Origin of the sequence: Senimuribacter intestinalis (assembly GCF_943192965.1) — a bacterium.
GTDB classification, from domain to species: domain Bacteria; phylum Bacillota; class Clostridia; order Peptostreptococcales; family Anaerovoracaceae; genus Senimuribacter; species Senimuribacter intestinalis.
Genome location: NZ_CALPCF010000001.1, coordinates 341927 through 399377, shown reverse-complemented (window position 1 = coordinate 399377; position 57451 = coordinate 341927). Strand labels below are relative to the sequence as shown.

At 45.8% G+C, this 57451-nt stretch carries 46 protein-coding genes and 1 riboswitch (1 of these 47 only partly in view); of the genes, 39 read left to right on the top strand and 7 right to left on the bottom strand.

Translation table 11 applies throughout. The annotated features are described in order from the left end of the window. Positions 1 to 230 precede the first annotated feature (230 nt). Positions 231 to 432, top strand: a riboswitch (cobalamin riboswitch). A gap of 104 nt (positions 433 to 536) precedes the next feature. Beyond that, complete coding sequence (locus NFR88_RS02055) at positions 537 to 3497, top strand: DUF4430 domain-containing protein (RefSeq protein ID WP_161908635.1); 2961 nt, start codon at positions 537 to 539, stop codon at positions 3495 to 3497. 96 nt (positions 3498 to 3593) lie between these two features. On the opposite strand, the gene NFR88_RS02050 is transcribed toward NFR88_RS02055, so the two are convergent. Then, the gene (locus NFR88_RS02050; RefSeq protein WP_251613171.1) at positions 3594 to 4757 is read right to left on the bottom strand and encodes an SAM-dependent methyltransferase; all 1164 of its coding nucleotides are present in this window, start codon (positions 4755 to 4757) and stop codon (positions 3594 to 3596) included. 732 nt (positions 4758 to 5489) lie between these two features. Beyond that, positions 5490 to 6101, bottom strand: coding sequence for a LysE/ArgO family amino acid transporter (locus tag NFR88_RS02045; RefSeq protein WP_160202924.1), 612 nt, complete (start codon positions 6099 to 6101; stop codon positions 5490 to 5492). Between the two features lie 184 nt (positions 6102 to 6285). Here NFR88_RS02045 and NFR88_RS02040 point away from each other — a divergent pair, with 184 nt between their 5' ends. The 6 genes from NFR88_RS02040 (at position 6286) to NFR88_RS02015 (ending at position 15260) form a co-directional block, all read left to right on the top strand. Next, positions 6286 to 7209 carry a DMT family transporter gene (locus NFR88_RS02040; RefSeq protein WP_160202925.1) on the top strand — a complete coding sequence of 308 codons (924 nt, stop codon included), beginning with the start codon at positions 6286 to 6288 and terminating at the stop codon, positions 7207 to 7209. A 135-nt stretch (positions 7210 to 7344) separates the two neighbouring features. Next, complete coding sequence (locus NFR88_RS02035; protein WP_307726228.1) at positions 7345 to 8175, top strand: Fic family protein; 831 nt, start codon at positions 7345 to 7347, stop codon at positions 8173 to 8175. Between the two features lie 409 nt (positions 8176 to 8584). Continuing rightward, the gene (locus tag NFR88_RS02030) at positions 8585 to 10030 is read left to right on the top strand and encodes an aminotransferase-like domain-containing protein (RefSeq protein ID WP_251613169.1); all 1446 of its coding nucleotides are present in this window, start codon (positions 8585 to 8587) and stop codon (positions 10028 to 10030) included. A gap of 5 nt (positions 10031 to 10035) precedes the next feature. Next, complete coding sequence (locus NFR88_RS02025) at positions 10036 to 13644, top strand: DNA polymerase III subunit alpha (protein WP_251613166.1); 3609 nt, start codon at positions 10036 to 10038, stop codon at positions 13642 to 13644. Continuing rightward, on the top strand, positions 13641 to 14603 hold the full coding sequence (pfkA, locus tag NFR88_RS02020; protein ID WP_160202929.1) for a 6-phosphofructokinase: 963 nt from the start codon (positions 13641 to 13643) through the stop codon (positions 14601 to 14603). The genes NFR88_RS02025 and pfkA overlap by 4 nt, the downstream gene beginning before the upstream one ends. A 51-nt stretch (positions 14604 to 14654) precedes the next feature. Next, positions 14655 to 15260 (top strand): flavodoxin domain-containing protein, encoded by a 606-nt coding sequence (locus tag NFR88_RS02015; protein WP_160202930.1) that lies wholly within the window; start codon positions 14655 to 14657, stop codon positions 15258 to 15260. 180 nt (positions 15261 to 15440) lie between these two features. Here NFR88_RS02015 and NFR88_RS02010 read toward each other — a convergent pair whose 3' ends face one another. Beyond that, the gene (locus NFR88_RS02010) at positions 15441 to 17018 is read right to left on the bottom strand and encodes a PucR family transcriptional regulator (protein WP_251613163.1); all 1578 of its coding nucleotides are present in this window, start codon (positions 17016 to 17018) and stop codon (positions 15441 to 15443) included. A 185-nt stretch (positions 17019 to 17203) separates the two neighbouring features. Here NFR88_RS02010 and NFR88_RS02005 point away from each other — a divergent pair, with 185 nt between their 5' ends. The 7 genes from NFR88_RS02005 to NFR88_RS01975 all read left to right on the top strand — a co-directional run bounded on the left by NFR88_RS02005 (position 17204) and on the right by NFR88_RS01975 (position 25895). Beyond that, positions 17204 to 18484, top strand: coding sequence for a cytosine permease (locus NFR88_RS02005; RefSeq protein ID WP_160202932.1), 1281 nt, complete (start codon positions 17204 to 17206; stop codon positions 18482 to 18484). Positions 18485 to 18506: 22 nt separating this feature from the next. Then, complete coding sequence (locus tag NFR88_RS02000) at positions 18507 to 19598, top strand: DUF917 domain-containing protein (protein ID WP_160202933.1); 1092 nt, start codon at positions 18507 to 18509, stop codon at positions 19596 to 19598. Positions 19599 to 19609: 11 nt separating this feature from the next. Beyond that, the gene (locus NFR88_RS01995; RefSeq protein WP_161908644.1) at positions 19610 to 20887 is read left to right on the top strand and encodes a Sapep family Mn(2+)-dependent dipeptidase; all 1278 of its coding nucleotides are present in this window, start codon (positions 19610 to 19612) and stop codon (positions 20885 to 20887) included. A gap of 274 nt (positions 20888 to 21161) precedes the next feature. Further along, on the top strand, positions 21162 to 22325 hold the full coding sequence (locus tag NFR88_RS01990; protein ID WP_160202935.1) for a pyridoxal phosphate-dependent aminotransferase: 1164 nt from the start codon (positions 21162 to 21164) through the stop codon (positions 22323 to 22325). Between the two features lie 113 nt (positions 22326 to 22438). Next, on the top strand, positions 22439 to 23725 hold the full coding sequence (locus tag NFR88_RS01985; RefSeq protein WP_160202936.1) for a YjiH family protein: 1287 nt from the start codon (positions 22439 to 22441) through the stop codon (positions 23723 to 23725). A 25-nt stretch (positions 23726 to 23750) separates the two neighbouring features. After that, positions 23751 to 24635, top strand: coding sequence for an acetamidase/formamidase family protein (locus NFR88_RS01980; RefSeq protein ID WP_160202937.1), 885 nt, complete (start codon positions 23751 to 23753; stop codon positions 24633 to 24635). Between the two features lie 12 nt (positions 24636 to 24647). After that, complete coding sequence (locus NFR88_RS01975; RefSeq protein ID WP_251613159.1) at positions 24648 to 25895, top strand: lactate racemase domain-containing protein; 1248 nt, start codon at positions 24648 to 24650, stop codon at positions 25893 to 25895. A 167-nt stretch (positions 25896 to 26062) separates the two neighbouring features. Here NFR88_RS01975 and NFR88_RS01970 read toward each other — a convergent pair whose 3' ends face one another. Then, a complete protein-coding gene (locus NFR88_RS01970; RefSeq protein ID WP_160202941.1) occupies positions 26063 to 26788 on the bottom strand; it encodes a FadR/GntR family transcriptional regulator in 726 nt (241 codons plus the stop codon). A 744-nt stretch (positions 26789 to 27532) separates the two neighbouring features. Between NFR88_RS01970 and NFR88_RS01965 the strand changes: the two genes are divergently transcribed. From NFR88_RS01965 to NFR88_RS01945, 5 genes are all read left to right on the top strand, one after another. Then, entirely contained in the window at positions 27533 to 28330 is a 798-nt protein-coding gene (locus tag NFR88_RS01965; protein ID WP_160202942.1) for an electron transfer flavoprotein subunit beta/FixA family protein, read from the top strand. Position 28331: 1 nt separating this feature from the next. After that, positions 28332 to 29333, top strand: a complete 1002-nt coding sequence (locus tag NFR88_RS01960) for an electron transfer flavoprotein subunit alpha/FixB family protein (RefSeq protein ID WP_160202950.1) — start codon at positions 28332 to 28334, stop codon at positions 29331 to 29333. A gap of 6 nt (positions 29334 to 29339) precedes the next feature. Beyond that, positions 29340 to 30749: an FAD-binding oxidoreductase gene (locus NFR88_RS01955; protein ID WP_160202943.1), complete on the top strand. Its 1410-nt coding sequence runs from the start codon at positions 29340 to 29342 to the stop codon at positions 30747 to 30749. A 222-nt stretch (positions 30750 to 30971) separates the two neighbouring features. Beyond that, complete coding sequence (locus NFR88_RS01950; protein WP_160202944.1) at positions 30972 to 31433, top strand: helix-turn-helix domain-containing protein; 462 nt, start codon at positions 30972 to 30974, stop codon at positions 31431 to 31433. Next, on the top strand, positions 31433 to 31780 hold the full coding sequence (locus NFR88_RS01945; protein WP_201759605.1) for a hypothetical protein: 348 nt from the start codon (positions 31433 to 31435) through the stop codon (positions 31778 to 31780). Before NFR88_RS01950 ends, NFR88_RS01945 begins: the two co-directional genes overlap by 1 nt. Here the strand turns inward: NFR88_RS01945 and dinB are convergent. Beyond that, a complete protein-coding gene (gene dinB, locus NFR88_RS01940) occupies positions 31775 to 32977 on the bottom strand; it encodes a DNA polymerase IV (RefSeq protein ID WP_161908672.1) in 1203 nt (400 codons plus the stop codon). The genes NFR88_RS01945 and dinB overlap by 6 nt on opposite strands. Before the next feature lie 93 nt (positions 32978 to 33070). Between dinB and NFR88_RS01935 the strand changes: the two genes are divergently transcribed. The 7 genes from NFR88_RS01935 (at position 33071) to NFR88_RS01910 (ending at position 38858) form a co-directional block, all read left to right on the top strand. Then, the gene (locus NFR88_RS01935) at positions 33071 to 33457 is read left to right on the top strand and encodes an adenine nucleotide alpha hydrolase family protein (RefSeq protein WP_251613154.1); all 387 of its coding nucleotides are present in this window, start codon (positions 33071 to 33073) and stop codon (positions 33455 to 33457) included. Positions 33458 to 34049: 592 nt separating this feature from the next. Beyond that, positions 34050 to 34772, top strand: a complete 723-nt coding sequence (locus NFR88_RS01930) for an HdeD family acid-resistance protein (RefSeq protein WP_161908674.1) — start codon at positions 34050 to 34052, stop codon at positions 34770 to 34772. Between the two features lie 318 nt (positions 34773 to 35090). Then, positions 35091 to 36221 (top strand): aminoacetone oxidase family FAD-binding enzyme, encoded by a 1131-nt coding sequence (locus NFR88_RS01925; protein ID WP_161908675.1) that lies wholly within the window; start codon positions 35091 to 35093, stop codon positions 36219 to 36221. Further along, positions 36218 to 37789: an NAD(P)/FAD-dependent oxidoreductase gene (locus NFR88_RS01920; RefSeq protein ID WP_251613151.1), complete on the top strand. Its 1572-nt coding sequence runs from the start codon at positions 36218 to 36220 to the stop codon at positions 37787 to 37789. Before NFR88_RS01925 ends, NFR88_RS01920 begins: the two co-directional genes overlap by 4 nt. Positions 37790 to 37889: 100 nt before the next feature. Then, positions 37890 to 38018: a hypothetical protein gene (locus NFR88_RS15020; RefSeq protein ID WP_285813807.1), complete on the top strand. Its 129-nt coding sequence runs from the start codon at positions 37890 to 37892 to the stop codon at positions 38016 to 38018. A gap of 6 nt (positions 38019 to 38024) precedes the next feature. Then, positions 38025 to 38189, top strand: a complete 165-nt coding sequence (locus NFR88_RS01915) for a hypothetical protein (protein ID WP_251613149.1) — start codon at positions 38025 to 38027, stop codon at positions 38187 to 38189. 174 nt (positions 38190 to 38363) lie between these two features. Then, the gene (locus NFR88_RS01910) at positions 38364 to 38858 is read left to right on the top strand and encodes a pyridoxamine 5'-phosphate oxidase family protein (RefSeq protein WP_161908678.1); all 495 of its coding nucleotides are present in this window, start codon (positions 38364 to 38366) and stop codon (positions 38856 to 38858) included. A gap of 51 nt (positions 38859 to 38909) precedes the next feature. Here the strand turns inward: NFR88_RS01910 and gpmI are convergent, their stop codons facing one another. Further along, positions 38910 to 40433 (bottom strand): 2,3-bisphosphoglycerate-independent phosphoglycerate mutase, encoded by a 1524-nt coding sequence (gene gpmI / locus NFR88_RS01905; RefSeq protein ID WP_202620409.1) that lies wholly within the window; start codon positions 40431 to 40433, stop codon positions 38910 to 38912. Positions 40434 to 40522: 89 nt separating this feature from the next. Here gpmI and addA point away from each other — a divergent pair, with 89 nt between their 5' ends. The 3 genes from addA (at position 40523) to NFR88_RS01890 (ending at position 46302) form a co-directional block, all read left to right on the top strand. Beyond that, the gene (gene addA, locus NFR88_RS01900) at positions 40523 to 43990 is read left to right on the top strand and encodes a helicase-exonuclease AddAB subunit AddA (RefSeq protein ID WP_251613145.1); all 3468 of its coding nucleotides are present in this window, start codon (positions 40523 to 40525) and stop codon (positions 43988 to 43990) included. Then, on the top strand, positions 43983 to 44840 hold the full coding sequence (locus NFR88_RS01895; RefSeq protein WP_251613143.1) for a patatin-like phospholipase family protein: 858 nt from the start codon (positions 43983 to 43985) through the stop codon (positions 44838 to 44840). The genes addA and NFR88_RS01895 overlap by 8 nt, the downstream gene beginning before the upstream one ends. 124 nt (positions 44841 to 44964) lie before the next feature. Continuing rightward, entirely contained in the window at positions 44965 to 46302 is a 1338-nt protein-coding gene (locus tag NFR88_RS01890) for an MATE family efflux transporter (RefSeq protein ID WP_251613141.1), read from the top strand. A gap of 594 nt (positions 46303 to 46896) precedes the next feature. Here NFR88_RS01890 and gdhA read toward each other — a convergent pair. Next, positions 46897 to 48243 carry an NADP-specific glutamate dehydrogenase gene (gene gdhA / locus NFR88_RS01885; protein WP_160200719.1) on the bottom strand — a complete coding sequence of 449 codons (1347 nt, stop codon included), beginning with the start codon at positions 48241 to 48243 and terminating at the stop codon, positions 46897 to 46899. Between the two features lie 528 nt (positions 48244 to 48771). Between gdhA and mgtE the strand changes: the two genes are divergently transcribed. From mgtE to NFR88_RS01835, 10 genes are all read left to right on the top strand, one after another. After that, positions 48772 to 50172 carry a magnesium transporter gene (gene mgtE, locus NFR88_RS01880; protein ID WP_251613139.1) on the top strand — a complete coding sequence of 467 codons (1401 nt, stop codon included), beginning with the start codon at positions 48772 to 48774 and terminating at the stop codon, positions 50170 to 50172. A 19-nt stretch (positions 50173 to 50191) separates the two neighbouring features. Continuing rightward, on the top strand, positions 50192 to 51037 hold the full coding sequence (locus tag NFR88_RS01875; RefSeq protein ID WP_251613137.1) for an NAD(P)H-hydrate dehydratase: 846 nt from the start codon (positions 50192 to 50194) through the stop codon (positions 51035 to 51037). 18 nt (positions 51038 to 51055) lie between these two features. Beyond that, complete coding sequence (locus tag NFR88_RS01870) at positions 51056 to 51412, top strand: type II toxin-antitoxin system PemK/MazF family toxin (protein WP_160200716.1); 357 nt, start codon at positions 51056 to 51058, stop codon at positions 51410 to 51412. 72 nt (positions 51413 to 51484) lie between these two features. After that, a complete protein-coding gene (locus NFR88_RS01865) occupies positions 51485 to 52303 on the top strand; it encodes a transketolase (RefSeq protein ID WP_251613134.1) in 819 nt (272 codons plus the stop codon). Next, positions 52303 to 53232, top strand: a complete 930-nt coding sequence (locus NFR88_RS01860) for a transketolase family protein (protein WP_160200714.1) — start codon at positions 52303 to 52305, stop codon at positions 53230 to 53232. The genes NFR88_RS01865 and NFR88_RS01860 overlap by 1 nt, the downstream gene beginning before the upstream one ends. Positions 53233 to 53444: 212 nt before the next feature. After that, positions 53445 to 53882, top strand: a complete 438-nt coding sequence (locus NFR88_RS01855; RefSeq protein ID WP_251613129.1) for a protease complex subunit PrcB family protein — start codon at positions 53445 to 53447, stop codon at positions 53880 to 53882. 113 nt (positions 53883 to 53995) lie between these two features. Then, a complete protein-coding gene (locus tag NFR88_RS01850; RefSeq protein WP_160200712.1) occupies positions 53996 to 54769 on the top strand; it encodes a hypothetical protein in 774 nt (257 codons plus the stop codon). A gap of 107 nt (positions 54770 to 54876) precedes the next feature. Next, the gene (ftsE, locus tag NFR88_RS15195) at positions 54877 to 55983 is read left to right on the top strand and encodes a cell division ATP-binding protein FtsE (protein WP_330588320.1); all 1107 of its coding nucleotides are present in this window, start codon (positions 54877 to 54879) and stop codon (positions 55981 to 55983) included. Continuing rightward, positions 55964 to 56854 (top strand): permease-like cell division protein FtsX, encoded by an 891-nt coding sequence (gene ftsX / locus NFR88_RS01840; RefSeq protein WP_160200711.1) that lies wholly within the window; start codon positions 55964 to 55966, stop codon positions 56852 to 56854. Before ftsE ends, ftsX begins: the two co-directional genes overlap by 20 nt. Positions 56855 to 56898: 44 nt before the next feature. After that, on the top strand, positions 56899 to 57451 hold the 5' portion of the coding sequence (locus NFR88_RS01835) for a murein hydrolase activator EnvC family protein (RefSeq protein ID WP_160200710.1). Its footprint extends 494 nt past the window's final position; only the first 553 of its 1047 coding nucleotides appear in the window; it begins with the start codon at positions 56899 to 56901; the stop codon falls past the right edge of the window.

The following is a 57451-nucleotide window of genomic DNA, read 5'->3' as shown; positions in this document are numbered from 1 at the left end:
CATAGCTTTTTACATCCTCCACTCTTGCGTACCTGACATTTACTTAGGCAAACTGGAATTCACCTTGGCAATTGACCAAATTGTCTCGTTTTGACCTATTGCCATTTATGTATAGTATATATTTGAAAATATTGTATTGCAAAAAAATAATCACAAGGATATAATGAAATAGGAGTTAGCTTTGCGAAAAGGAAATCCAAAGTCTCTCCAGATTATAATTAAAAACAAAATATAAAGAAACCATTTTGTGTTCTTCCTTGTGCGTACCACAGGGGAGCTAAGAGGGAAGCAAGTGAGAGCCTTGCGCGGACCCGCCACTGTAATTGGATTGTTTTTACCACTGGTGAAGAGCCACCCACTGGGGAGACCTGGGAAGGGAAAGAAAAACGATAATCCATGAGCCAGGAGACCTGCATGAGATGAGGATCCCGCGGCGAGGTAACCGTAAGAATCCAGAGTTTAGATACAGTAAATGCGGACTGTAGGCAAAGAGCCTGCAGTTTTTTTGTGGGCAGAAATGTAGAAAGGAAGAACACATGAAGAAAAACGAAACAGTAAAGAAATTTTCTGCCATTCTTCTAAGTATCGTCATGGTACTTTGCATGATGCCGTCTATGGCATTTGCTGCGGAAGCAGATGTGCAGACAGGAAATGTACAGATTACTGTGCCGGCGGATGCAAAAGTATTTGTCGGCACGAAGGAAAAACACTTCAAGCCGTTTATAGAGCAGGAGACTATTGGTGAAGTGCCGGCTGCGGAAGGGCTGAAGACGGTATCCTATAATCTGCCGGCAAACAAGGATTACAATTTCAGAATCAGTGGGAAAGGCTATGTGACTTATACCGGAAAATTCAAGTCACCGGCAGCGTCCAAAGATCCGTATATCTTAAATGTTTCTGAAAGCGATTTGAAGCCGGAAGGAAAAAACGCTAAAACCGTCGATAAAGCTTCAACTTCAAATAAGAATTACAACATGGCAGACATTTATCTGAACATCAATCCCGCAGGCTATCTGAAGTTGAAGAAAAACGATGAATACCAGATTGTATCTCTGAGAAACTGGGAGGCAGTAGACACCCTTACAAATAATTACTTTATTGAGCCGGACTATCACTATGAGGCTGTCAACTTTGACGGAACACCAAGTGATGTGGTATCCGTATCAGAAAGTGGAAAAGTGACTGCGCAGAAGGAAGGTACTGCAGTGGTACTTGTAACCTATGACGCTTTTAATAATATTTCTGCGGTTGGCGGTCCGTTCTTTGGTGCAATCTGGCCGGAAAATACAGGTGTGTTTGTAGTATCTGTAGGATCATCTGATAGTACGGTCAGTGTCAACGCTAAGGTAAATACCGAGACGAACGCAACCGTCAGCAATGGAAAACTCGCAGGGGATGACTTGGATGCGGAGCTGGATATCATTTACTATCTGACAGAGATGACTGATGCTGCCGGGGAAAAAACAGTTTATGATGATGCCCATGGAAGCTATACATTTACACCGACAGGTGAAGTTGCTTCTGTAGAGGTGGCAAATCCTAATTATGCTGGCGGAAAGCTGAACTATGGTGGGTTTGTGCCAGCTGAAAGAAATGCAGACGGCAGTTATACTGTAAAGTTGGTCGAAGGCAGAAATATTGTGAAGGTCAGCGACGGAACTGCCTGTGATTATCAGGTGGTTTCTGCGAAAGGTGTCAAAGCAGCGGTTACCAACAAGACTACGCCGGGCAAGGCGTTAGTGGCAGGCGACCAGTTTGCAATCAGTTTCGATACATTGTATCATCCTGTCAATAAGCTAGCGGGAATTTATAATATGTCAGCAGCGGTAATCTATCAGACGGTAGAAGGAATGGAAGGTAAAACCGTTGGAGGAACCGCAGCACAGTACAATTTTGCAGCTAATGCCAAAGCGCAGACTATGGAAAATCAGGTTAGCATTACAAAGACTATGTTCTTTGGCAGCACTAACTATAGCCTGAAAAAGGGTGATGCAGCAGCTATTCCGGCGGATTATACAAAAGACACACTGACTGTATCCCAAGGGGGTCTTTTCACTTTTGGATTTGGAAGCAGTTACGGCGCACACAGAGAAATTACCTATGAAGTAGGCGCTTCTCCAAACTTTACCGCAGTCAGTCAGACAGCATATTTTGGAATTTTGCCGGATATTACCTTGCAGGTCGAAAAAGCTGACGCTGCCGGCGACATCGAAATCGTTGAAGTGGTTACGCAGCCGAAAAAAACAGCATACTTTGAGGGCGAGTCCTTTGATGGGGAAGGTATGAGTCTGAAAGTCACTTATGCAGACGGCACAGAGAGAACTGTAACAGGCGGTTACAGCGTGACGCCTTCTGTTATGGAGAAGGATACACAGAAAGTAATGGTCAGCCTGGGAGGAAAAATCGCAGAAGTACCGGTAACTGTAACACCTTTGGAAGTGACAAAGATTGAAATTACAAAAGCGCCTTCAAAGACGGCGTATATCGCAGGAGAATATTTTAACCCGTCTGGTATGGTTGTAAGTGCAGTATATAACAGTGGAAAGAAAGAAGAAATTACAGACTATACTTATGAAGCTGCACCTCTTACAAAAGATGTAACCGGTGTGACAATTTCTTATCAGGAAAAGACTGTGGAACAGCAGATTACTGTAGCTGAACAGCAAATTTCTGCGCCTGAGGATAACAAGATAAAAGTCACCTTTACTCTGCTCGGTGATGAGAAGCACGGCGAGGACGGCGTTTCACATACTTATAAAAAGGGTACAATCGACCGGGAATGGATTTCTGCTCTGGAAGTGACTGTGGATAAGGACGCAACGGTTCTGGATGTGATTGAAAAAGCCTTGAGTATCAAGGGAATGGGATTTTCCAACAGCACAGGCAACTACATCAGTGCCATCAACGGTCTTGCCGAGTTTGACAACGGACCGAACTCTGGCTGGATGTATACGGTTAATGGTGTATATGTAAAAAACGGTGTTGCAGAGCAGGTCATCAAAGACGGCGATGTAATCCTATTCCATTATACAGATGACTATACAAAGGAAAGGGCTTCCGCAGGATGGATTGAGCCGCCTGCAGATGATGAGCCGGGAACGGATATTGACGATCCGAACACGCCGCTTTCTCCAGGCCCTGAAGCAGTAAAGGGAAAGGTTGGTGCGATGAAACTAACCGCTCGCTCAGAAAGAACCAGCAAGAAGAATGTGAAAGTCACTGTAAAAGCAGATAAGGCTACGGAGACAGCTGTTAAAGAACTGGAAGAGATGGGCTATACTGTAAAATACAGATATTACCGTTCTACAAAGAAAGCGTCCGGCTATAAGGCAGCGTTAACAAAGAAAGCAAAAACTTATACCAATACTACCGGAAAGAAAGGGCAGATGTACTACTACAAAGTCCAGCTCAGAGTCTATGATAAAGATGGGAAGCTGGTTGCAAAGACAGCGCTGAAACAGTGCAGATACGCAAACAGACTTTGGACAAAGAAATAGCTGAGATGAAGAGGATGTCTCAAATAAAATGAGACATCCTCTTTGCGTATGCACCATTTAAGGCAAAGTTGATTTTGAGACAGACCTGGCTCTTTTCTAATACCATCTTACTATAGGCAGATCGTTGTTTACGCCTTTAGACATAAGAATTTGGTGAAGATCAGTGATTCCGTTGTGAAATGTGGCTGCACAGGAGGACAGATACATCTCCCACATGCGGACGAACCGTTCTCCGAACATCTTCTGAACTTCTTCTATATGGTCGCGAAAATTCTTTTCCCAGCATAACAGAGTGCGGTTGTAGTGATTGCGCAGATTTTCTATATCCAGTGTATGAAAATCATCTTCCGCCATACAGGTCAGCATTTCTCGGAGACTTGGCACGACACCGCCGGGAAAGATGTATTTTTTTATCCACGGATCGCCAGGAAATTCTTTCAGCGCACTGATAAAGTGAAGCAGAAATAATCCGCCTGGTTTCAGCACATGTGCGGCACAATCGATAAACTGTTGATAATTACCGCGTCCCACGTGTTCTACCATACCGACGCTGACAATGCGGTCAAACTGCAGATTGGACTTCTCAAGATCCCGATAGTCCATCAGTCTGACATCCAGCAGGTCCGAAAGTCCTTCTGCCTCAATTCGCCGCTTAAATTCGTCATACTGTTCCTGACTGAGTGTAATCCCCATGCCGCGTACACCGTATTTCTTTGCCGCCCTGATCAAAAGAAATCCCCAGCCGCAGCCGATATCCAGAAGTCGCATGCCTTCCTTCAGGCATAGTTTTTCCAGAATGTAATCGACTTTGTTGACCTGTGCCTGATAGAGACTGTCGTTAGCGCATCGAAAATAGCCGCAGGAATAACTCATCGTTTCGTCAAGCCATAATTTATAAAAATCATTGCCGATATCGTAATGACTTTTGACCTCTTTTTCCTGATTCTTTTTTGATCTGGATGGGAAGATTAGCTTTTTCAGCGCATTGTGATCGGTGGAAAACTTTCCGATTTGTCCAAGGAAAAGATCAAGCGCTTCATAAAGACTGCCCTCAACTTCCAGATTGCCGTCCATGTATGCTTCACCTAGTGCCAAAGAAGTACTGGTGGACAGATCGCCTAATGGAATCATTTTATGGAATTTAACAGCAAAGGCAGGAATCCCATCTCCAATCTGATACTCTTTTTTTCCCATTTTTATGGTGAAAGGACAAGCATCAAACTTCTTTAAAAACTGTATCATAACATTTTCTTTCAGCATTTTATACCTCCTGATGTGTTTCGCTTATAACAGTATTCCACCTGATTTTAGGGATTATAACATATTTTAGAAAATAGCAGGTGGTTTGCAGGGGGCACGGCAAGGTCGCTATCGCCGCAATGATTTAACTTAAAACAGGTGTTTTTAGAAAAAAGTGTATAAGAAGGAGGTGGGATTCTTAACCGAAAATCAAAAAATGCTAAAAAAATGTATAAACATATTTAGACGATTGAATTAGCAGTTGTTCTTGCGAGGATTTATTCTTGCTATATTACTGAAATCTTGCGTTTTTTGTAAGAATTTTATAAAACTATTCCACATCTTGCATAAATTGCAAGGCATATAAAATGGCAAGGCGAATCTTTTATACACTTTTTTAAAAAAATGGCAATTTAGGTTAAATCGCTCTTTTGCTGCGTCTGTAGGTAAGATAAAATTGAATGTTGCGTCGAAAAATGGTAAACTATGAATAAATAGTAAGATACCGAAATGAAGCACATTGGATTGGAGGAACTAAGATGGAAGTATTAGGGCTGATTGTGGATTATGTGGGTATCGTGCTGAGAATTATATGAGGAGAGAAAATATCAATTCCTCTTATAGGCGTTAGTAAAGATTTACCCAGCAGTATTACAGGAATTAACAAACATAGGCGCAATGACTAATTCTCCTAAAATGCAATAAAAAGAGCGAGTCGTCTGGTAACTAGAGGGACTCGCTCTTTTAATGTAATTACACAACCATCTGCACAAAATTGATGAATAGTTTTGCACCGTAGAATACGATGATTGCGCCGCAGATGATATTGATAATGCGAAGCACTTTGTCGTTGAATTTGGCGCTGAACAGAGCTAAGATTGTAGAGATGCCGAAAAACCACACAAAGGATGATAAATTGACACCCAGAATAAACTCCGCTACATGCTCTTTCGGCAGGGTAGTTCGAAATGCGCCGAGCAGCATGGTGCCGTCGATGATTGCCTGGGGATTGAACCAGGTAACAACGCATGCGCTGGAAATCACCTTCAAAATCGGAATATCGACTTTGGTGGAGGTATCCATACTGTCCTTTGCTCGTAGAAGACCGATTCCAATCCACATGACAATTAGACTGCCTGCGCCGAGGACAATCATCTGCAACCACTCAAAAGCTGACATAATGGCGCCGATGCCGAAAAAGCAGGCTAATGCCAGCGTAACATCAAAAAACGTGACAATTAGAGCAGTCAGATAGACACGGCTCTTTTTTTGTGTCAGTGCAGTGTTGATAACAAAGAGATTCTGTAGACCAATGGGTGCTACATAGGCAAGTCCGATGGTAAATCCTTGTAAAAAAAGTGGCATAAAAAAACTCCTTCTAAGTTAATATCAATAAAATCATACCACAGAAAACTGCCTTTGTAACCCACCAAGACGGGAAAAAAGAGACCAACCAAGTTTCTGTTTGGTTGGTCTTATTTTTCTAACATGGTTGTTTCAGAAAAAACAGGCGGTGTTATAATGATTAAAAACAGGAAAGGATGAGGACATGAAAAATAGCTTTAAAAGCAATTTAGTACTGCTTATGACAGCAGTCATTTGGGGCGGCGGACTTGTAGCACAGAAAGCGGGAGCAGTATTACAACCGTTTACATATAATGGAATTCGCATGTTTATTGGAGGTCTGGCGCTAATACCGGTAATTTATTTACTTAAGGTAGCAGGAAAAGACAAGAGTGCAGGAAGCTCCAGGGAAGTGAAGCGAGATGAGAAAGAAGATAAGAAAAACCTGCTGATTGGAGGCATATGCTGCGGATGTTTTTTATGCTTGGCAACATCACTGCAGCAGTTTGGGTTCTATTTTGAAACAAGTGCTGGGAAGACTGGTTTTATCACTTCTCTGTACATAGTAATCGTTCCGCTGCTTGGGCTTTTTCTTGGCAAGCATGTAAGAACGCTGATATGGGTCAGTATATTGTTAGGGGCATTTGGCTTTTACCTGCTTACTATGGCAGGAAAGAGAGAGGGATTTCGACTCAGTACAGGAGAACTGTATATCCTGCTATGTGTAGTTGCGTTTTCTGTTCACATTTTGGCAGTAGATTGTTTTTCGCCGAAGTGCGATGGAATCAGACTTTCATGTGTGCAGTTTCTTACAAGCGGTGTCATAGGAATCGCCTGTATGCTGATTTTTGAAACGCCGGTGCTTTCAGACATTTTGGATTGCTGGCTTCCGATCCTGTACTGCGGTGTGATTTCTACTGGTGTCGGATACACCGGACAGGTTCTGGGTCAAAAAGATACGGAGCCGGCGGTTGCATCACTGATTTTGAGTTTGGAGGCAGTATTTTCTGTAATATTTGGAGTGCTGATACTGAAAGAGCACCTTACTATCATAGAGGGGATAGGATGTGCTGTTATCTTTGCGGCAGTGGTGATTGCGCAGATTCCGTCCCAAAATAAAAGTATATAGAAAAATGTGCATAGAAGCAGTCTGAAACACAAAATCATTTCATTGATTCGGTAGATAGGTCAAGATATAATTTTTATATCTACGGGTAGTGGGAATACTATAGGAGAAATGATATGCTGGGAGGTGAAAATATTGATGGATTATTATGAACCGCCGTTCACGATGACAGAAGAAATTACCAATTTAGTGATTCAGATTGGCGACTTAGCGGGACAAATTTCCACTGCGAATGGATTATCGAGAAATCCAAAGCTTCGCAGAGAAAACCGAATTCTTTCAATCTATTCATCGCTGGCAATAGAACAGAATACACTGACGATTGAGCAAGTAAGCGATATCATTGCAGGCAAACGAGTACTGGGACCTCCGAAGGACATTCGCGAAGTAAAGAATGCATATGAGGCATACGATTTGCTGACGGAATTGAATCCGTATTCCATAGAAGATTTGCTCAAAGCACATAAAATTATGATGGCTGATTTAGTGGGGGAAGCGGGGCGCTTTCGAAGCAAAGGAGTTGGTGTGTACGCAGGCACTGCACTAATTCATGCAGGTACACCACCTCAATACGTGCCTGAATTAATTGACGAGCTATTCAGCTGGCTAAGAAATTCAGCGTTGCATCCTTTAATAAAATCGTGCATCTTCCATTATGAGTTTGAATTTATTCATCCCTTTGCTGATGGGAATGGGAGAACTGGACGCCTGTGGCATACTTTGATATTAGCAAAGTGGAAAGACTTCTTTTTGTGGTTGCCCATCGAAATGATGATACATGAAAAGCAGGAAGCTTATTATAAAGCGTTAAATGATGCAAATATCAGCGGAGAATCTACAATCTTTGTTTGCTATATGTTAGAAGTCATTCGCGATTTGTTACTGGATTTAGCAGAAGGGAAAAGATTGGTAGATGACAGAGCTACAATAGAAAGACAGATGCTTAAGCTTCTGCAACAGAGGGGATAATATTCAGCAAAAGGATTGGCTGAGCAGCTTAACATTTCTGAACGGCAAGCGCAGCGCATTTTGAAGAAGCTAAAGGATGAAGGTAGTATTACACGTAGTGGTTCCAACAAAAATGGTAGCTGGATTGTGCGCTGATGTCGTAATAAATGTCGTAATAAATATGCGGATTTTCTGCAGAGAGCCTATAAGATAGTGCATGAAATATACTAAAAAAAGAGCGAGTCTTCCGGTTGCCAGAGGGACTCGCTCTTTTTTATGCAATTACATAATCATCTGCTGTTGAATCCTCGTAAGAAAAGTGGCATAGTAATCCTCCAATATTATTTTATTTTTTGATCAGGTATGGTAAAATAATAGCATAGAGTATCATCTTTGTTGTCGACCAAAGAAAAGGAAAGAAACCAACCAAATGATTACACTGGACTGGAAACCTGACAAACAGAATAAAACGCCGATTTACAGACAAATTGTGAAATATATCAGTGATAAAATAGCTGCGGGGGACTGGGTAATCGGCAGTCGTTTGCCCAGCCAAAGAGCTATGGCAAAGGCTTTTGAAGTCAACAGAAGCACTATTGTCAGTGCTATGGAAGAACTGATTTCTTATGGCATATTAGAAAGTGATTTTGGAGGCGGCACGAGAGTTGCCAGCAACACTTGGTCTCTGCGTATGAGCCAGCCTCCGGACTGGAACAAATACATTGCAAGCGGACCTTTTGGTGCCAATCTATCTACCATTCAGACCATCAACAAGATGGAATTTGAACCAGGATATATTCGTATCGGCACAGGCGAATTATCACCAGAGCTGTATCCGGGCAAGCTGATTAGCAAGATTTTTCGCAGAATGCCGGAGCGGATTCCTAATCTGGGCTATTTAGGTACTTTAGGTCTTCCAGAGCTGGGACAGGCGCTTTCTGCATGGCTAAAAGAAAGTCAGGGAATCGATGCTAAAGCATCTAATATTATGATTGCAAGCGGCTCCCTGCAGGCTCTGCAGCTGGTTTCTGTGTGTATGCTGAAGCGGGGAAGCGACGTTTATACAGAAGCGCCGTCTTATTTGAAGTCTCTGCAGATTTTTCAGTCGGCAGGGATGAACCTTCATGGTGTACCGCTGGATGAGGAAGGACTGCAGTACTGGAATATCAAGGATGCTTCTAATGAGTCGCTCCTTTATACGATTCCTACATTCCACAATCCGACAGGCACGGTCATGAGCGAAAAGCGTCGAAAAGAGGTTATGGCATTTTGCCAGAAACAGCCTATGCCGATTTTGGAGGATGACGCATACGGTCAGCTGTGGTTGGACGAAAAGCCGCCAGCTTCTCTCAAATCCAGAGATAAAACCGGCTCTGTCATTTACATGGGAACGATTTCAAAGACCATGGCGCCAGGACTTAGAATCGGATGGGTTGTCGGACCCGAGGCGGTGGTTTATAGACTGGGGGATGTAAAGATGCAGACTGACTACGGCGCCAGCTCCGTTTCCCAGTGGATGATGACGGAACTGATTACAAGCGGCGACTACGACATCTATTTGGAAGAACTTCGAAAGGAGCTCAGAGCGCGCAGAGATAATGCGCTGGCGGCACTGGACAAACATTTCAAGGGTCTGGCAACATGGAAAAAGCCGAAAGGCGGTTTTTATATCTGGCTTCGTTTTGATAAGCGGCTGCCTATGGACAAGATTTTTAACAAGGCGCTGAAAGCCGGAATTCTGCTCAATCCGGGCAATGTATACGACTATGCGGAAAACCACGCAATCAGGCTTTCCTATGCCTATGCGGATCCGGAGGATTTGACCAAAGCGCTGGAAATACTGGCAGCGATTATTGAGAAACATCAGAAGAGGTAACACACATGGCATTTACACATTTACATGTTCATACAGAATACAGCCTGCTGGACGGTGCGGCACGCATTACCGATGTGGTGGCGCGGGCAAAGGAACTGGGCATGGATTCTCTTGCCATCACTGATCACGGCGTCATGTTCGGTGTCATAGATTTTTACAAAGAATGTAAGAAGCAGGGGATCAAACCGGTCGTCGGCTGCGAGGTTTATACGGCGGCAAGGACTATGCACGATAAAGATGCAGATAAGGATAAATATCAGGGTCATCTGGTGCTCCTTGCAAAGACCAACGATGGCTATAAGAACCTGATTAAAATTGTATCTAAAGGCTTCACAGAAGGCTATTACTATAAACCGAGAATCGATAAAGATGTGCTGCGCGCCCACAGCGGCGGCATCATCGCGCTGTCCGCCTGCCTGGCCGGTAAGGTGCAGAGCTGTCTTTTAAACCGGGACTACGAGGGCGCCAAGGCAGAGGCGCTGGCAATGGACGAGATTTTCGGCCACGGCAATTTTTATCTGGAACTGCAGGATCAGGGCCTGGATGAAGAAGCCATGATTAATCCGCAGCTTGTGAAACTATCCAGGGAACTGGATATTCCGCTGGTTGCCACCAACGACGTTCACTACGTGAAGCAGGAGGATGCCGAGGCCCACGATGTGCTCCTTGCCATTCAGACGGCCACTACCATCGACGACGAAAAGCGCATGCGCTTCCCCAATGACCAGTTTTACTTAAAGAGCGAGGATGAGATGCGGAAAATCTTCGCTTACGCCCCGGAAGCCATTGAAAATACCCATAAAATCGCCATGGAATGCGATGTGGAATTCGTCTTTGGCGACTATCATCTGCCGGAGTTTATTCCGCCTGCGGGCAAGACCAACCAGCAGTATCTGCGGGAGCTTTGTCAGAAAGGACTTGCGGAGCGTTACGATGACGTGACACCGGAGATTGCAAGCCGCCTTGATTATGAGCTTTCCGTCATTGAAAATATGGGCTATGTAGAGTACTTCCTTATCGTCTGGGATTTTATCAATTTTGCTAAGACAAACGGCATTATGGTAGGACCGGGAAGAGGTTCCGCCGCCGGAAGCCTGGTGGCATACACCCTTAGAATTACCGACCTCGACCCGATTCGTTACAGCTTGATTTTCGAGCGTTTCCTGAATCCGGAGCGTGTCAGCATGCCGGATATCGATATCGACTTCTGCATCGAACGGCGGGGCGAAGTCATAGAATATGTAAAGAGAAAATATGGGGAGGCGAATGTCTCTCAGATTATCACCTTTGGTACAATGAAAGCAAAGGCGGCGGTCAGAGATGTGGGCAGGGCGCTGAATCTCAGCTATGCCGAGGCAGACAGAATCGCGAAAGCCATTCCTTTTGACCTGAAAATGACCATCGATAAAGCCCTTGACATGAATCCGGAGCTGAAAAACATGTATGAAAGCGACGCAAGAGTTGCCAAGGTTATCGACATGTCCCGTGCCATTGAGGGCATGCCGCGCCATGCTTCAACCCATGCGGCGGGAGTGGTAATTTCAAAACTGCCTCTGGACGAATACGTGCCGCTTTACATGTCAGATAAAGGGATCGCTACCCAGTTCAATATGACGACCATTGAGGAACTGGGACTTCTCAAGATGGACTTTCTGGGACTTCGGAACCTGACGGTCATTCGCGACGCCTTAGAACTCATTGAGAAAAACTACGGCGTAACTATCGACTTTGCCAGGATGGGCTACGATGATAAAGCCGTTTACGATATGATTGCCGGCGGCAATACGCTGGGTGTTTTTCAGCTGGAAAGCGGCGGCATGACTCAGTTTATGAAAAACCTGAAACCTTCCTGCTTTGAAGATGTCGTAGCGGGAATTGCCTTGTACAGACCGGGTCCTATGGATTCCATTCCGAAATACATTGAGTATAAGAAGAATCCGGAAAAAATTAAATATGTGACGCCGGAACTGGCACCGATTCTGGACGTATCCTACGGATGTCTTGTTTATCAGGAGCAGGTTATGCAGATCGTGCGGGACCTTGCCGGTTACAGTTTTGGACGTTCTGACATCGTGCGCCGCGCTATGAGTAAAAAGAAAAAAGACGTCATGCTGCAGGAGAAGGAATATTTCATCCATGGAAAGCTGGACGAAGCAGGCAATGTGGAAATTCCGGGCTGCATCCGAAACGGAATCAGCGAAGCGGCGGCGGAGTCCATCTTTGCCGATATGGAATCCTTTGCTCAGTATGCTTTTAACAAATCTCACGCCGCTGTATATGCGGTAGTCGCCTATGAGACAGGCTATTTGAAGAAATACTATCCGGTGGAATTTATGGCGGCGCTGATGACCAGCGTCATGGGAGACGCCAAATCCATCGCAAAGTATATTCGAAACTGCAAGGAGATGGGCATCGAAGTGCTGCCGCCGTCCATTCATGACAGTCAAAAGAAGTTTTCTGTAGTGGACGGAAAAATCCGCTTCGGACTTTTGGGCGTGAAGAATGTGGGCGAAGGCGCCATTGACGCTATTATCAAAGCGAGAGAAGAAAAGGGAAAGCCGAAGGATATTTTTCAGTTTATCAATAACGTGGAAATCAGTGAAGTCAACAAGAAGGCTGTAGAAAGTCTGATTAAGGCAGGCGCTCTTGACTGTCTGGACGTAAACCGCGCGGCTCATCTTGCTGTCTATGAAGGTCTGGTGGAATCTGCCCAGAACAGTGCAAAGAAAAACATTGCCGGACAGATGTCACTGTTTCAGATCAGCAGTGAGGAGATGAACAGCGGTGATACATCGGGGACACTGCCCGATGTGAACAATTTCAGCAAAGACATTTTACTAGCTATGGAAAAGGAAATGCTGGGCGTATATATTACCGACCATCCGCTGAGCGAATATGCGGAAAAAATCGAGAAATACGCCGATGTCACCAGTGAAGATTTGGCAGCAGTTTCCGAAGAGGAACACCATGACAGCAGGATACAGGACGGCATGACTGTAACCCTTGCAGGCATGATTGCGGGAAAGAAGAATCAGATTACAAAGAACAACAAGATGATGGCTTTTGTCAATCTGGAAGACCTTTACGGGGAAGTGGAGATTGTAGTATTTCCAAACGTCTATGAACGCTGCAGTAGTGCAATTTTAGAGGACAATGTAGTTGTTGTAAAGGGAAAACTGAATTTTAAAGAAGATGAGATGCCAAAGGTACTGGCGGACTCTGTAGTAGGCATTCATGAGGTAGAACAGCATCTGCAGAATGAACAGGCGGCAGCTTCGGCGGGCCGCGGACTGTCAGGAGGCAGAATGCAGGAAGCGACACAAGGCGGCAGAGCACAGGGGCGCGCACCCGGAGGCAGCAGACAGAACGGCGCGCCAGGCGGGGAGACTGTAAAGGTGAGAATTCCGCAGGAGGCGGATGAGCAGGAAGTGCTGCAGGCGCTGCAGGAGATTTTCCGTCAGTATCCGGGAAATACACCGGTATTGATTTATCTGCAAAACGGAAAGATTGTAAAAACCGGCGAAAGGGGCGGCGTATATCCGTCCATTGCATTGTTTGATACGGTGGCCGAGATTGTCGGCAGACCGAACATAAAAGGGAGAGTGAGAGCATGAAGCGAATCGGTGTTTTAACCAGCGGCGGAGATTCTCCGGGTATGAACGCTGCTATCCGCGCAGTGGTGCGCTGTGGTATAGAGGCGGGGATGGAAGTATATGGAATAAAGCGTGGTTATGAAGGACTTTTAGATGGAGAAATATGTCAACTTGATAGAAATTCTGTAGGTGACATTCTCCACCGCGGAGGCACGATTTTAAAGACTGCCAGAAGTGAGCGATTCCGCACAGAGGAAGGACAGACCCATGGAGTAAGCGTACTGGAAACTTTTGGAATAGAAGGCCTGGTCGTCATCGGCGGCGACGGTTCGCTGCGGGGCGGCTGTGACCTCGACAGGCGTGGAATTAAGGTCATGGGACTGCCGGGCACCATCGATAACGATTTAGGCTATACAGATTTTACTATTGGTTTTGATACGGCGGTAAGCACCGTGCTGGATGCGATTTCTAAAGTGCGAGATACTTCATCGTCCCATGAGCGGACCACGGTCATCGAAGTGATGGGAAGACACTGCGGAGATATCGCCCTTTATGCAGGACTTGCCGGCGGCGCGGAGGCGGTTTTAATTCCTGAGATTGAAACCGATGTAAACGAGCTGTGCCGGAAAATTCTCATCGGGGCAAACCGCGGAAAGCAGCACAGCATCATTATTAAGGCCGAGGGCGTAGAAATTTCTACTGCGGCGCTGACAAAGACCATCGAGGAGAGAACCGGCAGAGAGACAAGGCCTGTAGTCCTTTCTTACCTGCAGCGGGGCGGCACGCCTACTTTGCGCGACCGGATGCTGGCGACTCTGACCGGCGCGAAGGCGGTGGAACTTCTGCAGGAGGATTCTGACAGCAAGGCAATCGGTACGGTAAACGGCGAAATCGTTGCTTACGATTTGCAGCAGGCGCTGGCACAGAAGCGGGAAATCGACAGAGAAATGTACGACCTGATCGGGATATTGAGCAAATAAGAGTGAAGCTAAGAACGCAAACAGAAACGCAAACAGAAACGGAGTTTTAACATGGGAAAAGTCGCAGTCGTTTATGCAGGAAAATACGGAACAACGAAGCAGTACGGGCAGTGGATCTGCGAGGAGACCGGCGGCGCGTTATTTGCCGCGGATCAATGCAGTGAGAAGCTGCTTGAAGATTATGATGTGATTGTCTTCGGCGGAGCGGTACACGCAGGACGGATTCTGGGAATGGACCGTCTGCGGAAATGGTATCCGAAACTCTGCCAAAAGAAGATTGCCGTATATGCTGTCGGACTCAATGTAGAGGACGAAAATGCCAGAGCGGAACTGCGGGAACTGAATTTCTTCAAGCAGGAATCCTCTTTTAAAATGATTTTGCGGCAGGCAGGCGCAAAGCGAAAACTATCCGATGAAGAGGAGAGCTTCAGCCAGCTGCCGTGCTTTTTCCTTAGCGGCGCTTACGACCCTGCGAAAGTCAGCGGCGGCGATAAGATGATGATGGGCATGGTGAAGAAGATGATTGGAGGAAAACCGGCTTCTCAGATTACAGAATCCGAAAGGAATCTTCTGACCGCCATGGAAGAAGGAGCGGACTATACCGACCGGGCGGCTGCAGCGCCTCTGATTCAGTGGGTGCTGGAGGCCGGAAAGTAAAACAGCGCAGTATATAACGCACTATATAACATACGATACAGAAGATTGTAAAACGAGCTGTCTCAGCCATGAGGGGCTCGTTTTACTATGTAGGAAATATCGATTTTTGATATTTCCGGAATATCAGGAAAGTCTGCATCTGAATAGAATTGGCGCAGCCGACTTTTTCCTTTGCATTTTTTACGTAGTTTCCACGTTATGATATCTCCAGATGGCCAGTGCGGTATAGAAGTCATAGGCTGCAGGCATCAGGTTAAAACTGGTGTTGGTAAGCTGCCGTGCTTTATTCAGACGGTAGGTTACAGTGTTTCTGTGAAGGTACAGCATCTGCGCAGCGGCATTCAGTTTTGAATCGCAGTCGATCATATAGATGGCCAGAGTTTTCAGAAGGTCGTCGCGATCATGACTCAGGGAATCTATGATACTGAAAAGATATTCTGTCCGTTTGTTGCTGGTTTTAGAGAGGGACATAACCTCCTGAGAAAGCATGATGTCGTGATTATCCCAGTTTCTCCGGTTCAGGAAGATTTTCTGCAGAGCCGGCTCGGTTTTCAGATAATCCCGGTAGGTTTGCTTCAGTGAAGCCATATCCTTGTTTCCCCTGTCCATAAAAAAGGTGGCTTTCTCATCATATTTTTCTACAAAACAGTGAAGGTCGTCGTATAGAGCGTAGTCCAGGCTATCGGAGAGAATGAAAGAGGACAGAATCACCAGATGATTGTCAATCTGATCTGCAAGATAGAATTTGTGATATTCTTTAAAAAGACGACAGATCTCGCCCTGCAGCGGTTCCATGGATCCATTTCCCGAGGAAATGATAATCAGATTGGAAATGCGCTCGAAGCTGATATTGGAATTCCGAAGGTATTTTTTTGCCGCAGCTTCCTCGGTTTTAAAGATTAAAGACAGCAGAGCGTGCGGCGACTGAAGGTCTATAGAATATCCCCAGACAGAGGAGAAAAAACCGGTGCAGGCGCACATATCGCTGATGATTTTTTCGTTCAGTACGGTGTTGTGGCAGGAGGCATACAGAGTCATTCTGGTATCTTTGCCATTTGAAAAGTCCATTTTGTAAATATGAAATTCTGCGCCATCCTGTTCCACATCTTTTGAAGCATATCCTGAGGATGAGTCGCGAAAGAGATTACAGAAATAATCGGGGTCGTTCAGGAGATAGGATGGACGGTAGGATGCCTGGAAGTAGACCTGAGAGCTGCTGCTGAGAAGCAGATTGCATTTATAGTGATTGGACATGATACGCAGCAGGTTTTCCATGGTTCTCAGTTCTGTAGGCATCTGGGCAAGTCTTTTTTCCGTTGAACTGATAAAATCTTTTGAGAGGACCTGATCGCGAACGATTACTCCCATAACATCGGTTATAATATCGCTGTATTTAATCCGGTAACTGTCGTTTTTCAGTACGATCAGGGGAAAGCCCTGCTCATCCGCTGTCTGGATCAGCTTTTTGTCTACATAGGGTAAGATTTTTCCGACATAGAACAGGACCAGAGCAATTGAACCGGTATTGGACAGATCATTGATAGCTTCACACTGCATTTTGACGTCGTTTTTGAAATCATAAAATGCTGACAGGACCAGTTCATTGGGAGTGAACACATCCAGATCATAACTTTCGTGTTCAAAAAATTCCAGTACAGAAACAGATGATACGATCCTGTCTAAGCCGGATGCACCGGCAATCACGGTGCCGAAACTCATGGACGGCAGAGCCAGACAGTCCTTCAGGGTAATGCTCATAACGATTCCTCCTCAATTGGCTAACATGATGATTTTTATTATAACAGAATTTTCATGGCATCACAATAAAAATGTGCAGATGCACAAATGAAATGAGAGGTGTTTCATCAACTGCCTAAAGAAAAGGGCAGAATTTTGTGATATGATGTTTAAAAATTCAGAAAGGAAGTGTAAAAGCACGAAGAATGATGAAAAAAGAACAGAAACAAGTAGAAGCCATGGCATTAAAGCCTATTGGCGAAGATGAACGAAAGGACTGGGTTTCCCTGGCGTTCGTACAGGCAGGTATCTGTGTCTGCGTACCGGCTTTCCTGCTTGGCGCTTTGCTTGCGGAAGCAATGCCTATATGGCCTGCGATTATTTCAGGATCTCTCGGGTATCTGGTCGTTGTTATCGGAATGGTAATCACCGGTATGATGGGCTGCGATTTGGGCGCGGCATCCTGCACGGCCTGCGAAGCCGGCTTCGGAAGATCCGGAGCCAGATTTATCGTCAGCACTATTTTCGCGGTGAACATGATAGGATGGTTCGGCATACAGAACGGTGTCTGCGGAGAGGCGTTCAGCAATGCCATGTATGCCATGACGGGAATCGAAATTCCTGTGATCGTATCTAATACGGTCTGGGGCATCATCATGCTGCTGACCGCTGTATTCGGTGTCAGCGCTTTGGAAAAGCTGGACAAGATATCCATTCCTCTCCTGATGATCATTATGCTCTACGGAACTTTCCTGGCTTTCAGGACCTACGGCACCGGCGGACTGCATACAGCGACTGCCCAGACCATGAGCTTCATGGGAGGCGTGGCACTGTCCTTCAACTTTACAGCAGTAGGCACAATCACTGCTGCTGATTACACCAGATTTCAGAAGAGCAGGAAGGATACTGTAAAATCTGTATTCTACGGCGTATTTCCAATGGGTGTTGTAACGCTGGTCATGGGGATTCTGCTGACCAAAATGTCCGGGGAATACGATGTCAGCATGGTGCTGATCGATGTAGGGCTTCCTCTTCTCGGCATTACGGCGCTGGTTATCTCGACGTGGACCACTAATTCCACCAATGCCTACAGCGCAGGGCTCAATATCGTTATGGCTCTGAAGCTCAATGACAACAGGAGAAGAGAGGCAACGCTGATTTCCGGTATTATCGGCATTATTCTGTGCGATCTTGGCATTCTGGGACATATCGAGGGCGTACTGAGTCTGCTGTCTTATGTAGTGTGTCCGGTCGGCGGCGTCATTATTGCCGACTACTGGATTGTAGGAAGAGGAAAGAAGGAAAACTTCCGGCCGAAAGACGGCGTTAATCTGGCAGGTGTCATCGCATGGGCGCTCAGCGCAGTTATCGCATACTTTATCGGTATTGAGTTTACCGGCATTCTGGTTGGCGCGGCTGCCTATCTGGTCTTAGAAAGACTGATCCCGTCTACTTCAAGAGATGGATCTGATCATACAGCAGTATAAAATTATAACGGAGGAAAATAAAATGAGAGAGTTAAACAAACAGGACATGATCGATGTACTATACGGGTGTGCGGTACTGGGTACCGGCGGCGGAGGACCGCTGGAAGAGGGGCTGTCCCTGATGAAAAAACACTTTGATAAAGGCGAAACTTTGAAACTGATCAAACTGGACGAACTGCCTGACGATGAATATGTTGTTACGCCGTATGGCTGCGGCGCGCCGTCTGCCGGCGGAAAAAATCCGAAATTTGCAGATCTGAGTCTTGCGGAGGAAGCGTCTTCTGTGCTGGCAGTGCAGGCTCTGGAAGGTTTTCTGGGCAAGAAAATTTATGCAGTAGGATCAACAGAATTAGGAGGCAGCAATACAGCGGAAGCTCTTCATGCAGCTCTGGAAATGGGCGTACCTCTTCTGGATGCGGACCCGGCAGGAAGATCCGTACCTGAATTGCAGCATTCTACCTATTACGTAAAAGATGTGCCAATTTATCCTATGGGTGTTGCCACCAAGTTCGGCGAGAAAATCGTGCTTCAGAATGTACAGGGTGACCTGAGAGCAGAGGATATCGTAAGAGCCATTGCTGTAGCCAGCGACAATATGGTCGGCGTTGCAGACCATGCCAATGTAGGCAGAGTCATCAAAGAAGCACTGATTCCGGATATGATTACATACGCTCAGGAAATAGGCGTTACTTTGCGGGAAGCAAAAGAAAAGGGTCTGGATGTGGCAAAAGCTATTGCCGACGCAAAAGACGGAAAACTGCTCTTCAAAGGCGTTGTAACGGAATTCCCTTGGGAGACCAGAGATGGTTTCAACTTTGGAGAAATTCATCTGAAGGGCGAAGCGGAATTTACTGGTGAGACCTATAAGATCTGGCTGAAAAACGAGAATATTATGGCATACAGAAACGGAGAAATCGATGTAATGGCTCCGGATCTGATCTGCATGATTGGAGAAAATGGCGATCCGCTGACTACGCCGAACTTTGATCTGGGTCAGAGAATGACTGTCATTGCGCTGCCGTCACCGGAAATCTGGACGACACCGGAAGGACTTGCCTGCTTTGGACCTAAGCACTTTGGCTTTGATGTAGAGTATAAGCCGTTTGAAAGATAAAGGAACATGGAATGGACAGAATAATAGCTGATTTGCGAAAACTGGTAGAGATAAACAGTGTTTCAGCAAGGACAGAGCAAAAAGAGTGCCCTTTCGGCGAAGGGGTACGGAAAGTTCTGGATACCGCTCTGGACATCTGCGGTTCTTATGGATTCAGGACAAAAAACTGTGACAATATGATAGGATATGCTGAGACCGGTCAGGGCGAGGAACTGATGGGAATCCTGGTTCATCTGGACGTGGTTCCCGCAGGCGACGGCTGGAACTATGAACCCTTTGCGCTGACTGTTGAAGACGGAAAACTCATAGGCCGCGGCGTTACGGATGACAAAGGACCGGCTGCAGCGGTGATTCATGCGATCAGGGAACTGCTTGAAGAAGGATGCGTGTTTAATAAGCGGATTCGTATTATATTCGGTATGACTGAGGAAGCAGGCGACTGGATCGATATGGAATACTATAAACAGACAGAGGAAAAGATTGATTTCGGCTTTACGCCTGATGCGGATTTTCCGGCGATTTATGCTGAGATGGGTATTGCGAATGTTCGATTCACCTTTGATCGTACACGAACCTGCTTTGAGGATATCGAAGGAGGTAACGCGGTAAACATGGTCCCGGATATCTGCAGAGCCAGATTCCGCAGCGAGAGCGGGGAAATTCTTTCCATGACGGAGACAGGAAAGTCAGCTCACGGCAGTACGCCGCAGGACGGGGAAAATGCTATTTCCAAGCTGATGACCTGTTTTCAGACACGGGAGGACTGTCAGCTGAGCAGCTTTTTCCGGGACTGCATCAAAATGGAATACCATGGAGAAAGCTTGAACGGTTATGCCGCAGACAAAGAAAGCGGCGAGATTACATATAACTTCGGCATGATCCGTACAGACGGAGACACTATCAGCCTTACGGCGGATATCAGGTATCCGGTGACCTTCCGCATCGAGGATATTCTGGAACAGATCAGGAAGCATATGACAAGCAGCGGCTATGGGGACGTAAAGATGGAACTCCTCTATAATGAGCCATATGTTTTTCTCGAAGAAGACGGACCGGTGATAACCAAACTGCTGGAAGCCTATCGAGAGCATACCGGAGATATGGGACGCGCCACAGTAATCGGCGGCGGCACTTATGCCCGTGCTATGGAAAATATCGTTGCCTTTGGACCTATGCTTCCCGGCAGGGAGCTGACGGAACATCAGGCCAACGAGTATATGTTCATCGAGGATCTGAGACTGGCCAAAGACATCTACAAAAGCGCCATCAGAAAACTGGCAGCAGAATAAATAACAGTAATAAAAAGAGGCCCAATATAAAATGTTGGGTTGAAGTAAATAACTGGGTAAAAACATTGAGCTTCGGCTCAATGTTTTACTTTGCACGGATTTTGCGATAGGCGTGGCGCAGTGCGTGTGTGTGATTGCACGCTGGCAGCAGGAAATGTTTTCAGAAATTTGTAAATAGGGTGATTTTCTTGTTGCATTTTTTGTCGACCTGTGCTTTAATATATGCAAGAGGTCTTACCACATAAACTGAAGTATCAGGAGGTAGCATAGCAATATGAAGCACAGATTTGTTGCAAAAAGATACTGGAAGGATCAGAGCACGGCCATGGGAAAATCCGATGAAATGGCTAAATCTTTCGATGACTGTATTAACCTCAGTCTGGGAGATCCGGATCTGATTACGGACAGATTGATTATTGACAAATCCTATGAAGATGCCAGGATTGGTCATACCAAATATACGGATTTCAGAGGTGACCCGGAGCTTCGGGAGGAAATCTGCAAATACTATAAAGAAGAGTACGATATGAATGTTGCAGATGAAGAAGTCTTTGTAACAGCCTCCGCATGCCTGGGCATGTATCTGGCACTGGAAGCTATCGTAGACGATGGCGATGAAGTAATCCTGCAGGCCCCATTCTTTACGCCGTATCCGCAGCAGGTGGAACTGGCAAGAGGCATTCCTGTGGAACTTCCCACCTACGAAGAAGAGGATTTTCAGATTAACATAGAGCGTCTGGAATCCCTGATTACAGAGCGGACGAAAGCGCTGGTCATCAACTCGCCGAGCAACCCGACGGGAAACTGCCTGACTGTGGAAACCATGGAGAAGATCGCTGAAATTGCCGTAAAATACGATTTAGTCGTTATCTCAGACGACATCTATACCGCCTTCAGCTATCAGAATCCGTTTGTGCCATTTGCGACAATGCCGGGCATGAGAGAAAGAACCATCATTCTCAATTCTTTCTCCAAGAATTTCACCATGACCGGCTGGAGAGTGGGCAACATCATCGCGCCGGATTACATCATCAAAGTGATTCAGCAGATTAACGAAAACGTGGTATTTACAGCGCCGTCAGTATCACAGAGGGCTGCGCTCCACGCCCTGCGTCACGGAGCAGAAATCCAGCCGCCGATGATAGAGGAATACAGAAAGAGAATGTTTTATGCGGCGGAGAGAATCAACCAGATTCCAAAGCTTTCTGTGATTTACCCACCAAAGGGCAGCTTCTACTTGTTTATGAATATCAAGGAAACAGGATTAAACAGCGATCAGGCGGCGGAACTGATTTTGAGGGAGGCCCACGTGCTGATGCTGCCGGGAAACGCCTTTGGAGCCTGCGGAGAAGGCTACGTGCGTATCGCCTGCACCGTAAACGTGGATACCCTGAAAGAAGCCTTTGACCGTATTGAAAAGATTGCGTTGTTCCAGTAGGCGGGAAAAGCACCGTGAACACATGGATGGAACAACAGGGAGGAAAGAAACATGAATAATATGGATTTAACCGTTGATAAAAAAGCTATCAAAAATTTGTTATATTTTCATTATTGGGCGTTTTACTATTTTTAACGCCAATTCCAAACAATGGATCCTTTACCGTATTGACAGCGATGCTTTCTGATTTTATCATAGCATCAACGGGAAATTTAATTGTATGGTTTACCATGGCGTTACTGGTCGTATGTGCGATTTTACAGCCTGTTGCAAGTATCGCAAAACCTAAATGTATCGTAGAAAACAGGGTACTGAGCAGTCTGTTTGTGACTACGCCGCTGTACTATATCAGCAGCATTGTGGCTGCAGTGTTTATCGTGATGTGCTATTTTCATGTAGGACCGGAAGCCGTTATTTCCGATGCCACCGGTCAGACGATTCTGGGAATCGCAAATCCACTGGTAGGCATTATTCTCGCCATCACGTATTTTATGCCGTTTCTGACGGAGTTCGGACTCATGGAATATGTAGGCGTATTTCTGCGGAAAGTAACGAGGCCGCTGTTTAAACTGCCGGGAAAATCTGCCATCAATATCGTGACTTCCTGGCTTGGCGCGGCTAACATGGCAGTGGTTCTGACCAGAAGCCTTTACAATAAGGGACAGTACACGAAGAGAGAATCGGCAGTCATCATTACGGCTTTTTCCGCAGTAAATGTGCCGTTTTGTCTGGTTGTCGCGGAAACCTTAGATATTACACAGTACTTCCTGCAGTGCTATTTAGTGGTTTGCTTAGTAGGTGTTGTGCTGGCGATTATTACGCCGAGAATTCCGCCCCTTACCAGAATTCCTAATGAATACGCGTCGGGCGTCACGCCGCAGTCCATGGAACTGGTACCGGAGGGTGTAAAGTCCCGCCTTTGGGCAAGAAAGATTGCTTCACAGCAAGCGGAGCGTTTTGAAATTCGCACGATTTTTAAATCCGGCACGGAAATGCTCTTTGGTGTTCTGATTGGTACTTTGCCTGTTATCTTTGCATGGGGTACGCTTACCTTGATTTTGGTAGAGTACACGCCGATTTTAGGCTGGATTTCTTATCCGTTTGGACTGTTATTTGACGTACTGGGTGTAGAAGAAGCCTTTGCGGCAGCGCCGGCAGCGCTGGCCGGTTTTGCGGATATGTTTATTCCGGCAGTTTTAGGCATCAACATTCAGTCGATTGCAACCAGATGGATTATCGGAACCCTTTCTCTGGTACAGATTATATTTATGACTGAAGTTGGAATTCTGGCAATTCAGTCCAAGGTTGGACTCAATGTCGGTAATCTGTTCATTATTTTCCTGGAGAGAACCGTTATCGCAATTCCGCTGATTGTACTGGCGGCAAATATTGTATTTTAGCAGCATGATAGAAGGAGACGGATATATGAAATTGATAGAACAGTCGACACTGACTTTTTCACCGGACCATAAACCGGCGGGCACATGTAAGCCGGGTGAAATCGTAGCATTTCACTCTATGGACGCTTTCAGCAATGTCCTTGTCAGCGAGAAGCAGATGGGTTCAGAAATTCCCCTGGAAGAGTCAAACCCTACGGCGGGACCGCTGTATGTAGAGGGCGCAATGCCGGGAGATGTTCTTGCCGTAAAAATTCTGGATATCGCCTTGGAGCCTCAGGGCGTCATCGTCACCTGTCCGGATTTTGGACCCCTTTGCGATGAGATAGAGGAACGGACAGCCTTCGTGAAGGCAGACCGCGGCAACGCCTATTTTAAAGGCGTGTCTTTTCCATTAAATCCTATGGTCGGCACCATCGGGACAACCCCTGCGGATGGAGAAATTCCATGCTTTTGTACGGGAAAACATGGCGGCAACATGGACTGCAAGCAGGTAAAACCGGGCAGTACCATCTATCTGCCGGTCTTTACGGAAGGCGCGCTTCTGCAGATTGGAGATCTTCACGCAGCCATGGGAGACGGAGAAATTTGCGGAGCAGCCGTTGAATCGGCAGGCACGACAACGGTAAAAGTAGATGTCATTAAAAATACCCACTTAGAGTGGCCGCTTCTTGAAACCGACGAAAAATGGTATGTCAATGCCTGCGGCAATAACTATTATGAGGCGCTGACAGAGGCATGCAGGGAAATGCGCAGGCACCTGCAGAGAGTGACAGACTGGGATAAAACGGACATTTTTATGTATCTTTCCATGCAGGGAGATGCGGAAATCAATGCGTCCTACTGCAGCTCATCGGATATTCCTACAGCTGTCAGAGTCGGTATTCCAAAGGCGATGAATATCAGATTATAGGGGGAAAGGATTATGCAGTATCATTTACCTGCCAATAACATGTATGGCGATAAGCCCATTTCCATTGACTTTCCAGAAAACTGGGAAGTGCATATTTCGGAATTTGCAGGGTATCGGACGCCAAAACTTTCGGAGGAGGAAATTGCGGATAAAATTCATGCCTCCATCGGGACGGTGCCGATTTGCGAAGGTGCAAAAGGAAAGAAAAGCGCGGTGATTATCATAGATGATATTACAAGACCCACGCCCTGTGAAGCGCCTGCAAAGGCGGTCATCAGGGAATTGCTGCAGGCAGGCGTGCCCAAAGAAAACATATGGTTTGTAGCGGCACTGGGCACTCACGGCGTCATGTACCGAGAACATTTTGTAAAGAAACTGGGTGAGGAACTGGTCAGCGATTTTGAAATTTACAATCACAATGTGTTTTTCAATCATATCTTTATCGGCAATACAAGCAACAACGTACCGGTAGAAATCAATGCAGATGTGATGGCCGCGGAATATAAAGTCGCCATTGGAACGACCATGGCGCACAGCTTTTTTGGATTCAGCGGAGGCGCAAAGTGTATTTTGCCGGGAGTCGCATCCATGCGCACCATTACGGCGAACCACAGTTTTACTACGCTGAATGAGTTTAACATGGGAAATCCAAAGACAAAAATGCGTTCGGACGCCGAAGAGGCGGCAAGAATGATGGGCCTGGATTTTAAAATCGACGTGGTACTCAATGGAAAGGCGGAGATCTGCGAGCTTTTTGCAGGGGATTTTGAAGAGGAATTCAAGGAAGCCAATGTCTATGCGGCAAAGCACTATCGGGCTGCCTTTGTCCCGGACTGCGATGTGGTGATTGCCAACAATCATTTTAAACCTGCCGAAGCAAATTGTGCCTATACCCCGGAAACCAAAGCATCCTTAAAGGATGGGGGCACCTATATTCTGGCTGCAAATACGCCTTTCGGCCAGTGTGTGCACTTTCTTTACGACAGCTGGGGACACTCTGAGCCGGGCGGGATGATGTGGTCCGGATGTTACCCAAAGGAGAAGAATATGGAGCAGGCTATCGTGTTTGCAAGCCATACCATAAAGGGCGCAAGAGACGCGTGGTACATCGATGAACGCTCAGGGGCAGTATATGTAAAAACCTGGGACGAGATTCTTTCTCGTATCGACGATGGAGCGCCGAAAAAGGTGGTTGTTTATCCTAACGCGGAAGCGCATATATTGGACAATTCGAAGGATTTCTATAAAAAAATGGATTGAATTTGACAGATGAAAGGCTGATGCAGATGCTTTTGCATCACTTTATGTAATGCAGGAATATCATAAAAAACTGTCATAAAAAACCATTCGTATCTTTCAAAAGAAAGCTGCGGATGGTTTTTGTTTGTCGATATACTGATATGTTCTGCAGGAAGTGTCTTCTAAGCCTATTTTGCGCTGATTGCATCGTTAATCATAGGTACGTTGATCTTGCCCAAATGCTTCTTCATGGCATCCTCGGCAGTCTGAGCGCTGCGATGCTCGATAGCGCTGATAATAGCCTCGTGCTCTTTGTAGATGTTCTCGATGGAGTCTCCTTCAAAGTAAGAAAGACGGACGCTGCGCTCGATGAAACGATCCATGAGATAGGACAGGTTTTCCATAGTATTGTAGAGCAGGGTATTGCCTGCGATACGCACGATTTCCAGATGAAAGCCACGGTCAAAGACTGCCTTTGATGAAGCGTCTTCTGCTGCCATCATCTGTTTCAGATTGCTGCGAAGTGCAAGGATGTCCGTAGGAGAAGCAGTATCAGCTGCTTTGCGGACGGCAAAAAGTTCCAGGCAGCTGCGCATCTCGTAAAGCTCCTGCTGGGTGCCGTGGCTTAGTATGAAGGAAAGAGACAGAGGCTCAAAATAGCTGGACTGGATATTGTTGACGATGAAGTTGCCTCTTCCGTGCTGTCGTTCCACCAGACCAAGCATTTCCAGGGACTTCAGCGCCTCCCGAAGGGCAGGGCGTCCAATGCTGAACCGTTCTGTCATTTCCCGTTCCGGCGGAAGTTTGTCGCCTTCGGAAAGCTCCCCGTCCAAAATCATCTGCTGAATGTGGCGGATGACCTGATCTGAAAGCTTTTTGTTTTCGCTTGTTTTTTCATTTATGTATTCTGCCATGGAAGTTTCCTCCTTATGAAGCTGCGGGAGCGAGGCTCACAACTGTAATGCTCATTTCTTCTATTGTAGCGGAAACAGCAGGAAAAAGCAATGAAAGAAAAGTACATAAATACGGCAAATGCAAGAAGATGCAAAACGCGAAACGAAGCCCATGAAGGTTGGAGATGCACCATTTTGAGAAAAAAATGATGTTATGGTGCGCTTTACTCTGATGCAAATCTGAATTCTGCACCAAATGCCCTGAAAATAAGGGGAATGGTGCGCGTAAGCGCTGAAAATACAGAAGAATTATCGTAAGTCCCTATGATTATGGAAAATTCTTACATAAACTGGAAGCAGAGTCTGCCAGGATTATCTAGTTTATTCCAATAAAGCCATTTATTTTAAACCTTGTACAATAGAATCTGCACCATGACACCTTATTTTAACGTATATGGTGCAGATATTGCTTATAACCTTTAAAAAAGTGCACCATTTAGTCCATTTTTGAAGAAAATGGTGCAGCAAGAAGATTGGGGGCTTATCTCACTTTTTCGCTGGCAAAGGTGTCCGCATATTTCGTTGTTTTACTGTGAAAAAAGTATTGCAAAGAACACAGAATTATTGTACAATACAAGTGGTAAGACCACTTTGAAAAATATGAAAATAAATCTATGAAAAGCAGCGCTGACCGTGAGGCGTGCAGAAGAAAAGCGAAAAGGCCCGGTCGGCTGCTGTGAAAAGACCAAATGAGGAGAGAGATACATGAATATTCTCGTTTTGATAAAGGAAGTACCTGACATGGAGAAGGTCAGGTTTGACAGCGAGCGAGGCGTAGTGGATAGATCCTCTGCGCCGGCGGAAATCAATCCCTTTGATGAGAGCGCTCTGCAGGCGGCTCTGGAGCTGAAAAGAAAGTACGGCGCTCATGTGACAGCCATGACGATGGGGCCGCTGCGTGCAGAAAAGACACTGCAGGATGCTTATGCAAGAGGCGCCGATGAGGGCATTCTTCTTACTGACAGAGCTTTTGGCGGTTCAGATACCATTGCCACTTCCAAGGCCCTGTCTGCAGCTGTCGCTGCAGGAGATTATGATCTCATTTTGTGCGGTGAAAAATCAGTAGATGGCGATACAGCCCAGGTAGGCGCTGAGACTGCGGAACTTCTCGGTATTCCCCATGCCTATTATGTGGATTCTATTGAACTGACTGATGAAAAGACTGTGCGAGTGTCCATAGAAAATCTGTGCGGCAGTCGTCAGATTCGTACCATGTACCTGCCGGCTTTAATCGGTGTGACGAAAAACATCGGAAAGCTCCAGCTGCCGACGGTGGACAGGAAGCTGGAATCCCTCACCGCAGATATACGTAAAATCGGTCTTTCTGATCTTCCGTCTCTGTCGAAAGAGGACACAGGATTTGCGGGTTCCCCAACTAAGGTTGCCTGCATTGAAGTGCCGAAGACCGAGGAGAGAGAAAGCCGGGTATTCAGAGAAAAGCTTCCGGATTTCATCGATTTGCTGAAGAAGGAACTGACGGAAGGGGGTGTCAGAGTTGGATAAGATGATATGTGAAAACGAATACAAGGGCATACTGATTATCGCAGAAATGGAAGGCGACCATATTCACAGAGTTGCCTTTGAACTGTTATACAAAGGACGCCAGCTGGCAGAGGCTGCAGGGGAAAGTCTTTCCTGCCTGCTGCTGACAGGCTGCGAAACCGATGCCTCCGAGCTATGTCTCAAAGGGGCAGAGCAGGTCTACGTGATGGAAGATGCGTGCTTCGCACAGCCGGAGGAAAGACTCTTTGCGGAGAACATCGTCAGCTTTATCAGGGAGCGCCGACCGGCCACGATTTTGATCGGAGCGACCCATCTGGGAAGATCTCTGGCGCCGAGAATGGCAGCGGCTTTGGAAACTGGTCTTACCGCAGACTGTACAGAACTGAAAATCGCTGATGACGGAGCGCTGGAACAGATTAGACCGGCATTCAGCGACAACATTCTGGCTCACATCAAGACGATGAACAGGCCGCAGATGGCTACGGTCAGATATAAGGAGTTTCAGGAGGCGACGCTTTGCGGAGGAGCAGAGATCCGCATCGAAAAGATACAGCCATATGTGAAAGAGCATAAAGGAGTGAAAATCGAAGAGATTATTTCTACCTGCGATGTGGATATCACTGACGCAGAGGTGGTCGTGGCAGGCGGCCGCGGCATCCGAAAGGAAGAGGATTTGCAGCTGCTGCAGGAACTGGCAGATGTGCTGGGCGGCAAGCTTGGCGTATCCCGGGCGCTGGTAGATGCAGGCATGGCGGCCAGCAGCATTCAGGTTGGCTACAGCGGAAACAGAGTAAAACCAAAGGTGTACATCGCCTGCGGTATTTCCGGTGCGCCTCAGCATATTGCCGGCATGAAGGACGCGGATCTGATTATCGCAGTCAATAATGACCCGTCCGCACCGATTTTCAATATTTCCGATTACGGTTTTGTGGGGGATCTCTATGAAATCGTGCCGAAGCTGACGGAGGCATTTGCAGCCAAAGCTGACAGAAAGGACAGGTGATGCAGTATGAAATATAATCCAATCACAAAAGAAGTGACAGAATGTCTGGTTCAGGCAGTAGGTGAGGATTTTGTCATTACCGGAAGGGAGCGGACGAAGGCTTTCCTGTACGACGAAGTGGAGATTACTTATCGGCCGGCTGCAGCGGCAGACTCGGTGGTGGTCAAACCGGCAAATACAGAAGAGGTTGCGGCTGTGGTGAAGATTGCAGATGCTATGACCGTGCCTGTGGTAGTGCGGGGCGGCGCTACAGGCCTTGCCGGAGGGTGCACGCCGGTAGTCGGCAGCATCATCATCTCTACAGAGAGGATGAACCATATTTTGGAAATCGACGAGGAAAATATGGTTGCCGTGCTGGAAGCCGGCGTTACCTTGATGGATCTGCTGGAAGAGCTGGAACATCATGATGGTCTCAGTTTTCCGGTCCATCCGGGAGACGAGGGAGCCCAGATGGGCGGCATGGCTGTGACCAACGCCGGCGGAGCCAGAGCTGTGCGTCACGGCGTTATGCGCAAACACATTCTGGGTGTTACCGCGGTGCTTCCAAATGGAGAGATCCTGGAGCTGGGCGGCAAACTGATTAAAAACAATGCCGGCTATAACCTGACCCAGCTGCTTTTGGGAAGCGAAGGCACTCTGGCTATTGTAACGAAGGTGATTTTGAAGATTTTTCCAAAGGATAAGGCGACTGCTACCATCGTAGCGCCTTTTGAGAAAATTCAGGATGCCTGCCATGCGGTAACGGACATTTTAAAGAGCGGCTACACGCCTCTGGCCGTAGAATATATGGATAAGCGTCTCTTTGTGGACACAGCAAAGATGCTGGGTCTTACGTGGCAGGCAAAGGACGGCAGCGCTGACCTTCTGATTATCCTGTCGGAGCGGACGGAACAGCAGCTGTACGATGCTGTAAAGGCAATTAATGAGATTTGTAAGGCGAACAAAGCGCTCCCGTGTCTCTTTGCGGGCAAGGACAAGGAGCAGGAGGAACTGCTGCTTGTTAGAAGCCAGCACTATGAGCTGATCAAGGATGAAATCTGCGATTCTTTCGACATGGCGGTGCCTGTATCTCACGTATCCGATTTCATTCTGCGGCTGAAAGAACTGGTGGCTGAATACCATACAGGAACTAATGTTATCGCCCACATTGCCGATGGCAACGTGCATAACGACATTCTGTATCTGCCGGACGGATCTATTCCAGACTATGCGGAGGAGTTGAAACACAAGATGTATGACATCTGCTACAGCTATGGCGGCACGGTGACCGGCGAGCACGGCATCGGAAAAATCCGTGTGGAAGAGTTGAAAGCGCAGAAGCCGGCAGCGGAACTGGCACTGATGAAAGGCATCAAAGATGTCTTCGATCCGAAGGGAATCATGAACCCGGGGGCGCTGTTTGCTGCGGAAGCATAAGGGCATAAACGACAGAAATACACAAATGCGGGGAAAGGACCGGAACACTGTAAAGCAGGTGATTCCGGTTCTGTTTATGTGCGCCGGATAATAGGTGTAGTGCTTCTATTCCAAAGCAATTCAGCAAACGCAACCCAAATGTTACATTTTGAAACCGGTACGCCACTTGCGCAGCTTCCGGATTTGCGGTAAGATAAATCCATAAAAACAAGGAGGCGTGCGATGGAAATTGGAAGTAAGATTGCGCAGGCGCGAAAAGAAAAGAATTTGACCCAGGAGCAGCTGGCGGAACTGATGAATGTGACGAGACAGACGGTATCCAGATGGGAGCTGCAGACGGCCTATCCTGAAATGGAAAAAATTGTGATGCTTTCTGACATTCTGGGTGTAAGCTGCGACTACCTTTTACATGATCATATGGAGGCAGATGCCGGGCATGACAGCAGAAAAACTGCGAGGAAACCTGTGGTGACCAGACTTCTTCGGGAAGCGGCAGGGAAACCTGTAAAAATCACGTTTACAGACGAAGACATAGATTTTGATATCAATAATAAGACGTGCAGGATTTTAGACTTTGACGGAAGCTGGGCATATATTGAATATCAGAATGGAAAGAAAACAGAGACGAAGCTGATTCAGATTGCTTCCATCTCTTCGATTAAATTTGAAAGGGAGGACAAGTGATGGAATATTTTGGTGTTTTAGGCTTTATCTTTGGGCTCCTTGCCTGGTTTAATGTTTCCGCCCTTTCAAAGCGGGTCAGAAAACTGGAAGGAATTTTGAAAGAGGAAGGTTATGTCGATTCGGAAAAAGAATCCCTGCGGGAGATTCTTGCAAAGAATATCGGAAAGCATATCAAGCTGGAGCTTTCTGATGAGGCGGCGGACTATGGGTATGCGGTGGAGAAAAAGGACTGCGTCCTTTTAGACGCCGATGAGGATTGGGTTAAAATTAGGCTGAACAATAAAAAGCAGGAGGAGTACCTCCTGCGTATTGATGCCATTGAAAGCGTACAGTTTATAGAATCATAAGTCGATGCCGATGTCGTTGTCAAGAATTTGACCGAAGGTGATGGAACTGTTTCCGAATTTTTTTCGGATATCGTCCATAGTCCGCTCGATGGATTCACCTTTTTCGCGGGATTCTGCAGGCGCATCAAAGAGAGAAAGCTGCTCTTCGCAGGTTTCATCGGTCAGATTGATTGCTGTCAGAGTCAGAAGTCTGATAGGGTCTGTTAGCCGCCAGGAGGATTTGATAATCTCCAGAGCGGCTTTTTTTAAATCTGCGGCAAGGTTAGTGGAGACCGGAAGCTGCTTCTGTCGGGAAATCGTTTTGAAGTTAGGATCTTTGATATCCACTTTGACGCCAAAGCATTTCATCTGGTACTTGCGAAGACGGCTGGCAACGGTATCGGAAAGGCTGGTCAGGGCAGTGGTGATATCTTCTAGTCCTGTTAGATTTCTGCGAAAGGTAATGCCGTTTCCCACAGACTTGATTTTCTCTCGCTGGTTAAACAGGCAGACTGGGCTGTCATCCTTGCCGCATGCATAGCTGTGAAGAAGCGGGCCCTGTTTTCCTAGCAGCGCTTCCAGCGCCTTTGGATTTGCGCAGGCAAGATCTCCGATGGTGTGAATGTTGAGGTTCTTTAATTTTTCTGCGGTGGCAAACCCGACAAAAAACAGTTCGCCTACTGGCTTATTCCAGAGCAGTTCTTTGAAATTTTCTTGTGTAATCTCTGTGGTAGCATCGGGCTTTCTATATTCACTGCCCATCTTGGCGAAGATTTTGTTGTAAGAAACGCCTACTGACAAGGTTAATCCGAGTTCTGACTTGATCCGCCGGCGAATGGCGTCGCCAATCTGCTTACCACTGCCAAAGAGTTTCTGGCTGGCTGTGACATCAAGCCAGGATTCATCAATGCTGAAAGGCTCTACCATATCGGTGTATTCCAGATAAATTTTATTGATGCGATCGCTGTATTCCTTGTATCTATCGTGGTGAGGTCGCACAAATTGAAGACCCGGGCATTTTTTCTTTGCCTGCCAGACGGTTTCTGCTGTAATAACGCCGGCATCTTTAGCTAATTGATTTTTGGCGAGGACAATACCGTGTCTGCCTTCAGGGTCGCCGCAGACAGCAACGGGCATGCCTTTTAGGTCGGGTCTTGACAGAAGCTCTACTGAAGCATAAAAATTATTCATATCACAATGTAAAATAACTCTTTCCATATTTTTATTTTATCATACTTCTTTCAAATAACAATCACAATTGTGGGGGAAAATATGCTATACTAAAATCAATAGATTTTATTGGAGGACTTTATGGGAAATATTATGGTTTGTGTAACCAAACAGAAAACCTGCCAGCGGCTCATCGATTATGGAAAGGCATTGCAGCATGCAGGGGAGGAACAGATTTTTGTAATACATATTGCGCCAGAAAACGAGAACTTTCTGAACAACAGCGAGGAAGGCGAGGCTCTGGAATTTCTCTATGAAAAAGCGAAGGAAGCAGGCGCACAGCTAACCGTGGAGCGATCGCAGGATACTATCGGCACTTTAGCAAAACTTGCGGAAAAGAATTACGCTGACCGAGTGATTGTAGGGGAGGCACCGGAGGGACAGTGCGCCGGAGGTTTTCTTGAAAAGCTTGCAGCACGCCTTGGAAAAGGTGTTTCTTTGGAAGTGGTGCCAGCAGCGAAAGTGTGAATGGCTTCTTTGGCGTAGTAGAAAACAACTGGAGTCGGAATCGCAGTGTGACAAAATTGACTTTTTTAGAAATTCATCTAATTTGTCAATGTCTGTGCTATGATCTGCAGTTTCGATATATAGCTTGCGGTCTGTTGGGTTTTGCGCACCTATAATGCCCACGGCAAACGCACGAAAACGTTCTATACCAGCTAACATTGACAAATTTCTTCCATCCCGCGTATTTTTGTCAATAAACCACCAGTGCAGCAGGTGAAAAGCGCTCTTAAATCCCCTCAATCTTGCTAAAATGGACAAAAATCAGGAAATCTGTCAATTTTTGCAAGGGTTTAGGGCAAAAACATTGACCAAATTGACAAAAAATCGAGAGTTTGTCAATATTGTCAATATTAGAACGTAAAATATGAAAAAATCGGTATTTTAACGCGCATTTATTGACAAAAATACAAAATATCCAGGAATTTGTCAATGTTCAATTTCTGAAAGTTTTTTCATGCGTTTGCCGCACTATAATATCGGCTGTTTCTTGACTTTATTTCCGGCAGCCAGTATAATGTTACAGAACAAAAGCTGGACAAGGAGGTCTTCTTAATTGAGAATTATTACTGTGATTGCGGGCATTCTGCTTACTTTCTTAGGGGTATTTTCCATTGCAAATGCCGGGTTATCATTTCTATCACTGGCATTTCCGATTGGAAGCATTCTAATGTTTGTTGGACTTGTAGAATGTTTTGTATATAAGAGAATTAGAAACGATGTAGATGCGGGCCACTGGGTGCTTATCGATGGACTTACCACATTTATTTTAGGTATCGTAGTTTTAACCGGACGGCTGGCAGCAGATATTGCAGTTCCTGTCGTATTTGGTATGTGGAGCATGATTTCGGGAATCAGAGGATTTTCCGTGCTTGCCTTTGAGACAGATACTAAGGAGAAGAATATCGATTTTTATTGGGCATTTAGTGTGAGCCTTTTAAATTTGGCGATTGGTATCTACGCATTCTTCAATTCGTCTATGTTGCATTTATCCGTACTGATGATTTTGGGTATCTGCTTTGTTGTGCAGGGCGCTAATGTGATTAAAATTGGCTTTGATATCGTATACAACAAGCCGGATTTGATCAAGACTAAGGATGAGAAGATCGCAGAGGCGGAAGAGGCAGCCAAGGAAGCCAAGAGAGAAATGAAAAAGGCGATTAAAAAAGCTAGAAAAGCGCGTAACGCTGTGAAAGAAGCAGAAGAAGCGAAAGAATTTCATGAGATAATTAGTGAACCGATTGGGGAGACTAATACACCAGAGGATAAAACACTGTAGTATGCGGACGGGGTTTCTCAAAAGATGAGAAATCCTGTTGTTTTTTATGACCTAACCCGCAGAAAATGAGTGCAACGAAGATTTCTGCGTAGGTAGGTCAACTGAAGAATTGCAGACCAGCTTGCGCTGGGCAATTCCTGTATAGCACCTTCCAGCAATTCTTAGACGAATTGGGATAGGTGCGTAAACGCGAGGCTTTCCCAAGAGAACGAACTGAAGGTGAAGTTCGATTGGAAGAAAGCTACGGCGAGCCTAACCCGCAGAAAACGAGTGCAACGAAGATTTTCCAAAAGGATAAATGAAAGGAAGCAGCTAAAAATGTTAGATATATGTATAATTGGCGGCGGCGCTGCAGGAATGACCGCGGCGATTTGTGCAAAGGAGGAGAACCCCGCTCGCAGGATTCTGATTTTAGAGAAAAAGAATCAGCTTGGGAGAAAGATTTCTGCGACTGGAAATGGAAAATGCAATCTTTCCAATGTAGCCTGCCCCAATGTGGATCAGACCTTGGCTTTTTTTGAAGGATTGGGAATTTTAACGAGAACCGATTCTGCAGGAAGAGTTTACCCATATATAGAAGACGCAGCGGCGGTGCGAGAGGCGCTGGAGCAAAAAATACGGGAGCTTGGCATTGAAGTTATGACATCTTCAGAGGTCCAGTCCATCGAAAAACAGGATTGTTTTGTTGTTGAACTGAAGAACAAAACAATCCAATCGCAGAAGCTTCTCATCTCTTGCGGCGGTAAGGCAGGTGCGGCTTTTGGCAGCACGGGAGACGGATTTCGGTTTGCAAAGAGTCTGGGGCATCAGATTCGAAAACCGGTTCCAGTTCTTACGGCAGTTGAAGTGAAGGAGAATCTGGAAAAACTTGCCGGGATTCGCGCAAAGGCACAGGTGAAGCTTCTTTATCAGAATGAGCTTATTTTTTCTGAAAATGGTGAGGTTCAGTTTACTAAGACAGGCGTTTCTGGAATCTGTGTTTTCAATCTGTCTAGGTTTCTGTTGATTCCTCCGGGGGCTTCTTTTGCAGATGGCTTTGATGACTATAAAATTGAAATTGATTTCTTTCCGGACAGGGAGGATATGGTCAGTGTTTTGGAATTACGCAAGGCGCAAGGCATTGCAGCATCGAGATTGCTGCAGTTTCTCGTAAAAAGGCCTGTTGCAGAGATGATTGAACGTCTTGCCAAGGGGGATACAGCGGAGAGCGGACGGCTCTTAAAGGCGTTTCCTCTTTCGCCGAAAGGTGTGAAGGGATGGGATTTTGCGCAGGTGACAAAAGGCGGCGTAGAACTTAGCGAAGTGTTGGCGCAGACGATGGAGTCACGCCTTGTAAAAAACTTGCATTTTGCTGGCGAGGTACTGGATTATGATGGTCCATGCGGCGGATTTAATCTCCAGTACGCATGGGAGACAGGCATGCTGGCTGGAAAGGGGATGGCAAAATGACGCCCAGATATAGAATTCATCAGGTGAAACTTAGCCTGCAGGAATCTACAGCGGATTTACCGAAAAAAATATTAAAGAAACTGGGAAATAGAGACTATATTCTGACAGATGTAGAAATTGTTAAAGAGTCCATTGATGCCAGAGACAAAAAAGATATAAAGAAAGTCTACTCTATAGACTTTTCTGTGGTGACAAGACAGCGTCCCAGAGAATATATCCACATTCGCTGCGGCGGAAAGACAGGCGTGGAGGAAGCGCCGAATATGACCTATATAGAAGTGCCTTGCGGCGATCGGGAACTGAATCACAGACCGGTTATCATAGGGTTTGGACCTTGCGGTATGTTTGCAGGTTTGACTTTGGCAAGACGCGGGCTGAAACCTCTGATTATCGAACGAGGTGCAGAAATTGAACAGAGGGTGCAGGATGTAGAAAAGTTTTGGGAAGAAGGGATTTTGAATCCGGAGTCCAATGTTCAGTTTGGAGAAGGAGGCGCAGGCACCTTTTCTGATGGAAAGCTGACAACAGGCATTAAAGATCCTCGAATCCGGCGGGTTCTTTCTGATTTTGTCAGAGCGGGGGCAGACCCGGACATTCTCTATAAACAGAGGGCGCATATCGGTACAGATGTTCTTAGAACCGTTGTAAAAAACATTCGCGAAGAAATCATTCGCCTTGGCGGTGAGGTTCGCTTTAATACTCGTTTTGTGGAAGTGAAGACGAAAAATAAGTGTGTAAAATCCGTCGTGGTGGTGAAGGACGGCAAGGAGGAAGAAATTTTTACAGAAGATGTAGTGCTTGCCATTGGACACAGCGCTAGAGATACTTTTCGCTATCTTGCCGGTCGTGGAATTAAAATGCAGCAGAAGCCATTTTCTATTGGGGTGCGGATTGAACATCCTCAGAGGCTCATTGACAGAGCACAGTATGGTGACGGAGCATCGCAGCTTCCGCCGGCAGACTATAAACTTTCTCATCACTGTGCAAACGGTCGTGGTGTGTATACGTTCTGTATGTGTCCGGGTGGACAGGTAGTAGTTGCGTCTTCTCAGGAAGGCGGTGTGGTGACCAACGGGATGAGCAATCGAGCAAGAGACAGCGGTACTGCCAACAGCGGTCTTTTGGTCGACGTGCGCTGTGAAGACTTCGGCTCGCCGAGTCCATTGGCAGGAATCGAATTTCAGGAAAAATATGAGAAACTGGCATTTGCGCTGGGTGGAGGAACTTATCGGGCGCCGAAGACGACTTGGGCGGAATTTAGGGACGATGAAGATACTGCTGCTGCAGTAATTGGATCGCTTCCTGATTTTGCGGTGGAATCTATCAGAGAGGCAATGCCCCATTTGGGCAGAAAACTTACCGGTTTTGATGATGACAGCGCAGTACTTACCGCAGTGGAGACAAGAAGCTCTTCTCCGGTGCGCTTTGCGAGAAACGAGAACATGGAGGGAACCTTCGGCGGTTTTTATCCGGCAGGAGAGGGAACCGGCTATGCAGGCGGCATTATGAGTGCAGCATGTGACGGAATTAAGGTGGCGGAGAAGATTATTGGAAAGTATCAAGTGTAAATAATTATGAGAAAATTCCGCCTCCACATTTACATTACTACTTAGACATGATATAATGTATAAAATAAAGGAACTTGTCATGATAGTAGGAGGTGGAAGTATGAATCCGGCAACAAGAATAATTCCGAAGTTGATACTTCTAATCGTGATACTGGTGCTTGGTTTAATCTTACACTTTGCGACTGAATGGATGAAGAAGAAAAGACAGCCTGAGTGGGATGAATTTTAGAAAAAAGTGGCAGATTTTAACGAAAGGCATGGCAAAGATTTAAGTGATAATACCAAGGCTTTTTTAGAAAAACATGTCAACGATTCCCAGACTGCCCGTATCAAAGCTATGGTAAAGCGAGAGGAACTTGAGCGGGAAGAAATGGAAAAGGAATACCAACAGGAAGAATAAAAATTCAAGATGCAGCCTCGTCAAATTTTTCTTGACGAGGCGATTTTTTTGTATTAAACTCTAGTTAGAAACTGAATGAATTACCGCCGGGTAACGCTTTTTATTCACGCCGTTAGGCCTTAGAAGGAGTGAATGGGAGGCGGTATTTTTTTTAAGAAAGGAAAGGTTATTAGTATGTTTAGAGTAATGAGAAGAACGAAGCAGGCTATGTCCTTTGAGGACAGTGCAGCAGTTTTAGAGCGGAATACTGCAGGCGTTTTAGCTGCAGCAGGCGACGATGGTTATCCTTATGCAGTGCCGCTCAGCTATGTGTACACAGACGGCAAGATTTATTTCCATTGCGCAAAGGAAGGACATAAGCTGGACGCAATCGCTCGCTGTGAGAAAGTGTCTTTTTGCGTTATCGATACGGATCAGGTGGTGCCGGAGGAGTTCACTACTTATTTCCGTAGTGTTATAGCCTTTGGAAAAGCGAGAGTTCTGGACGACCCTGCTGAAAAGAGAGCAGCGCTGGAGGCTCTGGGGAAGAGATATTCTCCCGATGAAACACCGGAGGCTATGGCAAAGGAAATTGATGGATCCTTTAAACAAGTCACCATGGTTGAAATTGCTATCGACCATCTGTCTGGCAAAGAGGCAATTGAGTTTGTGAAACAGAGACAAGCGTAAGTAAAAAACGAGGTATCGCCCAAGAGGACGACCTCGTTTTTCATAAAGGAATTATTTTATTAGGCTCTTTCCGGTCATTTCTTCCGGAATGGAAAGTCCCATCAGACGCAGCATAGTCGGTGCGATATCGCACAGTTTGCCGCCGTCAGCAAGATTAACCGGATTTTTCGCAATATGTACAAGCGGAACGGGATTCAGAGAGTGGGCAGTGACCACATTACCTGCTTTGTCGACCATACAGTCGGCGTTGCCGTGGTCTGCAGTCAGAAGAATCTGACCGTCTTTGGCAAGTACAGCATCGACAATTTTTGGCACGCATATATCTAAGGTTTCGATTGCTTTGACGGCAGCGTTCATGATACCGGTATGTCCTACCATATCTGCATTTGCGAAGTTCAGGATGATACAGTCGTACTTGTCTGCTTCAATCTGTTCCAGTACCCGTTCTGTTACCGCAAGGGCGCTCATCTCAGGCTGAAGATCATAGGTGGCAACCTTCGGAGAAGGTACCAGAATCCGATCTTCGCCGTCTGCAGGCGCTTCGATGCCGCCGTTAAAGAAAAAGGTTACATGGGCGTATTTTTCGGTTTCGGCAATGCGAAGCTGGGTAAGTCCCAAAGACGCAATGTAATCACCGAAGGTATTTTTTAGAGTCTGCGGCGGGAAGGCGACTTCTACATTTGGCATGGATGCATCGTACTGGGTCATGCAGACATATTTTAAATTCTTGATGGTCTTTTTGCGAGGGAAGCCATCGAAATCGGGATCTGCAAAGGCACGGGTGATTTCTCTTGCTCTGTCCGGACGGAAGTTAAACATAATCATGGCGTCATCATCGTTTACTGTGCCGGCGCCGGTAACGGTTGGCAGAACAAATTCGTCATTTTCATCCCGCTGATAAGCAGTGGTTACTGCACTGCAGCCTGTAGCGGCAGAAAGACCCTGTCCCAGCGTCATGGCATCATAAGCTTTTTCGACTCTGTCCCAGCGTTTATCTCTGTCCATAGCGTAATACCTGCCAGAAATTACAGCGATTTCGCCAACTCCCAGTTGGTGCATGTGATTTTGAAGTGCTTCGATATACTGATTTGCACACCTTGGAGGAACATCGCGACCATCGAGGAAGCAGTGGACAAGTACCTTGGAAAGCCCTTTCTTTTTCGCCATGGTAAGGAGGGCAAAGAGATGGCTGATATGACTGTGGACACCGCCATCGGAAAGAAGTCCCAAAAGGTGCAGCGTAGAATCGCAGGAAAGAGCGTGCTCCATTGCTGTATTCAGCGCTGGATTTTCAAAAAAATCTCCATCCTCGATGGATTTTGTGATTCGGGTAAGTTCCTGGTATACGATACGGCCTGCGCCGATATTCAGGTGTCCCACTTCGGAATTTCCCATCTGCCCTTCGGGAAGCCCTACGGAAAGACCGCTGGCTGATAAACTGGTCTTCGGATATTTTGAAAAAATCATATCCAAGTTGGGCGTTTTAGCGGCGGCAATGGCGTTGCCAGCCCTTTCAGGGTTGAGCCCAAACCCATCTAAAATCATCAGCATGGTTGGTCTATTGTTTATATACATAAATTCATCTCCGTTTCTAAGATTCTTTCTTCATTATAGCAAATTTTTTGGTATAATGGAATAAGCAGTGATAAAATATGGAGGCAGATATGGCTTGGACCAAAGAACAGCAGCTGGCAATCGACCAGCGTGATAAAAATATACTGGTAGCAGCAGCAGCGGGCTCGGGTAAGACTGCTGTTTTGGTGGAGCGCATTAAAAAACTTGTTATAGAAGAAGGCGTGCCTATCGATCGGATGCTGATTGTAACTTTTACCAATGCGGCGGCAGCGGAGATGAAGGAGAAAATCCGCAAAGCACTCATCGAAGAAATCGATAAGGCGCCAGAGCAGGCAGGTAAGCTGAGAGAACAGCTGGCGCTGCTTGCAAGAGCAAATATCAGCACTTTCCACGCCTTTGCCCTGGATGTCATTCGGCGCTTTTTTTATCAGGCAGAGATTGAGCCAGGCTTTTCCATCTGCGATGATGCGCAGAGGACGATTCTTAAAGAAGATGCTATGGATTTGCTGCTGGAAAACTGGTTTGCAGCGGATAGCGAGGAGTTTTACGGATTTCTTAACTGGTATTCCGGCGACCGTAACCAGAGTAAAATCCGCACGATTTTGGAAGAAGCATATAACGTGCTGCAGTCTCTTCCTTATCCGTGGCAGTGGCTGGATGAAAAAATTGCGCAGCTTTCCATGAATGAAGAGGAAATGAAAGCTTCACCTCTGATGGCGTATATCTGGGATTTTATTGAGGAGTCTGCAGAAAAGGCGCTGGAATACGCACAGCGCAGCGCTGATCTGCTAGATGAGGCAGGTCTTTGCCGAATGGCAGAAAAGGTTGCTTTGGAGGAACTGCCTCAATATCAGCATATTGCAGCGCTTGTCGGGCAGAAAGCCTTTGAGGAATTGGGAGAAGCAGCGGCGGCATTTAAGAGTCTGCGTCTGACTACAAAAAAAGATGAGAAAGAGGACTATGCCCTGATTAAAGAGCAGGTTGCGGCATGCCGAAAGAAAGCCGCTTCTTTGATTGATGAAATGCAGAAGACCTTTTTCCTTGCGCCTTTTTGCGAGCAGATTGAGGAAATGAACAAGACTGCGCCGATGGCGAAAACCTTGCAGAAGCTGCTTCTGGATTTTGACGGAATTTTTAAAGCGGCGAAGGCAGAAAAAAAGCTGGTGGATTTCAACGATATCGAGCATTTCTGCCTGGAAATTCTAAAGGAGCCCCAAGCAGCAGAGTTTTACAGAAACAAATTTCAGTATATTTTTATCGACGAGTATCAGGATACCAATATTTTGCAGGAAGAGATTATCTCCAAGATTAAGCGAGAGAATAATTTATTCATGGTAGGCGATATTAAACAGAGTATCTATAAATTCCGACTGGCAGAGCCGGAGATTTTCAAAGAGAAGTATATCAGTTATGGAAAAGAGAACGCAAATTCCATTAAAATTGATTTGAACAAAAATTTCCGAAGTAAGCCGGTGATTCTGAAAGAAATTAACAAGATTTTTACAGGTGTTATGGAGGACTATAATGAGGAGGCAATGCTCTATCCTGGTCTTGACTACGACGGAGAATACAGTTATCTGCCTGAGGTCAAGGTAGTGGATGTTGCCACAGTGGACGCAGGCGATGAAGAACTTGCTAATTTGAAAAATGCCGAAATTGAAGCCCTTGCCGTCAGCCGGATCATCAAGGAAAATCTGGGAAAACGGTTTTATGACCATAAGGCAGGAAGGGAGCGGGAAATCTGTCTTCGCGACATCGTAATTCTCATGCGCGGCGTGCGAAATTATGCCGATGTATTTTATCAGATTTTAAAGCAAAACGGCATTGAAAGCTTTGTGGATGACAGCGAGGGCTACTTTGACACGATGGAGATTAATGTGTTCATGAATCTTCTATCGGTAATAGACAATAAAATGCAGGATGTGCCATTAATCAGCACACTTCACGCTGAAATTTTTGGTTTTTCCTCTGAGGACTTGGCGCTGATTCGTGCAGCCCACAAGGAGGGAACCTACAGCCAGGCTTTTTCGGCTTACGCAGAGAGCGGAGCAAATCAGGAACTTGCACAAAGGTGCAGAGAGGTTCTTGCAAAGTTAAAAGAATGGAAAACCATGGCAACATCGTTGCCCCTTGGAAAATTTATCTGGAATCTGCTTTTGGAAACCGGATACTATGTCGAAATCGGCGCCATGCCCAGCGGTACGCAGAGGCAGGCAAACCTTCGTGCGCTGGTCGATAAGGCGGAAAGCTACAGTAAGGATAGACAAAGCTCCCTTTACAGCTTTGTCCGGTATATCGAGGCGGTGAAGCAGCGAAAAGTCTCCATGGGGCAGGTAAAGCTGGTGGGAGAAAACGACAATCTGGTGCGCATTATGACGATTCATAAAAGTAAAGGGCTGGAGTTTCCTATGGTTATCGTCAGTGGCATGGGTCGCAGACTCAATTACACCAAGATGGGAAGCGGCATAACGTTGCACAAGGATATTGGTGTCGCAATGACTCTCAGCGATTATGAAGGCCACTGGTACAAACAGACCCTGCTTCAACGGCTTTTGCAGAAACAGGTCCATAGAGAAGAGGTGCAGGAGGAAATCAGAATTCTGTACGTGGCTTTAACCCGCGCAAAGGATATTCTCTATATGACGGGAACGGTTAAGGATGGAGAAAAGTTCCTTGCAGCCAGGGAAAGCGCTATGGGAGGTGATTCTATGTACCTGTCCATGGCAGATCAGGCTTCTTCGCTGGAAATGATCAATGCCAATCTGCTTTCAGGTGGGCAAAGTGAGGAACCGATATATTTTGTAAATCCGATGAGTCAGGCTATTTATGACGGAGAGGTTTCGGAGGAAGAAGGATTGAGGGTCTTGAGAAAACTGGATTTCTTCTATCCTTATGAACATGCCAGGAGTCTGAAATCCAAGTACTCGGTTACAGAAATCAACCGAAAGGCAGAGCTGCTGGAGTCCTCCTTTGTGGAAGAGCTAGCGGTGCCGAAGTTTCGGCAAGGTGAAAAAAAGCTTACTGCAGCGGAGCGAGGTACTGTATATCATGGAATTATGGAGCGAATTGACTTCGCAGCGGCGGCCAGAGAGGGCATAGATTATCTGAAAACTGCTGTCGCAGAAATGATAGAGCAGGAAATTTTTACAGCGGAAGAAATTGCAGCAGTAAGGCTTTCGCGGATTACGGACTTCTTTGAAAGCGAACTGGGAAAGCGCTGCGCAAAGGCGTTTGCTGCGGGTAGTCTGCAGAGAGAAAGACCGTTTAACCTGCAGATGGAGATGGATGGAGAAAATGTTATCGTGCAGGGTATTATTGACTGCAGTTTTGAAGAGGAAGACGGTCTGGTACTGTTTGATTATAAAACCAACTGGATTGATAGAGAAAAGCCTTTTGAACAGGAAGCGGACAGACTGCGGCAGATGTACAGGCAGCAGATTGCCATTTACTGCCGCGCGCTTGCAAAAACTTATGGAAAGCCGGTAAAGGAAGCGTATCTGTATTTGTTTGGCGCCGGCTGCGGTATTGAGATGAAATTGGAGGGGAAGTATGAGTAAAGGACTGGTAATTGAAGGAGGCGGCATGCGTGGGATCTTTGCCGCCGGTGTTTTAGATTGTTTTTTGGACGCAGGAATTCGCTTTGATAACGTCATCGGCGTGTCGGCAGGCGCGTGTCACGGATGCAGCTATGTGGCAGGACAGAGGGACCGGGCGCTTGCAGTCAACCTGGATTATCTCGATAGAAAAGAATACTGCAGTCTGCATAGTTTGCGGACGACAGGAGACTTGTTTGGGGCTGAATTTATTTATCATACGATTCCAGAGCAGCTGTATCCAATTGATAACGATGCGTTTACTGCAAGCGGAATTAAATTTCAGCCGGTAGTCACAAATTGCGTAACTGGTGAAGCTGAATATCCTGTGGTGGGAGATATGTTTCGCGATGTGGAATGGGTGAGGGCGTCGGCATCGCTTCCTTTTCTTGCCAATATGGTAGAAATCGGCGGCGGGCTTTATATGGACGGTGGCATTTCGGATTCTATTCCACTGGCGCAATCCATCCGGCAGGGAAACGAAAAGAATATAGTGATTCTTACAAGACCCAGAGATTATCGAAAAAAGCGGACAAATGGCATGCTGCTGAAGGTGATGAAGCGGAAATACAGGGATTATCCGAATATGGTTGCGTCTTACGAAAAGCGGGCGCAGACTTATAACCAGTCACTGGAACTTGTGGCGGCTGAAGAAGAGACCGGAAGAGCTTTTGTGATTGCACCGATGGGGGATTTGGATATAGGAAGAACAGAGCGGAACCCAGAAAAAATGAAGAAGGCTTACCGGGAAGGGTATTACGTGACGGAGGGTCTTTTGGAGAAATTACAAAAATATTTGCGGGAAAGTGTATAATTTCCCTCTTGTACAGCAGGAGGCTATGGGTTATACTGGTAATAGAATAAATAGAAAACGGGTGAGCACCTACCGTATGCAGGCTAGTCTTGTATACGGTTTTTTTGAGAGGAGGGCGAAAGTTTTGGAAGAAAGAATAACGAATGAAAAGGTTTTTATGATTCTGGTCAAATTCAGTTTGCCTTTAATTCTCAGTGGTATTTTGCAGCAGCTGTACAGCTGGGTAGATGCGTTCATCGTAGGGAATGTAGAAGGTGAAAATGCACTGGCTGCAATCGGCGCGACGGGTGTAATCATCGGATTTTTTGTCATGGTGATGACAGGTTTTACGGGTGGCCTTGGCATTTTATTTGCGAGAAAATATGGCGCAGCAGAAACGGACCGGCTTTCTGCTATTTTATCTACCTTTCTTTTTGCGGTCGGCGGGGTGTTTCTGGTTCTTTCCGTGGCGGGAGTAGCCCTGTCAGGAGCGATGCTCAGGCTTCTCAATACGCCTGCTGAAATTTTTGTGTTGTCAGAGCGGTATTTGCAGCTGAGTTTCATTGGCATTCCTTTTCTGGCAGTATATAATGTGTATTTTGCGGCACTTCGCGCAATTGGCGATAGCAAAGCACCTTTTTTTGCGATTCTGCTTTCTTCGGCGGTTAACTTCGTGCTGGATGTGCTTTTCGTGGCGGCAATGGGCTGGGGCGTTGTCGGAGCCGCGCTTGCGACAACGGTGGCACAAATCTTGATGACGATATTTATCATTTGCTATGCCGCAAAGAAACACTCAATGCTGCGTTTTTCTCTTTCTCGCGGAAGGACGCTTGTGGATAGAAAAATGCTGAGGGAAGGACTGCGACTTGGAATTCCACCGATGATTCAAAGCAGCGTCAATGCTCTTGGAAATATGGTTTTGCAGAATTTTATGAATGGTTTTGGCACGCAGACGGTGGCGGCAATTACGACAGCATACAGAGTGGATACGGTGGCGCTACTTCCGGTGGTACATATGGGGACTGCGATTTCGACGATGGCTGCTCAGTCTGACGGTGCAGGTGACAAAAAAAGAATTTTTCGCTTTTTTAAGGCGGGGACGGCTCTGGCGGCGGTTATCTCCGTGGTACTGACGCTGTTTGTTGTATTTATGGGGCAGTACCTGGTGTCCATGTTCGGCGTTGGTGAGGAAGCCGCGTTGATTGGCGGCAATTTCTTCCGCAGATTTGGCTGTTTCTATCCGATTTACGGACTTTGCATGGCATTTCGCGGCGCGCTGGAAGGTATTGGTGATGTGGCATATTCCAGTGTCATTGGTATTGTTGCGCTGATTTCACGTATTATCATGTCCTACACACTGGTCGGACTTTGGGATAATATGGTCATCGCTTATGCAGAAGGGTTGTCCTGGTGCGTTATGCTGGTGCTGTACTTTGTGCGGTTTGCGGTAAAGCGGAGAGAGCTAGGGGTGCAGTGCAGGTAGATAAGGCGTGCGAGATGAGGAGAGGAGACTAGACTTTAACCTAAAACGGATTTTTGATAAAAAAGTGTATAAGCGGATGCCCAAATCTTAACCGAAAACTAGAAAATACTAAAAAAATGTATAAGAATGATGCGAGGGATTCTCTTTCATACTTACAAAGATGTCTGCTGAAGTGATTTTTAAGCAAAAAACTTGCTTTTTTTGCAAGGTTAATGGAGATTTACGAAGCATCTTGCAAAAAATGTAAGACATGCGAAGGGAGAAGCCGATGTATTTATACACTTTTAACTCAAAAACACAATTTGGGTTAAACTTATCCTACTGGAGTTAATCAAAAGAGGACTGCGAAATGCAGTCCTCAATTTTGTTTTTGGAATATTGTTTGCTCGGGCAAGCGCCATTATACGACTAAATCCTTGCCAATCGAACTTCGCACAGAGTGCTTGTTCTCTTGGGGATTAGCCGTAGAGTGCCACGCGCTGAAGTGCTGCACTCCTGACAGGGGACCTACCTGCAATTCGCTTTGCTCGTTGGGTTAGGTCTCCCAAAGCATAAGGTTTGCTTAACTGTTCGCTCTGCTCACAGAGCAAATCATTATACAATACCCTGAGCCATCATAGCTTCTGCAACCTTTTCGAAACCAGCGATGTTTGCGCCCTTGATCAGGTCATAGCCCAGACCGTATTTTTCACAAGCAGCAGCAGCGTTCTTGTGGATGTTAACCATGATAGTTTCAAGCTGTTCATAAACCTGAGCAGGGGAGAATACAGTGTGACCTGCGTTCTGTCCCATTTCGATGCAGGAGCAAGCTACGCCGCCAGCGTTTGCAGCCTTGGAAGGTCCAACGATTACGCCGTTTTCCTGCAGGTATTCGATTGCTTCGTTTGTGGTCGGCATGTTAGCACCTTCGCAGAGGAACTTACAGCCGTTAGCGACCATAGTCTTAGCATCTTCGATGCGGATTTCGTTCTGTGTTGCACAAGGGATGTACAGGTCAGCCTTAACTTCCCAAGGTTTCTTGCCAGCGTAGAAAGTAGCGCCAGGGAACTTGTCTGCATAAGGTGCGCAGATGTTCTTTCCGGAAGCTCTCAGTTCGAGTAAGTAGTCTTCTTTTTCACCTGGAGTTACGCCGTCTGGATCGTAGATGTATCCGTCTGGTCCGGAGATAGTGATAACTTTAGCACCCAGCTGGTTCAGCTTCTGTACTGTACCCCAAGTAACGTTACCGAAACCGGATACTGCAACGGTTTTGCCTGCCAGTTCTTCGCCGCAGTGTTTCAGCATTTCTCTTGCGAAGAATACGATACCGTAACCAGTAGCTTCAGTTCTTCCTGCAAGTCCGCCGTAAGCAAGACCTTTACCAGTCAGAACGCCTTCGTATCTGTTGCTCAGTCTCTTGTACTGTCCGAAGAGGTAACCGATTTCTCTTGCGCCAACGCCCATGTCACCAGCAGGAACGTCAGTGTGAGGTCCGATGTGTCTGTAAAGCTCAGTCATGAAGGACTGGCAGAATCTCATAACTTCAGCATCGGATTTTCCAGTAGGATCGAAGTCAGAACCACCTTTGCCGCCGCCGATAGGAAGACCGGTTAAGCTGTTTTTGAAGATCTGTTCAAATCCCAGGAACTTGATGATGCCAGGATATACGTTAGCAGCGAAACGCAGACCGCCTTTGTAAGGTCCGATTGCGCTGTTGAATTCATATCTGTAACCTCTGTTTACCTGAACTTTACCTTCGTCGTCAACCCAAGGAACTCTGAAGCTGATGCCTCTTTCTGGCTCGATCAATCTTTCGATCAGACCAGCTTCAACGTATTCAGGATGTGCTTCCAGAACAGGCTCGATGGAAGTTAATACTTCTTCTACAGTCTGAATAAATTCTGGTTCACCAGGGTTTCTTTTCTTAGCGATTTCAATATACTGATCAACTAATTTTCCCATTTTAATCTCCTCTTTTCTCTTATTAAACTTTAGAAATTAGTGTTACAAGATGTTATAATATGGTTCTTGTTTCTTCCAATATAACACTTTGACATTTTTTAGTCAACCCTTTCAGGGTGGAAAGGATTGGTTTTTTTAAAGAACAATCCTGACATGGAAATGACTGAAATTTCAACGATTTCAAGATGTGGTAAAAATTTACAAAATCATTTTGACGAATGCAGATTCTTATATGAAAGTTTGTCTGCCGGGTATGAGGGAATGTTATACAAAGTTTTTTTCTAAAAAGGTTGCAAGCACGAGCTATTTCGAGGTATAATTAACTGTTAAAGAATGTCTATACATATAATTATGAAGGGAAGTGAAGACATGGATAATGGGCCTACGTCCAAACGAAGTATCGACGCATTAACAAAAACAAAAGAATCCTTGGCTTCACTGGCCGGATAAAATCCTCGCACTAGCGGTATTTTTCTGGGTTCAGTAAGAACAGCCAGGGAAAATACAAGTGAAAGTGAGGAATGACAGATGGATAACAGAGTCATTATTGACGCAGATGTATTGTGGGAAGAATCCTTTGAAAAGATATTAGAACTCCTTGAAAACAAACGATATTTTCAGGCGAGAGATGAACTTCTCAAATTTAATGCAGTAGACATTGCCTACATGCTGGAAGATATCACGGAAGAAACCGATATTGATATGACAATCATCCTTTTCCGGCTGCTTCCAAAGGATGTTTCTGCAGAAGTCTTTTCAGAACTGTCTACTGATAATCAAGTAGAAATTGTAAATGTAATCACAGATAAGGAAATCGATTTTATTTTACAGGAACTGGACTTCGACGATAAGATCGATATTCTGGAGGAACTGCCCGCCAATATGGTGGACAGAATTTTAGAAAAAACACCGAAGAACGAGAGAAAGCTGATCAACACTTTTCTCAATTATCCGGATAACAGCGCCGGCAGTCTGATGACGCCGGACTATATCAGTCTGCGCAAGGAGTGGAATGTAGCGCAGGCGCTGGAACATATCAAAGAAGTAGGCATGGATGCAGAAACCATCTATACCTGCTATGTCAGAGACAACGGGCGAAAGCTGCTTGGCATTGTATCTTTAAGTACGCTGGTAATTTCCAGTGATGACACCAAGATTATGAACATTATGCGCACAGACTATGTGTATGAGAATGTATTTGATGACCAGGAAGACGTCTCTGAAGATTTTAAGAAATACGGATTTTTGGCATTGCCTGTTGTGGACAACGAGCACCGTCTCGTCGGAATTATTACCGTCGATGATATTCTGGATGTAATGGAAGAAGAGGCGACTGAAGATATCGAGAGAATGAACGGTGTCATTGACTTTGAGAATTCCGACAAGGGATATCTGGACAAGTCGGTCATGCGGCATGCCCTGAACCGGCTGCCATGGCTTGTAATCCTCATGGTTGCCTATGTGTTTACAGGCATGCTGATTACAGGCTTTGAAGGAAGGCTTTCTGAAATCATCTGCCTGGTGGCGTATATGCCGATGCTGATGGGAACTGGCGGAAACACAGGCTCTCAGGCGGCAACGCTGATTATCAGAGGTCTTGCCACCGATGAGGTGGATACTTCTGATGTGTTTAAGATTTTATGGAAAGAAGTGCGTATAGGAGCCCTTTTGGGAGCTGTTTTAAGTATCATTAATTTTGGACGAATTATCTGGCTTGACGGCAATGATTATAGTGTAGCATTGACAGTTTGCCTTGCGATGCTGTTCATTGTGATCTTTGCAAAGGTGCTTGGCAGCATGGTGCCGCTTCTTGTAAAAAAACTCAATCTGGACCCGGCGCTCATTGCAAATCCTGCCATTTCATCGGTTTCTGATATTGTGGCGCTGAGCATTTATTTTGTGATGGCAATGGTTATTTTAGGTTTATAAAGATAATGGGATTAAAAAAATGCAAATAACAGGTTTAACGGACAAAAATTTTGTCCATACTGTAATTAGAAGACGCCCCAAAGACGTACATAAAGGAAGCTGCGGCAAAGTACTGATTGTTGCAGGAAGCAGAGAAATGGCAGGCGCCGCCGTGTTCTCTTCCAAAGCAGCCATCAAATGCGGCAGCGGTCTGGTTAACGTCTGTACGAGGAGAAAGATTTTTCCGGTTATACAAATTTCTGTACCGGAAAGCATCTGTCTTCCATGGGGAAAAGCAAAGAGGAACCTGGCAGGCTACGACGCCATTGCAGCAGGTCCGGGGATGGGAGTTGATAGAAGAACCAGAGAAATCCTGAAAAGGATATTAACCGAATACGCAGGTACGTTTATCATCGATGCTGATGGACTGAACACCATAGCAAAGGATGCAAAACTGCAGATTTTGCTCAGAAGTACCAAAGCCAGGGTTATTCTGACCCCGCACATAGGGGAGGCGGGAAGGCTTCTTGGAAAGCAGATCAAAGGCTGTGCCAAGGAAGAAATCGGACAGGCTCTTTGGGAAAAATTTCACTGCGCTGTTATCGTAAAAGGTGCAGATACACTGGTGGCTCTTTCCGGCGGCGATGCATATATTAATACTACAGGTAATCCGGGCATGGCGACTGCCGGTGCAGGGGATGTTCTTACGGGAATCATCGTATCCCTGGCAGGGCAGGGTCTTTCTACAGACGATGCAGCCAGAGCAGGAGTATTTGTACACGGTATGGCGGGCGATATGGCCGCAGAAAAAATCGGTCAGCATGGTCTTACTGCCAGTGATATTGCAGATTACGTACCTTTTGCTTTAAAAGAAATTATCGATTAAGACAAGGAGTGTTGGACTTTGATAGTAAAAAAGGGAGACCTTTATTTTGCGGATCTAAGTCCCGTAGTCGGCTCCGAACAAGGGGGTATCAGACCAGTACTTGTAGTTCAAAATGACGTAGGAAATAAATTCAGCCCAACCATCATTGTGGCTGCCATTACATCGCAGACAAAGGCAAAATTGCCGACACATGTGGAACTTGCCGCCGCCGACGGCGGACTTAGCAAAAATTCAGTTGTGCTTTTAGAACAGCTCCGCACCATTGATAAGCGAAGACTGAAGGAGCATATCGGTACGCTCAGTGAGAAACAGCTGCCTACAGTAGATCAGGCACTGTCTGTGAGTCTGGGCATTACCGAGGCTAGAAATCACTGAAAAATAACAGCTTTGATTTACGCGAGAGCCGGGATTTCCGGCTCTCTATAAATAAATATAATGGAGGATAAGATGGACAAAAAACAATTGGAAACACTGGCGGCGAAAGTCAGAATTGACGTAGTCCGCGCAATACATAGTGCGGCTTCCGGCCATCCCGGAGGCTCCCTTTCAGCGGCTGATATCGTGACAGCGCTGTATTTTAACGAAATGAACATAGACCCGGAGAACCCCAAAAAGGAGGACCGGGATAAATTTATTTTATCCAAGGGACATGCAGGCCCTGTGCAGTATGCAGCTTTGGCAGAACGCGGATACTATCCGGTTTCTGATATGATGCGCCTGCGTAAGCTAGGAAGCAATTTTCAGGGACATCCAAATATGCACAAAGTGCCGGGCATTGAAATGTCTACTGGATCTTTGGGCCAGGGCATCTCTGTCAGTGTCGGCATGGCGCTGGCAAATAAAATGGACGGAAATCCGGGCAGAATCTACACCCTTTTAGGAGATGGAGAACTACAGGAAGGTCTGGTCTGGGAAGCAGCCATGTCTGCAGCACATTATAAGCTTGACAACATGGTGGCTATCGTAGACTTTAACGGTCTGCAAATCGACGGAAAGAACGACGATGTTATGACCGTAAAGCCGATCGACGAAAAATTTGCGGCCTTTGGCTGGAATGTAATTGTCATTGACGGACATGACTTTGATGAAATACTGGATGCTTTTGCAAAGGCGAGAGCGTGCAGGGAAAAACCGACTGTAATTATCGCAAAGACCCACAAGGGAAAAGGCGTTTCCTTTATGGAAGACAATCCAGGTTGGCACGGAAAAGCCCCAAGTGATGAAGAAGCGAAGCTTGCAGTAGAGGAACTGGGAGGTGAATGGTAATGGCAGATAAGATGGCAACAAGAGCGGCTTACGGAAAAGCTTTGGTAGAAATGGGGGCAGAAAATCCGAATCTGGTTGTAATGGATGCGGATTTGTCTAAGTCTACTATGACCGCTGAATTTAGCAAAACTTATCCAGATCGGTTCTTTAATATGGGAATTGCAGAGCAGAATCTTTATGGAACGGCTGCTGGTCTTGCACTATCGGGAAAAGTGGTCTGTGCGTCTACTTTCGCAATGTTTGCAGCAGGCAGAGCCTTTGAGATTATCAGAAATTCCATCGGTTACACCGGCGCAAATGTAAAGATTTGTGCAACCCACGCTGGGATTACTGTAGGAGAAGACGGCGCAAGCCATCAGACTTTTGAGGACCTGGCGCTGATGCGAACTATTCCGGGCATGACGGTAGTGAATCCGTCCGATGGTGTCAGCGCAAGAATGCTGCTAAAGCAAGCAGTCGGCTTTGAGGGACCTTGTTATGTAAGACTGGGAAGAGCGGCGGTTCCTGTGTTCTACGATGAAACGGCGGAAATCAAACTGGGAAAGGGTAATGTCCTTCGTCCGGGCAGAGACGTGACCGTCATCGCCACAGGCATTATGGTTGCAGAGGCTATGGAAGCAGCTTCTCAGCTGGCTGAAGAGGGTGTCGATGTGCGCGTGATTGACATGCACACCATCAAACCGCTAGATGTAGATTTAGTCGTGGAAGCTGCAAAGGAAACAGGTAAAATCGTAACGGCTGAAGAACACTCCGTCATCGGCGGTCTTGGCAGTGCGGTGGCAGAAGTGCTCTGCACAAAGCAGCCTGCGAAGATGATTATGGTCGGTCAGCAGGATACATACGGAGAATCCGGAAAACCTGATGAACTGAAAGAAAAATATGGTATGACAGCAGATGCTATTGTAGCAGCTGTCAGAGAGATTTATTAGAAATATAGATGCCAGCGTTAGCAGAAAATGATTAACGCTGGCATTTTTGTGTCGGTGATGCGTTAGGTTCATAAGTGTTGTGCAAGGAGCCTTTGCTTTCAGCCGTTTTCCAAAGCTTTAGGTGCGCTATAACGGAGTTATTGCAGTAAATTTGCATATTTTTAGGGGCTGTCTCATACAGTGCTAATAGAGCAGAGAAAGGAGATGGCCTTATGAAAAAGGAGATAATTGCCATTGCGGCAGCGGCGATTTTGCTGATTGGACTCATAGTGGCATTTGGACTAAAATCCGGAGAGACTAACGTAAAATTTGAAAAGGTTTCGGAGAAAGTGATGCCTAGAGAACTGGAAGCGGACATTTTGCCGGAATATAGGGATTTAGAACGAGCGCTTGCTTGCAAAGTAGGTGGTGAAATCTACATCATCGTAACAAGAGGGGAAAAGGCGACGGCGGGCTACGAGGCGGAAATTGATAAGCTTACCTTGGAAAACAAGGAGGATAAGAGCAATTTAGTCGTTTATGCAACCTTTGCGGATCCGGCAGAACCTGAGAATATGGCACAAATTAGCTGTTATCCTATTGCAGTGGTAAAGACGGATTTAAAGGGACTGCCAGATACTATTGAGCTTAGAGCAGAGTATGCAAAATAGAGGGCTCCTTCCTTGCACAAGGGGATTTTGTAATTAAATTACAAAATTCCCTTGATTTTACTTTTCGTTGGATGTATACTGTAGTTACGATTTGAAGAGTAAAGAGGAAAATTATGCTGGAGAGAACTTTTATTAGAATGCAGGACAGTAAAGAGAATGACGAGTGGAAGAATCCGCAGCAACTGAATATCGGAGTGACTGGACTTGGTCAGAGTGTTGGAACAACCTTTGTTGCAACTTCTCTGGCCTTTTATTTTGTTGGTATGGGGAATAGTGTGACATTTACACAATGTTTGACACCCAGCAGATGCAATAGTCTTCTTTATGATGCGACAGCTATGGATCAGCGCTTTAGCAACAGGCAGTTTCACGATGTTTATAGGCTGATTTTGGAGAATAAACCAGCGAGGGGAAAGAAAAATATGGAGAAAGGAATTAACTGGATTTTGCCGACACCTTGGATTTTGGAGCAGGGGAAAGACCTTGACGGCGTCCAGCAGGCCAGACTAATTCAAAGTGCAAAGGGGGAAATCTGTATCTTTGATTTTGCGGCGGAACAGTCATGGGACAGTCATCTGCCGGACATGGACAAGCTGATTATCGTAGCTGATCCTATGCCATCGAAGCTGATTCGCCATAAAGAACGGTTCCAGCGTCTAAAGACCATAGAACTTTCTGGCATTGCTGCTGACTGGGTTGTGAACAGGAGTAACAGTGGAGTTAGCCGCAGACAGATTGCTGCATATTTAAAAAATCGAAAGTTGCTGTGGATACCCCAGTTTGCCCCAGAATTGTTTTATGCTGACGAATTTGCATGCCGCTTTTCATGGGAAAATAAAGAAATAAAAAGTAAACTTTTGGACATTTTCACAAAATTTTCACAGTAATCGACAGAATATGTCCTATTTTGCCTTTAAAAACGGGTCGAAATATAGTATAATTTAGATGTGTGTGTAAAACACAAAATACAAAATTTAAAACGAAAGGGATCACTATGATAACATTCGACAATGTGACGAAAACATATAATACGAACATTGGTCTTGAGAATGCAAGTATCCATATTAATAAGGGAGATTTCGTTTTCCTTGTAGGACCCAGCGGTGCAGGGAAGTCTACATTTATCAAATTAATCCTGAAGGAAATCGACGCTGATTCTGGAAGTATCGTGGTTGACGGGCAGGAAGTTACGACTTTGAGCAATCGTGAAATTCCGGGTCTTAGAAGAAAAATTGGCATCGTATTTCAGGATTTCAGGCTATTGCCTAAGAAGACTGTATATGAAAACGTAGCATTCGCTATGGAAATCTTACATAGACCAAAGAGACAGATTAGAAAGAAAGTGCCACAGGTTTTGAGCCTTGTGGGTATTAGTGATAAGGCGGATAAGTATCCTGATGAGCTTTCTGCAGGAGAGCAGCAGCGTGTTGCTATTGCAAGAGCAATCATCAATAATCCGACTGTGCTCATTGCAGATGAACCGACCGGAAATCTGGACCCGGACACTGCAGCAGAAATTATGGATTTATTAAATCAGATTAATATTACGGGAACGACCATCGTTATGGTAACGCATGCCAAGGATATCGTAGACCGTATGCAAAAGCGTGTTGTAGCGATTGAAGGTGGGCATATTGTTAGGGACGAATTCGGACAGTACGGCTTTGAAGAAGAGTCACAGGGCTTTGCAGAAGAAATTTTCGAAGAAAAATCCTACGGTTATGAGCCCGCGGATTATGAGTTTGAGCCTTTTGATTACAAATCTACTGCAGCATGTCGACAGGCATATGAATACAAGGTGGAAGAAACGGAGCCGCTGCTTGTTGCTGAACCCGAAATTGAGATTTTTGAAGAAGCTTCTGTAGAAGAACACTCTGAACCAGAGGCTGCTGAGCCGGAAGTTTCTGAAATGGAGTCTCTGACTTTGGAAGAATTTGCTGTCAGTGAGGACAACTGTGCTTTGCCAGACTTGGCAGATGACAGCGAAAAATTTAAGACGATGCGGTTTAAGACCACTGAATATGGAAAGCTTGAAAACAATCAAGAAGCCGAATCTTTGGCAGAAGAGGAGGGCGACAGCGATGAGTCAGATTCTTTATAATATCAAACAGGCTTTTGTGCAGATTGGCAGAAACAAGGCGATGAGTCTTGCATCGGTATTTGCCATTACGGCGATGATGCTGATTTTGGGGTTGTTCTTTGTGATTACAGTTAATATTAATCTTTTTACTGAAATGGTAAAATCTGATTATGATCAAGTAGAGATTTTCCTACTGGATGAGACAACTACCGAAGAAGCGCAGGATATCATGGATAAAATCGAGGGACGCAAGGGTGTTGAGAAGGTGGAATACAGAACCAAAGAAGATGCTCTGAACATTATGAAATCCCGCTGGGGAGAGAGCAGCTACCTTTTGGATTCACTGGGCAATAACCCGCTTCCGAATTCCGTACTGATTACAGTAGATACTTTGGAGAGCGCAGGAGCGGTTACTGATTATGCGGCAAGTCTTGATGGCGTAGAGGATGTGAAATATTATCAGGAAACCGTTGAAAAACTTACAAAGGTAACTGGATTTTTGCAGATAGCTGCTTTGATTATCATGGCATTTTTAGTAGTAGTTTCCATTGTAGTTGTGTCCAACACCATTAAGCTTACTGTCTTTGCAAGGTCCAGAGAAATTTCTATCATGAAATATGTCGGTGCGACCAACTGGTTTATTAGAGGACCGTTTCTTGCGGAAGGCATTATCATCGGCATTCTGGCTTCCATGGTTTCGGCGGGAATCACTTTCGGCATTTACAGCAAGATCGTGGATTTAATTGGTACACAGGTGATGACTATATTATCGTCCCCGCTGGTGCCTGCAGGATACCTTGCAGTGAATTTGATTTGTATCTTTTTGGCGATGGGTATCAGTATCGGCGCATGGGGCAGCATCATCTCTATGAGAAGATTTTTGGATACATAAACTTCGATGCAAAAAAGAATTGAATCAATATGAGGAGATAAGATATGAAAAAGAAAAGTTTAATCTGCTTTTTAATATTTGTGCTTGTCGCAGTCTTTAGCACTTATGGTCTCAGTTATGCGAACACAAAGGCGGATAAGCAGGAAGAGTTGAATGAGATTAAAGAGCAGACAAAAGAAGTCAAAGACGATATGCAGGAGCTGGTTTCCAAAATCGAGGATCAGCAGGCAGAAATTGACAAAATTCAAGTTTCCATTGAGAAAAAGGAAGCTGAGCTTGAAAAAGCGGAGGCTGAAATTGCAAAGACCATCAAAGAGATAAAAGCAAGGGAAGACGGTCTTAACAAACGTCTTAGAACTATGTACAAAAATGGTTCTGTAGGCTATCTGGATGTGCTTCTTGGTTCCAGCAGTATTTCTGAGTTCATATCCAATCTGGAGATGATTCAGAAAATCTATAAAAATGACCAGAATATCCTTGTGACTTTGGAAGACCAGCAGAAAGAGCTGGAAGAAAAACAGAATGTCCTTGAGCGTGAGCAAAAGGAACTTGGCGAGAAAAAAAGCGAAGCTCAGGAGAAGCGAGATTCTCTGAAAG

Bases quoted from the DNA above. Each gene is read 5' to 3' on its own strand.
- gdhA (WP_160200719.1), bottom strand. From the start codon at position 48,243: ATGGGAAAATTAGTTGATCAGTATATTGAAATCGCTAAGAAAAGAAAC.
- NFR88_RS01855 (WP_251613129.1), top strand. From the start codon at position 53,445: ATGAAAAAGGAGATAATTGCCATTGCGGCAGCGGCGATTTTGCTGATT.
- NFR88_RS01960 (WP_160202950.1), top strand. From the start codon at position 28,332: ATGATATGTGAAAACGAATACAAGGGCATACTGATTATCGCAGAAATG.
- NFR88_RS01925 (WP_161908675.1), top strand. From the start codon at position 35,091: ATGTTAGATATATGTATAATTGGCGGCGGCGCTGCAGGAATGACCGCG.
- NFR88_RS01860 (WP_160200714.1), top strand. From the start codon at position 52,303: ATGGCAGATAAGATGGCAACAAGAGCGGCTTACGGAAAAGCTTTGGTA.
- NFR88_RS02015 (WP_160202930.1), top strand. From the start codon at position 14,655: ATGGGAAAAGTCGCAGTCGTTTATGCAGGAAAATACGGAACAACGAAG.
- NFR88_RS02005 (WP_160202932.1), top strand. From the start codon at position 17,204: ATGATGAAAAAAGAACAGAAACAAGTAGAAGCCATGGCATTAAAGCCT.
- NFR88_RS01895 (WP_251613143.1), top strand. From the start codon at position 43,983: ATGAGTAAAGGACTGGTAATTGAAGGAGGCGGCATGCGTGGGATCTTT.
- NFR88_RS01945 (WP_201759605.1), top strand. From the start codon at position 31,433: ATGGAATATTTTGGTGTTTTAGGCTTTATCTTTGGGCTCCTTGCCTGG.
- NFR88_RS02055 (WP_161908635.1), top strand. From the start codon at position 537: ATGAAGAAAAACGAAACAGTAAAGAAATTTTCTGCCATTCTTCTAAGT.
- NFR88_RS01955 (WP_160202943.1), top strand. From the start codon at position 29,340: ATGAAATATAATCCAATCACAAAAGAAGTGACAGAATGTCTGGTTCAG.
- addA (WP_251613145.1), top strand. From the start codon at position 40,523: ATGGCTTGGACCAAAGAACAGCAGCTGGCAATCGACCAGCGTGATAAA.
- NFR88_RS01980 (WP_160202937.1), top strand. From the start codon at position 23,751: ATGAAATTGATAGAACAGTCGACACTGACTTTTTCACCGGACCATAAA.
- NFR88_RS01995 (WP_161908644.1), top strand. From the start codon at position 19,610: ATGGACAGAATAATAGCTGATTTGCGAAAACTGGTAGAGATAAACAGT.
- NFR88_RS02025 (WP_251613166.1), top strand. From the start codon at position 10,036: ATGGCATTTACACATTTACATGTTCATACAGAATACAGCCTGCTGGAC.
- dinB (WP_161908672.1), bottom strand. From the start codon at position 32,977: ATGGAAAGAGTTATTTTACATTGTGATATGAATAATTTTTATGCTTCA.
- NFR88_RS02010 (WP_251613163.1), bottom strand. From the start codon at position 17,018: ATGAGCATTACCCTGAAGGACTGTCTGGCTCTGCCGTCCATGAGTTTC.
- NFR88_RS02035 (WP_307726228.1), top strand. From the start codon at position 7,345: ATGGATTATTATGAACCGCCGTTCACGATGACAGAAGAAATTACCAAT.
- NFR88_RS15020 (WP_285813807.1), top strand. From the start codon at position 37,890: ATGAATCCGGCAACAAGAATAATTCCGAAGTTGATACTTCTAATCGTG.
- NFR88_RS01990 (WP_160202935.1), top strand. From the start codon at position 21,162: ATGAAGCACAGATTTGTTGCAAAAAGATACTGGAAGGATCAGAGCACG.
- NFR88_RS02000 (WP_160202933.1), top strand. From the start codon at position 18,507: ATGAGAGAGTTAAACAAACAGGACATGATCGATGTACTATACGGGTGT.
- NFR88_RS02040 (WP_160202925.1), top strand. From the start codon at position 6,286: ATGAAAAATAGCTTTAAAAGCAATTTAGTACTGCTTATGACAGCAGTC.
- NFR88_RS01875 (WP_251613137.1), top strand. From the start codon at position 50,192: ATGCAAATAACAGGTTTAACGGACAAAAATTTTGTCCATACTGTAATT.
- NFR88_RS01970 (WP_160202941.1), bottom strand. From the start codon at position 26,788: ATGGCAGAATACATAAATGAAAAAACAAGCGAAAACAAAAAGCTTTCA.
- gpmI (WP_202620409.1), bottom strand. From the start codon at position 40,433: ATGTATATAAACAATAGACCAACCATGCTGATGATTTTAGATGGGTTT.
- NFR88_RS01865 (WP_251613134.1), top strand. From the start codon at position 51,485: ATGGACAAAAAACAATTGGAAACACTGGCGGCGAAAGTCAGAATTGAC.
- pfkA (WP_160202929.1), top strand. From the start codon at position 13,641: ATGAAGCGAATCGGTGTTTTAACCAGCGGCGGAGATTCTCCGGGTATG.
- NFR88_RS01975 (WP_251613159.1), top strand. From the start codon at position 24,648: ATGCAGTATCATTTACCTGCCAATAACATGTATGGCGATAAGCCCATT.
- NFR88_RS02030 (WP_251613169.1), top strand. From the start codon at position 8,585: ATGATTACACTGGACTGGAAACCTGACAAACAGAATAAAACGCCGATT.
- NFR88_RS01965 (WP_160202942.1), top strand. From the start codon at position 27,533: ATGAATATTCTCGTTTTGATAAAGGAAGTACCTGACATGGAGAAGGTC.
- NFR88_RS01920 (WP_251613151.1), top strand. From the start codon at position 36,218: ATGACGCCCAGATATAGAATTCATCAGGTGAAACTTAGCCTGCAGGAA.
- NFR88_RS02045 (WP_160202924.1), bottom strand. From the start codon at position 6,101: ATGCCACTTTTTTTACAAGGATTTACCATCGGACTTGCCTATGTAGCA.
- NFR88_RS02050 (WP_251613171.1), bottom strand. From the start codon at position 4,757: ATGCTGAAAGAAAATGTTATGATACAGTTTTTAAAGAAGTTTGATGCT.
- NFR88_RS01950 (WP_160202944.1), top strand. From the start codon at position 30,972: ATGGAAATTGGAAGTAAGATTGCGCAGGCGCGAAAAGAAAAGAATTTG.
- NFR88_RS01850 (WP_160200712.1), top strand. From the start codon at position 53,996: ATGCTGGAGAGAACTTTTATTAGAATGCAGGACAGTAAAGAGAATGAC.
- NFR88_RS01935 (WP_251613154.1), top strand. From the start codon at position 33,071: ATGGGAAATATTATGGTTTGTGTAACCAAACAGAAAACCTGCCAGCGG.
- ftsE (WP_330588320.1), top strand. From the start codon at position 54,877: ATGATAACATTCGACAATGTGACGAAAACATATAATACGAACATTGGT.
- NFR88_RS01910 (WP_161908678.1), top strand. From the start codon at position 38,364: ATGTTTAGAGTAATGAGAAGAACGAAGCAGGCTATGTCCTTTGAGGAC.
- mgtE (WP_251613139.1), top strand. From the start codon at position 48,772: ATGGATAACAGAGTCATTATTGACGCAGATGTATTGTGGGAAGAATCC.
- ftsX (WP_160200711.1), top strand. From the start codon at position 55,964: ATGAGTCAGATTCTTTATAATATCAAACAGGCTTTTGTGCAGATTGGC.